Raw genomic sequence first — 55837 nt, 5'->3', positions numbered from 1 at the left:
AACTTCAGCAAGGCCAGCGCCGAGGCCGATCGCGCTTTCTCTGAAATGCAAAAGCTGATGAAATCCGGCGACCAGCTGGCCAATGGTGAACTCAAGCAGAGCCTGGAACGTGCCAACGCGGCCATGGCCTCGTTTGAAAACAGCATGGGCACGCTGGAGTCCATGGTCAAGGACAACCGCGGGGCCATCGACAGTGGTGCCCGTGGCGTGGCGCAGCTCGGCCCCACCATGACCGAACTGCGCAGCACGCTGAGTTCGGTGCAGGGCGTGGTGCGCCAGCTCGACAACGACCCGGCCGGCTACCTGCTGAACCGTGAACCGATGAAGGAATTCAAGCCATGATGCGACTCCCGTCCCTGCGTCCTGCCCGACTCGGCCTGCTGCTGGCAGCCGCGGCACTGGCGTCGGCCTGCTCCATCCTGCCCGAGAAGGAGCCGGTTGATACCTATGCGCTGCCCGGTACGCTGGCGCAGCGCGCTGCCGGCGTACAGTCGGCCGGCATCAGCCCTGCGCTGCGCGTGGTGCGTCCGGTCGCCAGCGGTGCCATTGCCGGCAAGCGCATCGTCGTCATGCCGCAGCCGGACCAGTTCAGCGTCTACCAGGGCGCGGTCTGGAGCGAGCCGGCCGCCCAGCTGGTGCGGGACCGCATCGTCGATGCCTTCCTCGCCGATGGCCGCCTGCCCGCCATCACCACCGATGAAGGCGTGATGGCACACGCCGACCTGTTGCTGGTGAGCCAGCTGCGCGATTTCCAGAGTGTCTACGAGCATGGCCAGCCGGTGGTCGTGGTGCGGCTTGACGCCCATCTGCTGCAGGCCAGCACCAACCGCATCATCGCCAGCCGCAGCTTTTCGCACCGGCGCTCGGGCATCGGCAAGGAGGTGCCGCAAGTGGTAGAGGCCTTTGGCGCCGCCTCGGACCGGGTCGCGCAGGACTTGGTAGACTGGACCGTGCAACATGCCGTATCCCGCTAAATCCTGATAGCTGCCATGACATTTTCCCGATTCCTGCTGGCCGGCAGCCTGGCCCTGGTCAGCCTGTCCGCTTCGGCGCAAGTCCTGAGCTTTGAAAAGCCTGAAGATGCGGTCGCCTACCGCCAGCATGCCTTTGGCCTGCTGGAAACCCACTTCAGCAACCTGACCGCGATGACGCTGAACCGCATCCCCTATGACCCGCTGCAGGCGCGTCTCGATGCCAACGCCATCCGCGTGCTGTCACGGCTGCCGTTCCAGGCCTTCCCGCCGGGCACGGCCCAGCCGCTGGCCAACACCCGCGCTACCGACAAGGTCTGGACCGCTGCGCCGCGCTACGCCGACAGCGCACGCAGCCTGCAGCAGGAATCCGACAAGATCCACAGCGCCGTCGTGCGTGGCGACATCGCGCAGCTGCGCAAGACGCTCAATGACGCTGGCGCGATCTGCCGCAAGTGCCATGACCAGTTCCGGGCGCGTTGATTCCGGTCGTTGGCCAGGACTCAGTCGCCGCGCTTGAGCAGCACCGCCGCAATCGCCAGCATCACGCAGCCGGCTGCCACGATATCCTGCCACTGCGGCCATTCGCCCACGATCATCGCCGCGCTCAGGATGCCGATCAGCGGAATCAGCATGATGCTCATGGCGCTGGTGGACGGCGGCAGGGCGCGCGCAAGGCCAAACCACAGGACCTGCGCCGCGCCATAGTTGATCAGTACGCCATAGGCCAGGCTGATCCAGACCGGCAGGCTGAAATCATACGATTGCGGTGCCTCGAACAGCCAGGCCAGGATCGCCATGCAGACTGTGCCAAAGCCGAGCAGCCAGACAATCAGTGCCTCGTTCGACAGCGTGGTCTGGGCGCGGCGCATCCAGATCGTGCCGAGCGCCCAGGCAAAGGCCGCACCCTGCATCCACAGGATGCCGGCCGGGCTGCCAGCCAGCCGTTCCAGTTCGTTCGACAGCAGCAGGCCAATGGCGAGCAGCACGGCGGCTACCGCCACGCCCAGCCGCAGCGTCAGCTTCTGCTGGTAGAATAGCACCCCGATCAGCACGGTCCAGACCGGCATGGTGAAGCCGAGAATCGCGGCACGACCGGACGGCAGCTGCTGCAGGCCGAAGATCGACAGGCCATGCCAGCCCAGCATATTGGGCAGGGCCAGCACGCCAATCGTGGTCCAGTCCTCCCGCTTCTGCGGCATCAGCCGCACGCCACGTGACTTGAAATAGAGGGCCAGGCAGAGCATGCCCAGGCCCATGGTGATGGTGCGGAAATGCAGCGGCTGCAGCTGTTGCAGCGACAGCTTCATCATCGGCCAGTTCACCCCCCACATCAGGGTAAGGACCACCAGCGCGATCAGCTGCTGGCGGCTCAGAACGGTTTTTTGCATGATGGGGGAATCAGACTGCCATCGGTGCCGTCAGCGGCGCATGGTGCTCGTAGCCTTCCAGCCAGAAGTCGGACGGCTCCACCAGCTCCAGCCACTCCGGCTGGTACTGGCCGGTCACGGCGTAGTCGGGAATGCGGTCTGACAGCACCAGCTTCGGCGCCGCGAACGGTTCGCGCTGCAGCTGCTGCTGCAGCATGTCGACGTGGTTCTCGTAGATATGCGCATCGCCGATGAAGTAGCTAAACCAGCGCGGCGTGTAGCCGGTCAGGCGACCCACCAGATGCAGCAGCGCCGCGCCTTCGGTCAGGTTGAACGGCGTGCCCAGGCCGACGTCATTGCTGCGGATATACAGGCACAGCGAGATTTCGCGTTTTTCCTGGTTCACCAGGAACTGGTACAGCAGGTGGCAGGGCGGCAGCGCCATTTCCTCCAGCTGTGCCCAGTTCCAGCCGTGGAACAGGATGCGGCGGCTGGTCGGGTCGTTCATGATCGTGTCCAGGCACTGGCGCAGCTGGTCGATCGCCTTGTATAGCAGTGCATGCGGGCGTTCCGATTCCAGCACCGTGCCCAGCTGGCGGTAGCCGCGTTGCTCGGCATCGGCAATCTGGGCGGCACTTTGCGGCAGCGCCAGATCCACCAGCTTGTAGGCCGGCCAGGCACGCCACTGTACGCCGTACACCGGGCCCAGGTCATCTTCCTGCAGGCGATACGGGTTGGCCAGCCAGGCGGCGTTCTCGTTGGCGTTCTGGTCCCAGACCTTGCAACCGAGCGCGCGGAACTCGGCCGCATCGCGGCTACCGCGCAGGAATCCCACCATTTCGCCAATCGCCGACTTGAAGGCCAGCTTCTTGGTCGTCACCGCCGGAAAGCCCTGTTGCAGGTCAAAACGCATCATCGCGCCTGGAATGCTGCGCGTGCGGATGCCGGTGCGGTTGTCCTGCCAGGAGCCATTGTCGAAAATGTCCCGGACCAGATTCAGATACTGTTGCATGGTGGAAAGTGCCGGTCAGCCGCAGCGCGGGACCGTGGAGTCTAGGTCATGGTGGAAGACGGCCATGATAGCAGCCGCGCCCTGCGGCAGCGCTTCAGATGGCAGAAGCCATACCGGCAGCAGGTGCCACTGTTCAGCCCAGCAGCCCCTGCAGTCCGCGCCAGCCCATCAGCAGTGCCAGCACCGACAGCACCAGCAGGCACAGCAGCCGGAAATGCCCGAAGGCCATGCGCTGGCGCAGTGCCAGTCCAGCCAGCAGGCCGATCACGGCGGCCAGATACAGCAGGCCGAGCATGTCCCAGCCCAGCGGCAGCTGCTGCAGCACCGGCCACAGCACCACCAGTTGCACCAGCTTGCTCAAGGCAAAGCACAGGTTGGCGGCCTGGGCAATCTCGTGCCGATCCCGGCTCTGTGCCAGCAGCACCATCATCAGGATCGAGGACATCGCGTTGGTGGCCCCGCCCACCACGCCGGCCAGCAGGCCGAGCAGCAGCGTCGCCGGCAGGCCTTGCGGTAAGGCTGGCATGTCGCGCCGCAAGGAGCTCAGCACATAGAAACCGGTCGCCAGCGCCAGTGCCAGTTGCAGCCAGGCCGCCGGCAGGATCAGCAGCAGGTAGACGCCGAGCAGGCTGCCGGCCACACTGGCCAGCGCCAGCGGCGCGTAACGGCGGATCACGGCTGGCAGGCTGTGCGGTGGCAGCAGGCTGCCCAGATTCAGCAGCAGCGTGGGCAGCAGCGTCAGCGCTACCGCCTGCGGCAGCGGCATCACCAGCGCCAGGGCGGCTGTCGTGATCAGAGGAAAACCGATGCCGACCATGCCATGCAGCACGGCGGCTAGGGCGAATATGCCCAGCAACAGGCTGGCCGACATCAGCGCAGCACGCGTCCGGGGTTCATGATGCCCTGCGGATCCAGCGCCTGCTTCACCGCCTGCATCAGCTGCAGCGCCACCGCTGATTTGTAATCGGGCAGGGTGTCACGCTTGAGCTGGCCAATGCCGTGCTCGGCGCTGATGCTGCCCTGGAAGCGCTGCACCGCATCAAACACCAGCGTGTTGATCGCCGGCTCCTGCTCGCGCAGGAACAGGGCGGGATCGACATCCACCGGCGCCTGCACGTTGTAGTGCAGATTGCCATCGCCGAGATGGCCAAAGTTGACGATGCGCACGCCCGGAATCGCGGCGGCGAGCGCGGCATCGGTTTGCGCCACGAAATCGGCAATCGCCGAGATTGGCAGTGAAATATCGTGCTTGATATTCAGGCCTTCTTCCGCCTGCGCCAGCGAGATGCTTTCGCGCATGTGCCAGAGGTTCTGCGCCTGCGTCAGGTTCTCTGCCACGATGGCGTCCGTGACGCAGCCCTGTTCCATGGCCGATTCCAGCAGTGATTCAAACAGCGTGCGCGCATGTTCCTCGCTCTCCTGGTCGGAGTTTTCCAGCAGCACGCAGTAGGGCGTGTCCTGGTACAGCGGTACGCGCAGCTGCGGAAAATGCCGGTCCACCAGCTCCAGCGCAAACTGCGCCATCATCTCGAAACCAGTCAGGCTGGCACCGAGTCGTGCGCGCGCCAGGTTCAGCAGCTCCACCGCGGCCTCTACCGAAGGCACGGCGGCCCAGGCGGTCAGCTGCGCCTTGGGCTGCGGGTAGAGCTTGAGCGTGGCTGCGGTGATCACACCCAGCGTGCCTTCGCTGCCGATGTACAGGTCGCGCAAGTCGTAGCCGGTATTGTCCTTGCGCAGGCCGGACAGCATGTCCAGCACTTCGCCCTGCGGCGTCACCACTTCCAGGCCCAGGCAGAGTTCACGTGTATTGCCGTAGCGCAGCACTTGCGTGCCGCCGGCATTGGTGCCGAGGTTGCCGCCAATCGTGCAGCTGCCTTCCGATCCCATGCTGAGTGGAAACAGCCAGCCGGCTTCGGCCGCGGCCTGTTGCAGCTTCTGCAGGATACAGCCAGCTTCCACCGTGATGGTCTGGTTCGCCACGTCGATCTGGCGCACGCGCTCCATGCGCTGCAGGCTCAGCACGATGTTGCGACCGTCCGCTTCAGGCGTCGCGCCGCCGACCAGGCTGGTATTGCCGCCTTGCGGCACGATGGCCACGCCGGCTGCGGCGCAAGCCCGCACCACGGCCGCCACTTCCGCCGCCGTACCCGGCCTGGCTACGCAGAGCGCCTGGCCGCGATAACGCTTGCGCCAGTCCTGCAGATGTGGCTGGGCATCGTCGCCGGTCAGCACATGGGAAGTGCCCAGTAGCGTCTGCAGCTGCTGGAGAAAATCGTCGTTATCGGGGGAGTAGGCGGGGCGGGATGCGGTCATGGCCGACATGATACCCCTGCGCCATGTCAGGCGCTGCCGCTCGGCTTGTCCGTGACCGGGGCGGCTTCGGCCTGCTGCACGGCTGCGGCGTTTTCCTTCAGCACGTTGGCAAAAAAGCTGCGCGCCGCGCGGAAGCGCAGCCGCACATGCAGGCTGCAGGAGACAAACAGCACCAGGCACAGCACGATTTCGGCGATGGCGTAATAGCGGATCGGTGGCGGATCACCCCAGGCGCGCACCACGCCTTCACAGAAATAGAGCCAGATCATCAGGCTGACCCAGCGGTAGGTGTACATGCGGTTGCGCAGCAGGCCGGCCAGCGGAATGCACAGCGGCAGCGCCTTCAGCGCCAGCCAGGAGCCTCCCGGACGCAGCGGTGCCAGCCACAGTTCCCAGGCCAGGCACAGCGCGATCAGCGCCATCAGGCTGCCCACGGCAACATAGCGCGTCCAGCGGATCGCGGGAGTAGGGGGGATGACCTGCAGGCCGTCGGAAGCGGTGGTATCGGGCGTCATGGATGGGGAAATCGGAGCGCGCAGGATCGCGCAATGCTGGCATCATAGCGCCATGCAGATCTTCCGCACGCTGAAACACTGGAAGGCCAGGTTCTCCCATCTGGTGCTGGACTTCCCCCTGCGCGATACCTTGCTCATGCTGTGGCAACGTTTTCGCGAGGACCATCTGGCGCTCACCGCCAGCAGCCTGACCCTGACCACGCTGATGGCCATGGTGCCGTTCTTCGTGCTGATACTGGCGATCTTCACCGCTTTCCCCATGTTTGGCCGGCTGCGCCAGGCGCTTGAAAGCTGGATGGTGGAGAGCCTGATCCCGCCCGCCATTGCGCAACCAGTGCTCGAAGGCCTGATGAACTTTGCCAGCCACGCCGGCAAGCTCGGTACCGTCAGCATGCTGCTGTTCGTACTGACCGTATTCAGCCTGATGTCCGGCATCAACCAGCACCTCAACGCGATCTGGCGCGTGCGCAAGCTGCGCCCGCTCGGGCAGCGCATCCTGATTTTCTGGGCCGCTGTCACCATCGGCCCGGTGCTGTTCGGCGGCAGCATCGTCACCACGTCCTACCTGCTCTCGCTGTCGCGCGGCTGGGTCACCGGCTTCCCGGTGGTCACGCCAGACGGCCTGCAGCTCTTGATTGACCTGATCGAATTCAGCCTGATGGCGCTGAGCTTTGCCGCGCTCTACCACTTTGTGCCCAACACCCAGGTGCGCTGGTCGCATGCCTTTGCCGGCGGCGTGTTTGCGGCCGCCGGCATCACCGCCGGCCAGCAGCTGATCGGCTGGTATCTGAAATCGGTGCCTTCCATCTCAGTCGTCTACGGCACGTTTGCCGCCGTGCCTATCCTGCTGATCTGGCTTTACCTGATCTGGATCGTGATCCTGCTTGGTGCCGTGATTGCCGCCTACCTGCCGAGCCTGCTCGATGGCCTGCGTCGCCACGGCAAGGGCATGGGCTGGCAGATGCAACTGGCGATCGAACTGCTGCGCCGGCTGCACCAGGCGCAGCAAACGCCGCGCCGTGGTGCCTGTCTGGAGGAGCTCGCGCGCGGCCTGCGCGTCGAAGCACCGCAGCTGGAATCGATCCTCGAAGAGATGGCGGCGCTCGACTGGGTGGCGCGGCTGGACGAAGGCGGGGCGCGCTGGGTGCTGATTGCGCCGATTGCGAGCACGCGCATGCAGCCGCTGATCGAGCGCTGGCTGCTGCCGCGCTCGCCGCAGCTCGATGCGCTGTGGCGCTACCCGCCCGAAGAGGTCACGCTGGCCGACGTGCTGCACCCACCACGGCTGATGCCGTGATCAATGCGATCAGGGGCGGGCTGGCCTGATCGGCTGCAGCTGCTCGTCCGCCATGCCCACCAGCAGCGCACGGCCATCGTTACGCAGGCGGAATTCGCCGTAGCGCGCAGTTTCCCAGGCCTTGGCTTCGCCTTCGCGGAAATACCAGGCATCGGTCACCAGCAGTGGCTGGCCATGCTGCTCGCGCAAGCGCATGCGGCGCTCATTGGCTTTCAGCGGTGGCCGGCTGTCATCGCGCTCCAGTCGTACGATGGTGGCTACGCCGCGCCCGTCCAGCTGGAACACGGCATGGCGTGCCGGGGGCTGGGCCGCGGAGGGCGTCCACACTTCGCCTTCAGATGGGGATTCTGGCTCGGCTTGTGTGGGGGTTTCGGCTGCGCTGGCGGCCGCAGCGGCAGCGTCTTCGGCAGCGCGATCCGGCGCGGGTACCGGCAAGGCCGTGTCGCCCAGCGGCGAAGCTGGATCAAGCGCGAACGCCAGTGCCATGTAGTCGCCCTGTACCAGCGAGCGCGGATCGACCGGCGCCAGTCGCACCAGTATGCGTTCGCCATCGCGGATCAGGGCCTCGTTGTCCTGGATGCCAGGCAGCACCACGGCCGCCGTGGCCAGCGCCGTCAGCGGAATCAGGTGGCGCAGCTGCGGCAGCCGCAGGCGCGCCGGCGCATCGCCGTCATCTGTCGTGTTGCTTGGCACATGTTTCTGGCGCTGCTGCATCCAGATCGCCAATGCCGCCAGCAGCAGGCCGGTCAGCACCAGCAGGCCGGCCTTTTCCAGCAGGCTGTAGTGGATCTGGTAATAGAGGGCACCAATCACCCACAGCACGGTAGCGACCGCGGCACCAGCCAGCCGCCAGCGACCGGTGGCGCAACAGATCGCCAGATAGCACAGCGGCACGCCCAGCGAGGGCAGCAGCGCCGAAGCCGCCAGCAGCAGCACTGCCAGCGCCACGAGCGGTGGTTGGCGCAGTGCCGGCCAGGCACGCCACAGCGCTGCAGCGCCCAGCAGCGCAAACAGCACCGATACCAGCGGCAGCCACCAGCTCCAAAAACTCCAGGCGCCACTGCCTGCCATGCCGGCAGCCAGACCCGGGCCGCCGCCGATCAGCCCGGTCAGCAGAAAGGTGTTGCCGGCTTCCAGCATCTGCTGGCCCAGCACCACCAGCATCCAGCCGGCGAGCCAGTTTTCCAGTTTTTCGAATCGCTTCCAGGGCAGCGACAGGCCCTGGCGCTGCAGCCACCAGAGCAGCGCCGGAAACACCAGCGCCACCAGCGGATTCAGCCAGGCCAGCGCCCAGGCCGGCGCATCCTGGCCAACAAACAGAAAACTGTCGCTGCCGGTCAGCTGGATGATCAGCCAGGGCAGCACCACGCACAGTCCGGCGCCCATCAGCAGCACCAGCCAGCCTTGGCGCAAGGCCAGGGTGGTCAGCAGCATCAGCGCGGCCAGCATCGCCAGGCCGGTCGTGGTGATATCGCTATCGATGCGGGATTCGGAGGCAAAGGCGGCAAATATGCTGGCGGCAATCATGCCAGTCAGCAGCACGGCATAGCAGCACTGCTCCAGAAAGAGGCTGCGCGGACCCGAACGCAGGCCGAGCAGCGCCAGCACCACCATGGCCAGGCCCAGCAGCATGCCGATCCAGGGCGAGGGCTCCAGTGTCAGCAGCGCCCAGGCCAGCGGCAGCACCGCCAGCCACCCCCCCAGTGTCGACAGGACCACCAGTGCGGCCGGGCGCTGTTCGGCCGCATCGGCCTGGATCGCGGCCAGTGCCTGGGTCCGCGTCGGCCACCAGCCCTGATCGATGCCGTGTGTCAGCGCGCGATCCAGCCAGCCGGCATGCGGCCCGGCGCGCAGCGTTTCCAGCCAGCGCAGCAGGGCAATGGCTTCTTCTGCCGTATCGGCTGCCGACCCTTGTTGCCTGACATGCAAGCGCATCAGGCCTGCTACCGTCAGACCCAGCAGCAGCAGGGCGCTCAGCCCGATCAGCAGCATCACCCAGAAAGTATGCTGCTGCAGGAAACGGCCCTGCATCAGCGTCGATACGATTTGCGCCATGGCCAGCACCAGCAGGCCGAGCGCAATCGCACTCAGCGCCAGCAGGTCATGCCGTGCCGCCCGCAAATACCAGCTGCCGAGCAGCAGCAACACGATCACCGCAGGTGCCAGGTTTTGCAACGTGCGCAGCGGCAGGTCCATGGACGATACGCTCAGTGCCAGCGCCACTGACAGCAGGACCATCAACAACAGCGCCACACGGGCACTCAGGCGCGTGCTGCCGGTCCAGGCCTGCCAGGCTGGCTGAAGCGCCAGCCACAACAGTCCACCCAGACCCATGGCCAGTAGCTGCGTCAGCAGGATCGGGCGATCCTGCAGCCAGAATCCGCCCTGGATCTGGCCCTGCGCCCACAGCGTGATCGCCAAATGCGCCACCACCAGCCAGATCGTCCACGGCAAGGGATGGCGTAGGCCCAGGCACAGCGGTAGCGTCAGTGCTGCCCACAAGGCAAACAGCTGCCAGGTATCGGCACCGGTCTGGTAGGTCTGGCCAAAAAACGCCAGCAAGCCGCCGACGCTGGCCAGTGCCAGCACGCCCAAGGCGGTGGCCGGTAGCGCGCGCCGGCCGGACAGGGCCCAGCTCGCCAGCGTGGTCAGCAGCACCGCCAGGCCCAGCAGCCCGAAGTGCGTCTGACGGCTCCAATCGTCCCAGTTGGCGGCAATCGCCATCAGCAGGCCAAAGCCGGTCAGTGAGCCGGCCAGCAGGATCAGCATGCGCTGCAGCAGCGGCAGCGCTCCGGCCGGTGGCTGCTCCAGTCCGGCTGCCTGCTGCAAGGCCTGCTGCTGCGGCACACCCAGCGAAAAAGCCTGGGCCAGACGGGCCAGCGTGATACGGGGCAGCATCAGTCGGTCAACTCCTTGTGGTCAGCACAACTGCTCGCGCATCGCCCGCAGCACGCCATCCGGCGCTTCCGTCATCAGGCTGTGGCCGGCGGGCAGCGTCACCACGTGCGCTTGCGGTGCAGCATCGACCAGCGAGCGCGCGGCTTTTGGCGGCGTCATCTGGTCTGCGCTGCCCAGGATGAACAGCACCGGGCAAGTCACCTTCGCCATGTCTTCCGCGCCAGTCGCATAGCTGTCGCAGGCCTGGAAGCCCATCTGGAACACATTGTGTTCGCTATTGCTCGCCAGCACGCGGCGCATCAGCGCACGCGCACTGCCATAAGTCCACTGCCCGTTGTTCATGCCTTGGCCGGCGATCGGGCTGCACAGCGTCGAATGCGAAAACTGGTTCACCATGGCAATCGCTTTCTCCGGAGCCGATGCCGACATCTCCAGCAAGGCCGGCGCCACCCGCATGGGAAACGCCGTGCCTACCAGCACCAGCTGGCTGACGCGCTCCGGTGCCAGGCTCGCCGTATGCAGTGCAATCAGCGAGCCCCAGCTGTGGCCGGCCAGCACCGCCTGCTGCACGCCCAGCTGATCCAGCAAAGCCAGAATCGCCTGTGCCGCCTCGCCCACGCTGGCCGGCGGCTTGCCGGTGCTGCGGCCATGGCCTGGCAGGTCAATCGCCAGCACGTTATAGCCATGGTTGGCAAACCAGCGGCTTTGCAGCGACCACACGCTGTGGTCGTTCAGTACGCCGTGGATGAACACCAGCGTCGGCTTGGCCGCATCGAATGCCTTGCCACCGCTATAGGCATACAGGGCTTGTCCGTTGATTTCGTAGTTCATGCGCGTGCTCCTGCCTTTTCGGCCGCCTTCAGGGCGCGTTTCAGGTCATCGATCAGGTCATCGGCTTCTTCCAGACCGATCGACAGGCGGATCGTGCCCTGGCCAATACCGGCCTGTGCCAGCGCCGCATCGTCCATGCGGAAATGCGTGGTACTCGCCGGATGGATCACCAGGCTGCGGCAATCGCCCACGTTGGCCAGGTGGCTGAACAGCTTCAGGTTCTCGATAAACACGCGTCCCTGTGCACGATCCCCCTTGAGGTCGAAACTGAACACGCTGCCGGCACCACGCGCACCCAGGCGCAGCAGACGCCCGGCCGTCTCGTGGCTCGGATGGCTTTCCAGCAGCGGATGGCCGACGCGTTCCACCATCGGATGCTCGGCCAGGAAGCGCACCACTTTTTCGGTATTGCCGATATGGCGCTCCATGCGCAAGGACAGGGTCTCGATGCCCTGCAGGATCAGCCAGGCGCTGTGCGGGCTCAGGCAGGCGCCAAAGTCGCGCAGACCTTCGCGGCGCGCGCGCAGCAGGAAGGCGCCAACCGTGCTCTCTTCGGCAAACACCATGCCGTGGAAGCCGTCATACGGTTCGCTCAGCTCCGGAAACTTGCCCGATGCGGCCCAGTCAAAGCTGCTGCCATCCACCACTACGCCGCCAATCACGGTGCCATGGCCGCTCAGGAACTTGGTCGCCGAGTGGTAGACGATATCGGCGCCCAGCGCCAGCGGCTGCATCAGGTAGGGCGTGGTCAGGGTCGAGTCCACCACCAGCGGCACGCCGGCCGCATGGGCGATCTGGCTGACCGCAGGAATATCCAGCACATCCAGGCCCGGGTTGCCAACCGTCTCGCCAAACAGCATGCGCGTTTCCGGCCGGATCGCGGCGCGCCAGCCGTCCAGGTCACCCGGCTTCACGAACGTCGTCTCGATCCCGAAACGGCGCAAGGTGTAGTCCAGCAGGTTGTGGCTGCCGCCGTACAGCGCCGTACTCGCCACGATATGGCCACCGGCACCCATCAGCGTGCTCACGATCAGGTGCAGCGCCGCCTGGCCACTGGCCACGGCAATCGCGCCCACGCCGCCTTCCAGCGCCGCCACGCGCTGCTCCAGCACGGCATTGGTCGGGTTGCTGATGCGGCTGTAGACGTGGCCGGAACGCTCCATGTTGAACAGCGACGCCGCCTGGTCGCTGTCCTGGAACACGAAGGAGGTCGTCAGGTGAATCGGTACGGCACGTGCGCCGTTGGAAGGATCGGGGGCGGCGCCGGCATGTAGTGCCAGCGTATCGAATCCGGGATCGGAATATCCGGGCATGGTGTCTCCTGCTAATCAAGTCTTGTAGAGTGTATCGCCTACCTTCCCGGGTCTTCGGGTACATCCGGGTAAGCGGATGGCCAAAACCGCTGCAAGCTGGGCTATATTGTGACGACCTGTCAGAGGTATTCCAACGCAACCAGCAAGAGGCAAGCATGAAGGTCAGCGACATCCTCCGTGTCAAGGGCAACACCCTGTACACCATCCATCCCGACGATACCCTGCTCAAGGCCCTGGCCACCGTGGTCGAGAAGGACATTGGCTCCCTCGCCGTCATGGAGCACGGAGACCTGGTCGGCATGCTGACCTTCCGCGAAATCAATATCCAGCTGCATGCCAATGGCGGCAATCTGGGCACCACGCTGGTGCGCAAGGCCATGGATGATCACCCGATCACCTGCACGCTCAACACCGACCTCGACGAAGTCCGCCGCATCATGCTCGATCACCATGCGCGGTACATCCCGGTCATGGACGGCCGCACCATGCACGGCGTCATCAGCTTCTATGACGTCGCCAAGACCGTGGTCGAAAGCCAGAACTTCGAAAACAAGATGCTCAAGGCCTACATCCGCGACTGGCCCGAGAAGGATCCCGAAGACATCGGGGCCGAATAGCCGGCCTGATGCCCTTGCGCACCCGTCTGGTTCGTATCGATCGCACAGTGCGCCTGCCGATCTGGCTGGCGGCGCTGCTGATCGCCGGCTGCGCCACGCCTGACGCGTCCGCACCCGGCACCAGCGTGGCGGCACGGCAGTCGCCGGAAGCGGCCAGTGGCTACACCAGCAAGCCCGGCTGGTCCACCAGCCGCTTTGCCGTAGCCGCAGCCAATCCAATCGCCACCCGGGCCGGCTACGACATCCTGCAAGCCGGTGGCAGCGCACTCGATGCCGCCATTGCCGTCCAGCTGGTGCTCGGCCTGGTCGAGCCGCAATCCAGCGGCATCGGCGGTGGGGCCTTCCTTCTCTATGACAACGGCCAGCAGCTGCAGGCCTGGGATGGCCGCGAAACCGCTCCCGCTGCTGCCACAGACTCCCTGTTCCTCAAGGCCGACGGCCAGCCCATGGCCTTCCATGAGGCGGTCGTCGGTGGCCGCTCGGTCGGTGTCCCTGGCCTGTTGCCCATGCTCGAGCAGGCCCATCGCCAGCACGGTGTCCTGCCCTGGTCGCGCCTGTTCGATCCGGCCATACGCCTCGCCGAGCTGGGCTTCGCCATTTCTCCGCGCCTGCACACCCTGTTGTCCAGTGAGCGCTACCTGGCAAGCAACGATGCCGTGGCAGCACGCTATTTCTACGATGCCGGTGGCCAGCCGCTGCCAGTCGGCCACCTGCTGCGCAATCCGGAATACGCCGCCGTGTTGCGGGCCCTAGCCAGCCAGGGCGCCAGCGCGCTGCAGCAAGGCCCCTGGGCCCGTGCCGTGGTCGACAAGGTGCAACAGCATCCCGGCAACCCCGGCCAGCTCAGCCTGCAGGATCTGGCACAGTACCAGCCATTGCAGCGCGATCCGCTCTGTTTCAACTACCAGGCGCAGCAGCATGGCTACGTCATCTGCGGCATGCCACCACCCAGCTCCGGTACCCTGGCCATCGGCCAGATCCTCGGTATCCTTGATCACACGCGCGCCGCGCAACTGCCACTGCAGCAAGGCGTGCCCTCAGCGTCCTGGCTGCATCTCTATACAGAAGCCTCCAGGCTTGCTTTTGCCGATCGTGCCCAGTATGTGGCGGATCCGGACTTTGTGTCCGCGCCCGGCAACAGCTGGCTCAGCATGTTCGATCCCGCCTACCTGCGCCAGCGTGCCAGCCTGATCGCGCCAGAAGGTGCCTCGATGCAGGCGGCGCAACCCGGTCGGCCCGGCAGCATCCGTCTGGCGCATGCCAATATGCCGCCCCAATTGGAATACGGCACCAGCCACATCAGCATCATCGATGCCCAGGGCAGGGCGCTGTCCATGACCAGCAGCATCGAGGATCAGTTCGGCTCCCGTCTCATGGTCAATCGCGGCCAGGGGCTGGCAGGTGGCTTCCTGCTCAACAACCAGCTCACTGATTTCAGTTTTACCCCGGTAGATGCACAAGGCCGTGCCGTAGCCAACCGGGTACAACCGGGCAAACGTCCGCGCTCCAGCATGGCGCCCATCCTGATCTATCGCCAGCAGGCCGACGGCAGCCGTGGCCCCTTGCTGATGACTGCTGGCAGCCCGGGAGGCTCTCTCATCATCCATTACGTCAGCAAGATTCTCTATGGCACCCTGCACTGGGGGCTGGATACCCAGCAGGCGATTGCCTTGCCCAATTTTGGCTCCACCAATGGTCCCACGCTGCTGGAGCAGGGTCGTTTCCCGGCGGCAACTGTCAATGCCCTGCGTACACACGGTGCGGAGATACGTGAAATGCCCATGACCAGCGGCCTGCAGGCCATCATGCGCACGCCGGGTGGCTACTTCGGCGGTGCCGACCCGCGACGCGAAGGCATCGTCATGGGCGAATAAGGCCTGATAGCCTGCATGTGAACTGAGTCAGGCCTCTTGTCTCCCAGAGGTCGCAACCCGGCAAGGAGGAGGCTAGGCGCACTTTTTTCATTTTTTTTGCGGCCGACTGGTGAAAACCCTGAAAAGCTGTTATAGTTCACGTCTTCGCCGCACAGGCGGTCTGGTTGAGGGGCTGAGGCGCTGATCCAGGCGGGGGTTGAAAAAGAATTTGCAAAATTCCTTGACAGCTTCAAAAATCGTGTTATAGTAGAGGGCTTCGCTGATCGCGGTGGAGTTTGGAGGTTGAAAGACTTCCCTGATCATTAAGAATTTACAGCCGATAAGCGTGGGTGTTTGCGGTGGCTGCCTTTAGGGGTGGCACTCGTTGCGAACTGGAATTTTATAAAAAGTCCGGTCGCAAGACTGGCAAACACTCATGAAGATAGAAGTGAAGTTCACTTCAATTCTTTTAATGAGTAATTCAAGATCGAACTGAAGAGTTTGATCCTGGCTCAGATTGAACGCTGGCGGCATGCTTTACACATGCAAGTCGAACGGTAACAGGGGCTTCGGCCCGCTGACGAGTGGCGAACGGGTGAGTAATGTATCGGAACGTGCCCAGTAGTGGGGGATAACTACTCGAAAGAGTGGCTAATACCGCATGAGAACTGAGGTTGAAAGCGGGGGACCTTCGGGCCTCGCGCTACTGGAGCGGCTGATATCAGATTAGGTAGTTGGTGGGGTAAGAGCCTACCAAGCCTGCGATCTGTAGCTGGTCTGAGAGGACGACCAGCCACACTGGGACTGAGACACGGCCCAGACTCCTACGGGAGGCAGCAGTGGGGAATTTTGGACAATGGGCGCAAGCCTGATCCAGCAATGCCGCGTGCAGGACGAAGGCCTTCGGGTTGTAAACTGCTTTTGTACAGAACGAAAAGGCTTCTTCTAATACAGGAGGCCCATGACGGTACTGTAAGAATAAGCACCGGCTAACTACGTGCCAGCAGCCGCGGTAATACGTAGGGTGCAAGCGTTAATCGGAATTACTGGGCGTAAAGCGTGCGCAGGCGGTTTTGTAAGACAGAGGTGAAATCCCCGGGCTCAACCTGGGAACTGCCTTTGTGACTGCAAGGCTGGAGTGCGGCAGAGGGGGATGGAATTCCGCGTGTAGCAGTGAAATGCGTAGATATGCGGAGGAACACCGATGGCGAAGGCAATCCCCTGGGCCTGCACTGACGCTCATGCACGAAAGCGTGGGGAGCAAACAGGATTAGATACCCTGGTAGTCCACGCCCTAAACGATGTCAACTGGTTGTTGGGAATTTGCTTTCTCAGTAACGAAGCTAACGCGTGAAGTTGACCGCCTGGGGAGTACGGCCGCAAGGTTGAAACTCAAAGGAATTGACGGGGACCCGCACAAGCGGTGGATGATGTGGTTTAATTCGATGCAACGCGAAAAACCTTACCCACCTTTGACATGGCAGGAAGTTTCCAGAGATGGATTCGTGCCCGAAAGGGAACCTGCACACAGGTGCTGCATGGCTGTCGTCAGCTCGTGTCGTGAGATGTTGGGTTAAGTCCCGCAACGAGCGCAACCCTTGCCATTAGTTGCTACGAAAGGGCACTCTAATGGGACTGCCGGTGACAAACCGGAGGAAGGTGGGGATGACGTCAAGTCCTCATGGCCCTTATAGGTGGGGCTACACACGTCATACAATGGCCGGTACAAAGGGTAGCCAACCCGCGAGGGGGAGCCAATCCCGTAAAGCCGGTCGTAGTCCGGATCGCAGTCTGCAACTCGACTGCGTGAAGTCGGAATCGCTAGTAATCGTGGATCAGAATGTCACGGTGAATACGTTCCCGGGTCTTGTACACACCGCCCGTCACACCATGGGAGCGGGTTCTGCCAGAAGTGGTTAGCCTAACCGTAAGGAGGGCGATCACCACGGCAGGGTTCGCGACTGGGGTGAAGTCGTAACAAGGTAGCCGTATCGGAAGGTGCGGCTGGATCACCTCCTTTCTGGAATACGCGACGAGAGTCGTGAACGCCCACACTTATCGGTTGTTGGAGATGGGACCGTCTACGGAAGGTAAGCGCTTTCTGGGTCTGTAGCTCAGTTGGTTAGAGCACCGTCTTGATAAGGCGGGGGTCGTTGGTTCGAATCCAACCAGACCCACCATATCCGATACAGTGGCCGTGAGAAGGTTACGTGGGGGATTAGCTCAGCTGGGAGAGCACCTGCTTTGCAAGCAGGGGGTCGTCGGTTCGATCCCGTCATCCTCCACCATCTCTTGGTGGTCAACGAAGTCAACACCAAAGCGTCCTGGCGACAGGGTGCTTTGTTGTTGATACCCTTTGTGGGTATTAACTAGGCTGTTCATTAACAATTCATAGAGTCGAAATCAGCGTTGTCAGGGGAAATGCACGCAAGTGCAACCGTGCCCTTGATGACGAAATTTTGATTGCGTCAAAACGAATATGAACTTTGTTCAATTCGAGTAATGACGAATCGTTCTCAAGATAGAGATATCTGAAGAATCATTCACATTACGGCATAACGCGTCAGGTGCAAGACCTGACAAACAGTCCTTGATGGCTTTGTGTTTCTTCGGAGACGTCAAAGTTATAGGGTCAAGTGACTAAGAGCATGTGGTGGATGCCTTGGCGATGATAGGCGAAGAAAGACGTGATAGCCTGCGATAAGCCTGGGGGAGCTGGCAAATGAGCTTTGATCCCGGGATTTCTGAATGGGGAAACCCACCCGCAAGGGTATCCGTATCTGAATACATAGGGTACGGAGGCGAACCGAGTGAACTGAAACATCTAAGTAGCTCGAGGAAAAGACATCAACCGAGATTGCGAAAGTAGTGGCGAGCGAAATCGCAGGAGCCTGGCAAAGATAGCATGGTTGTTAGCAGAACGATCTGGAAAGGTCGGCCATAGCAGGTGATAGCCCTGTATGCGAAAACTTCCATGTGGTACTAAGTTGCGAACAAGTAGGGCGGGACACGTGAAATCCTGTCTGAATATGGGGGGACCATCCTCCAAGGCTAAATACTCATCATCGACCGATAGTGAACCAGTACCGTGAGGGAAAGGCGAAAAGAACCCCGGGAGGGGAGTGAAATAGATCCTGAAACCGCATGCTTACAAAAAGTAGGAGCCCTTAGGGGTGACTGCGTACCTTTTGTATAATGGGTCAGCGACTTGCATTCAGTGGCGAGGTTAACCGGATAGGGGAGCCGAAGAGAAATCGAGTCCGAATAGGGCGAACAGTCGCTGGGTGCAGACCCGAAACCAAGTGATCTATCCATGGCCAGGATGAAGGTGCCGTAACAGGTACTGGAGGTCCGAACCGACTAATGTTGCAAAATTAGCGGATGAGCTGTGGATAGGGGTGAAAGGCTAAACAAACTTGGAGATAGCTGGTTCTCTCCGAAAACTATTTAGGTAGTGCCTCAAGTATTACCTGCGGGGGTAGAGCACTGTTTTGGCTAGGGGGTCATGGCGACTTACCAAACCAAGGCAAACTCCGAATACCGCAGAGTACAGCTTGGGAGACAGAGCACCGGGTGCTAACGTCCGGACTCAAGAGGGAAACAACCCAGACCGCCAGCTAAGGTCCCTAAAATTGGCTAAGTGGGAAACGAAGTGGGAAGGCTAAGACAGTCAGGATGTTGGCTTAGAAGCAGCCATCATTTAAAGAAAGCGTAATAGCTCACTGATCGAGTCGTCCTGCGCGGAAGATGTAACGGGGCTCAAGCCAGTTACCGAAGCTGCGGATGCACAGTTTACTGTGCGTGGTAGGAGAGCGTTCTGTAAGCCTGTGAAGGTGCGTTGAGAAGCGTGCTGGAGGTATCAGAAGTGCGAATGCTGACATGAGTAGCGTTAAAGCGGGTGAAAAGCCCGCTCGCCGTAAGCGCAAGGTTTCCTACGCAACGTTCATCGGCGTAGGGTGAGTCGGCCCCTAAGGCGAGGCAGAGATGCGTAGCTGATGGGAAACAGGTCAATATTCCTGTACCGATTGCAAGTGCGATGTGGGGACGAATCTTAATAGGTGATCCGGGTGTTGGAAGTCCCGGTTTAGACAGAAGTAGGCGAGCAGTAGGCAAATCCGCTGCTCATATACCGAGGCTGTCGATCGAGCGAACAAGTTCGCGAAGTCACTGAACGGGGTTCCAGGAAAAGCCACTAAGCTTCAGCTTGCAACGACCGTACCGCAAACCGACACTGGTGCGCGAGATGAGTATTCTAAGGCGCTTGAGAGAACTCTGGAGAAGGAACTCGGCAAATTGACACCGTAACTTCGGGAGAAGGTGTGCCCAAGTAGTGTGATGAGAACATCTGAGCATGAACGGGTTGCAAAAAATTGGTGGCTGCGACTGTTTATTAAAAACACAGCACTCTGCAAACACGAAAGTGGACGTATAGGGTGTGACGCCTGCCCGGTGCTGGAAGATTAATTGATGGGGTGCAAGCTCTTGATCGAAGTCCCAGTAAACGGCGGCCGTAACTATAACGGTCCTAAGGTAGCGAAATTCCTTGTCGGGTAAGTTCCGACCTGCACGAATGGCGTAACGATGGCCACACTGTCTCCTCCAGAGACTCAGCGAAGTTGAAATGTTTGTGATGATGCAATCTCCCCGCGGAAAGACGGAAAGACCCCATGAACCTTTACTGTAGCTTTGTATTGGACTTTGAACGGATCTGTGTAGGATAGGTGGGAGGCTTTGAAGGCAGGATGCTAGTTCTGCTGGAGCCGACGTTGAAATACCACCCTGGTGCGTTTGAGGTTCTAACCTAGGTCCCTGAATCGGGACTGGGGACAGTGCATGGTAGGCAGTTTGACTGGGGCGGTCTCCTCCCAAAGTGTAACGGAGGAGTTCGAAGGTACGCTAGTTACGGTCGGACATCGTGACGATAGTGCAATGGCATAAGCGTGCTTAACTGCGAGACTGACAAGTCGAGCAGATGCGAAAGCAGGACATAGTGATCCGGTGGTTCTGTATGGAAGGGCCATCGCTCAACGGATAAAAGGTACTCTGGGGATAACAGGCTGATACCGCCCAAGAGTTCATATCGACGGCGGTGTTTGGCACCTCGATGTCGGCTCATCTCATCCTGGGGCTGTAGTCGGTCCCAAGGGTATGGCTGTTCGCCATTTAAAGAGGTACGTGAGCTGGGTTTAAAACGTCGTGAGACAGTTTGGTCCCTATCTTCCGTGGGCGCTGCAGATTTGAGGAAGCCTGCTCCTAGTACGAGAGGACCGGAGTGGACACACCTCTGGTGTACCTGTTGTCACGCCAGTGGCATCGCAGGGTAGCTAAGTGTGGAAGAGATAACCGCTGAAAGCATCTAAGCGGGAAACTCGTTTCAAGATGAGATCTGCCGGGGGCTTGACCCCCCTGAAGAGTCGTTCTAGACCAGGACGTTGATAGGCTGGATGTGGAAGTGCAGCAATGCATTAAGCTGACCAGTACTAATTGCTCGTGCGGCTTGACCCTATAACTTTGGCAAGAAGCCAAGGATGTTATGCCAGGCGCAATCAAGATAAAGAAGCTGATGAAGACTCTATGAATTCGCCGTGTTGCGCAAGCAGCTCGGCAACCCGTTAAAGCCTGATGACCATAGCGAGTTGGAACCACTCCTTCCCATCCCGAACAGGACAGTGAAACGACTCCGCGCCGATGATAGTGCGGATTCCCGTGTGAAAGTAGGTCATCGTCAGGCTACTTACAAGCCGAAGAAAGCGCTCCCTCTCTGGGAGCGCTTTTTTTTTGGTCTAGACACTGCTGCGCTCAGACCGCCGGCATCAGGCCCTCCTCGGCCATCGACAGCGAGCGGCCCTGCGTGACGATCACGTGGTCCAGTACACGGATGTCCAGCAGTCCGAGCGCCTGCATCAACTGGCGCGTGAGCTGCACGTCGGCCGCAGACGGCTGGGTGTGCCCACTGGGGTGGTTGTGGCTGAGCACCACGCTGGCTGCATGGTGGTGCAAGGCCCGCAGCGCCACCTCGCGCGGGTAGACGCTTGTCTGGTTCAGCGTCCCCCGAAACAGGATCTCGTACTCGATCAGCTGGTGCTGGCTGTCCAGAAACAACACGCCAAAGCATTCGTGTGCCTTGTGCGCTATCTGCAGCTGCAGGTACTCGCGCACCAGTGTCGGGTGGTTCAGCGCCTGGCGGCTGCGCAACTGTTCTCCCATGCCTCGACGGGCTAGCTCCATCACTGCCAGCAGTTGTGCGCGCTTGGCTGGGCCACCCAGTCCCTTGATGGTCGACAGCTGCTCTGACGGTGCATGCAGCAATCCTGACAGGCCGCCGCAACGATCCAGCAGCAGCTGCGACATGGACAGGACATTGCAACCCGAAATGCCTGTGCGCAGAAGCAGGGACAGGAGCTCTGCATCGGACAGGGCCTGTGCTCCCTGATTCAGGAGTTTTTCACGAGGACGCGCTTCTGTTGGGATGTGCTGCATGTCTGTAAGATAAAGGAACTAATTTATTCTCCTTGGCATTGTAGTCCTGAAAGTGCTGCTGCCTGCCCTTGTCAGCCGCAGGATTTACAATAGGTGCTATCGAAAAACCGGATGACCCATGACTGAAGCCACCTCTGGCAGCACGCCTGTTGTGCAGCCGCATTCCTTTCTGACGCTCCACTACCGCTTGTCGGGTCCGCAAGGCGTCATCATCAACACGTTTGATGGCAAGCCTGCCACCTTGTCGATTGGCTCTGGCGAGTTGTCGGAGGCGGTGGAGACCTATCTGCTGGGCCTTCCGGAAGGTGCGCATGAAACTTTTCAGATCCCCGCCGGAATCGCTTTTGGCGAGCGTAATCCACAGATGCTGCAATGGCTGAAGCGCAGCGTGCTGACGGAGATGGGGGATCCGCAAGAAGAATACGCTGTAGGCGAAGTGGTGCAGTTTCCCACTCCGGATGCGCAGGGCGTATTTGCCGGCACCGTGGCCGAACTGGGCGACGAGGCCATCCTGTTTGATTTCAACCATCCGCTGGCAGGGCAGCCGGTGGTGTTTGAAGTCCAGATCATAGGAATCATCTGACCATGCAGAATCCGGTGACTGCCCCCCATGCGGGCATCGTGCTGGCTGAGCCGCGCGGCTTTTGTGCGGGTGTCGATCGCGCGATCGATATCGTTGAACGTGCCTTGCTGAAATTTGGCAGGCCGATCTATGTACGCCACGAAATCGTGCACAACACCTACGTGGTGAACGATCTCAAGGAGCGTGGCGCGATTTTCATCGAGGACCTGGATGAGGTGCCAGCAGGTGCCACGCTGGTGTTCAGTGCCCATGGCGTGAGCAAGGCGGTGCAGCAGGAGGCGCAGCGTCGCGGCTTCCAGGTTTTTGACGCCACTTGTCCGCTGGTGACCAAGGTGCACGTCGAAGTGGCCAAGCTGGCGCGCGAAGGCTATGAGTTCATCATGATTGGCCACAAGGGCCATCCCGAGGTGGAGGGCACCATGGGGCAGCTGGATGCCGGTATTCACCTGGTCGAGGATGTCGACGATGTTGCCAGGGTACAGCCGAGCCAGACCGAAAAGCTGGCTGTGGTGACGCAGACGACCTTGAGCGTGGATGACGCGGCCATGATCACGGCGGCGGTGAAGCAGCGTTTTCCGAAGATTCGTGAACCCAAGCAACAGGATATCTGCTACGCCACACAGAACCGTCAGGATGCCGTGAAGCTGCTCAGCAGCCAGGCCGATATCGTGATCGTGGTGGGCAGCCCGACCAGCAGCAACAGCAACCGCCTGGCGGAGCTGGCACGCCGCCTGGGAGTGCCAGGCTATATGGTGGACAGCGCCGACGACCTGCGCGCAGAATGGTTTGAGGGCAAGCAGACGGTGGGCCTGACAGCGGGCGCATCTGCACCGGAAGTGCTGGTGCAGCAGGTGGTGCAGCAGATCCGCGCTTATGGTGCCACCTCCGTGCGCAGCATGGATGGCGTCGTGGAAAATCTGAAGTTTCCCTTGCCCAAGGGCCTGAAACTGCCCGCCGAAGGCTGATCAACCTTCGTCATTCAATACAACCGACAGCCTTGGGCTGTCAACTGAGGACATCACAAGCCATGCTAGATATCAACCTGCTGCGCAAGGAACTGGACAGAGTCGTGACACGCCTGCAAGCGCGCAAGAATCCACAACCTTTTCTGAACGTGGAGACGTTTCGTGCGCTGGAAGCTGAGCGCAAGACGATCCAGACCCGTACCGAGGAGCTGCAGTCGCAGCGCAACAGCCTGAGCAAGCAGATTGGCCAGCTCAAGGGCCAGGGCGATCATGCCGGCGCTGAAGCCGTGATGACGCAAGTGGGCCAGATCAAGCAGGAGCTGGAGCAGAGTGCCGCGCGCCTGGACCAGATCCAGACCGAGCTGGCTGACATGCTGCCGGGGATTCCCAACCTGCCGCATGAGAGCGTGCCGGTGGGTGCCAGTGAAGAGGACAACGTCGAGTTGCGCCGCTGGGGCACGATCCCGCAATTTGATTTCGAGGCCAAGGACCATGTCGATATCGGCGCTGGCCTGGGTCTGGACTTTGAAACCGGGGCCAAGCTGTCGGGTTCGCGCTTTGCCTTCATGCGCGGGCCGGTGGCACGCCTGCATCGTGCGCTGGCGCAGTTCATGCTCGATACGCAGACCGGCGAGCATGGCTACACCGAGTGCTACACGCCCTATATCGTCAACGCCGACAGCCTGCGCGGTACCGGTCAGCTGCCCAAGTTCGAGGCTGACCTGTTCGCAGCGCGCAAGGGCGGTCAGGAAACCGAGGAAGAGCCGGATACCACACCGCTGTACCTGATCCCGACCAGCGAAGTGCCGCTGACCAACCTGGTGCGCGACACCATCGTGGCCGAATCGGAGCTGCCGATCAAGCTGACCGCGCAGACGCCGTGCTTCCGCTCCGAAGCTGGCAGCCACGGTCGCGATGTACGTGGCCTGATCCGTCAGCACCAGTTCGAGAAGGTCGAGATGGTGCAGGTCGTGCATCCTGAGAAGAGCTACGAGGCACTCGAGGAAATGACTGGCCATGCCGAAGCGATCCTGCAGAAGCTGGGCTTGCCGTATCGCGTGATCGTGCTGTGTACCGGTGACATGGGCTTTGGCGCCACGCGTACGCATGACCTGGAAGTCTGGGTGCCGGCGCAGAATACCTACCGCGAGATTTCTTCGGTCAGCAACTGCGAGTCCTTCCAGGCGCGCCGCATGCAGGCCCGTTTCAAGAACGCACAGGGCAAGAACGAACTGGTGCATACGCTCAACGGTTCCGGCCTGGCGGTGGGGCGCTGCCTGGTGGCAGTGCTGGAAAACTTCCAGCAGGCTGATGGCAGCGTGGTGGTGCCGGAGGTGCTACGTCCTTACATGGGCGGTGTCGAGGTGCTGCGCCCGCAGGTCTGAAGAGGCTGCAGAAATTGCAGCGCCATCTTCCAGAAAGATGGGATCAGATGTAAAATGATTAGCTTGACCTGAGCAGCGTGCTGCATCGTCACGGAGAGGTGGCAGAGTGGTCGAATGCACCGGATTCGAAATCCGGCATACAGGTTCTCCTGTATCGAGGGTTCGAATCCCTCTCTCTCCGCCAAATCCATAGGTTAGCGTTTCTTCCTGACAGAAGACGCTAGCCTATTTTTTTGACAGTTACGAAACAGGTTTCCGTAAGCTGTGTGGCGGCTGATACACGTCCAGTGCGTCAATCATGTGGCTGTGTCATGACAATGCAGCCAAAGACAGCTAGACTTTTGAAAATTTTTCAGCTGTGCCAACAGACTTTCACCCCATTGACCCACGAGGGCTCCATGCATTTTTCTTCTTCCCTGACTTCTGTTGCCACGCTGTTCCGCCAGCATGCCGCCAAACCCGGCCTGATGGCGCTTGCCTTGCTGGGAGCTTCTGCCGCTGGTGCCAGCGGTCTTCTGTTGCCCGATGAGGCCTTGCGTGAAGACTTGCAATGGCTGAGCAACCGTCAGGTGATCCAGGTCAACCTGTCGACCTGGCCCTTGTCGCAGGAAGAAATCACCCGTGTGCTGGCAGCAGCGAAGCCGCAATCGCAGCTGGACAGGGATACCATGGCCCGCGTGCAAAAGCAGGTGCAGGAGCTGAAGTCTGCCGTGCGCGCCGAGGCCGCCACTAGTACCGACTATCCCCGCATGCCGCAGGGCTTTGGCCAGACCGAGACGGATCAGCATCGCCTGAGCCTGATTGGCCAGTACAACCAGCATCCGGATCTGGATGTGCGCCTGCAACTGAACGGTGTGGATGGCGATGGTGCCGGTCGCAGCAGCAAGGCCACGGCGGCAGGTTCGTACGCGGCGGGCAAGTTGGGCAACCAGTGGATTGCCTTTGGCCAGATTCCGCAATGGTGGGGCCCTGGCCATGAGGGCAGCCTGATTCGCGGTACCAGTGCTCGTCCGGTCACCGGCTTCCTCATGCAGCGTGCCGAGCAGACGCCGTTTGAGACGCCCTGGTTGTCCTGGGCAGGTCCGTGGCAGTACCAGATTACTGCTGGCCAGCTGGCCCAGTACGGTGCCGTGCCGGACGCCAAGCTGCTGGGCATGCGCCTGTCTGTAGCGCCGACCGAATATCTGGAGCTGGGCGCTTCACGCGCCATCCAGTGGGGCGGTCAAGGCCGTCCGCAAAGCATGAAGTCACTGGGCAAGGCCTTGCTGGGCAAGGGCGACAATGAGGAAAGTTCGGACAAGAGCAATGAGCCTGGCAACCAGCTGGCGGGTTTTGATGCGCGCCTGAAGCTGCAGCCGCTGATTGGCGAGCCGATCAGCATCTATGGCCAGATCGTCGGCGAGGATGAGGCCGGTTATTTGCCCTCCAAGAATACCTATCTGCTGGGTATCGATGGCAGCTATGCTTGGGGCCAGAACAATGTGAACTGGTATGTGGAAGGTGCGGACACGACGACCGAGCTCGACCGTGACACCAACATTACCTACCGCCACCACCTCTACAAGGATGGCTTCTACCAGCAGGGCTACCCGCTGGCCTATTCCTACGGCGGTGATGCGCAGACGATTACCAGCAAGCTGACGGTGTCGACACCGGATCGTCAGCGTTATAGCGGCAAGCTGATTTATGCCAAGGTCAACCCGCATAGCCAGGCGATCAACCAGGCGTATCCCAACAAGGACACGCTGCGCGGCTTTGAGGCAGGCTGGGGCAAGACGTTCAACAATGGCCTGCAACTGCAAGCAACCGCCTGGGTGCTGGACAGCGAGCGTGACAATACCGATGTGGGTGCCGGCCTGAAAGTGGCCATGCCACTGCGTTAAGCAGAGTTGAGCTCGTTATATCGATGGAGTGACATATATTTGTCATATTTCTTTTGCAATCCTCTGTCACCATAGCGATCTGATACTGCCGCTTGCTGACGGCATCGCATAGAAGAAAGGACACACGATGAGCGCCAAGGACCAGTTGCCCAAGGGTCTGGGAGATCTGTACTACCGTATGAGCCAGGAGGCCATGGACAGCTACGACGAGTTTCTCGAGCTGGAAATGGAGGACATGGACACGCTGGACGGAGACCTGCTGCCCGACCAGGACACGCTGGATCGCAAGCTGTATTTCCGCGAGCTGCTGCGCCTGCAGGCCGAGCTGGTGAAGTTGCAGGACTGGGTACAGGCGACCAAGGAAAAGGTCGTGATCGTGTTTGAAGGCCGTGACTCGGCAGGCAAGGGTGGCGTGATCAAGCGCATTACGCAACGCCTGAACCCGCGTGTGGTGCGCGTGGCGGCACTGCCGGCACCGAACGACCGCGAGCGTACCCAGTGGTATTTCCAGCGCTATGTGTCGCATCTGCCGGCCGGTGGCGAGATTGTGCTGTTTGACCGCAGCTGGTATAACCGCGCCGGCGTCGAGCATGTGATGGGCTTCTGTACCGATGAGGAGTACGAGGAGTTCTTCCGTAGCGTGCCGGAGTTCGAGCGCATGCTGGTGCGTTCCGGCATCCGCCTGCTGAAGTACTGGTTCTCTATCACCGATGAGGAGCAGCACGCCCGCTTCATGAGCCGTATCCACGATCCGCTGAAGCAATGGAAGCTGAGCCCGATGGACCTGCAGAGTCGGGTGCGCTGGGAGCGCTACACCCAGGCCAAGGAAGTGATGCTGGAGCGCACGCATATTCCCGAGGCGCCGTGGTGGGTGGTGCAGGCGGTGGACAAGAAGAAGGCACGCCTGAACTGTATCAGTCACATCCTGGACAGCATGCCGTACCAGGAAATCGAGCGCGAGGAAGTGGTGCTGCCGGAGCGTACGCGCCACCCGGATTATGTGCGTCATCCGATTCCGGATTCGATGTACGTGCCTGAGCGTTATTGAGTTGCCCTTTGGCTGTTGGAGACAACGGCCGGCGCCAGAAGCCCTGTCCGCCCGCGTGCCGACAGGGCTTTTTGCGTTGCGGATCGTCCGGAAAAATCAGGACAGGGTTTTTCTGGTACCCGTACGGCTGTGACTGTCACATTTCAGCTATATGATGCCATGAGCCATTCTTGGCTTTCCGGGCCTGCTGCCTCTGGCAAGAGGCCTTTGGCAGCTGTACGCCGGGTCCGGATGAATCCAAATAACATGCTAGGAGATCAACATGTCGCGTGAAGTCGTAGTTGTCAGCGCTGTCCGTACTGCCATTGGTGGTTACGGCGGCAGCCTGAAGGATGTTCCCACCACCGAACTGGCCGCCCTCGTGGTGCGCGAGTCGCTGGCGCGTGGCAACGTGGAAGGCAAGGATGTGGGTCATGTGGTGTTCGGCCACGTGGTGAACACCGAGCCCAAGGACATGTACCTGTCCCGCGTGGCAACCGTCAACGGTGGCTGCCCGATCGAAACCCCGGCCTTCAACGTCAACCGCCTGTGCGGTTCCGGCCTGCAGGCGATCGTGTCTGCCAGCCAGTCCATCCTGCTGGGTGACTGCGATGTGGCCATTGGCGCGGGTGCCGAAAACATGAGCCGCGCTCCGTACGCTGCCCTGGCTACCCGCTGGGGTGCCCGCATGGGTGACACCAAGATGGTCGACATGATGGTCGGTGCCCTGAACGATCCGTTCCAGAGCATCCACATGGGTGTGACGGCCGAGAACGTGGCCAAGGAGTTCAACATCACGCGTGAAGACCAGGACGCACTGGCGCTGGAAAGCCACCACCGTGCCGAGAAGGCCTGGGCCGAAGGCCGCTTCAAGGACCAGATCGTGCCGGTTACGATCAAGGGCCGCAAGGGCGACGTGGTGTTCGAGAAGGACGAGCACTTCCGCACCGGCGCCACGATCGAGGACTTCCAGAAGATGAAGCCGGTGTTCGTGAAGGAGAACGGCACCGTGACCGCTGCTAACGCTTCCGGCATCAACGACGCGGCTGCTGCCGTGGTGCTGATGGACAGCGAAGCCGCCAAGGCCCGTGGCGCCAAGCCGCTGGCCCGTCTGGTCGGTTACGCCCACGCCGGCGTGGAGCCGCGCATCATGGGTATCGGCCCGGTGCCGGCATCCAACCTGGTGCTGAAGAAGCTGGGTCTGACCATCAACGACATGGACGTGATCGAGGCGAACGAGGCATTTGCGGCCCAGGCTTGCGCAGTGACGCGCGGCCTGAACGCTGATCCGGCCAAGGTTAACCCGAACGGTTCCGGCATTTCCCTGGGGCACCCGATCGGTGCGACCGGTGCCGTGATCACGGTGAAGGCGATTCACGAACTGCACCGCACGGGCGGCCGCTACGCGCTGGTCACCATGTGTATCGGTGGCGGTCAGGGTATTGCTGCCGTGTTCGAGCGCATGTAATTTCACATTCGCCTGAATAGCAAGAGCCGCTGTACGCAAGTGCAGCGGCTCTTGTCATTGGGGCGGTCAATCAGTCGAACGAGGCGACCTGTTCGGCGTAGTCGTGCAGCGCCATCAGGATGGCTTCGCCACGTGCGTCCAGGTCCTGCTCCTGCAGCTGATCCAGTTCGGCCAGCAGCTGGTCGATGGAGCGGGCCCCATCCTGGCCGTCGAGCAGGCGGGCGGCACAGTGTTCCTGCCATTGCGCCTGTTCTTCCGGCGTCAGACTGTCCGGATAGTTGCGCGCGCGGTAGCGAAACAGCAGTTCGGCCAGCCGCTCGTCCTGGAAGCGGCTGCGGTCCTGCGCCAGCTGGGTCGGAGGCAGGATGCGTAGCTGTTCGAGCTTGCGGCGGTCGCCATCGCCGAGAAAACCGCCGTACAGGTCGGCATCGACATCGACTGATTCGTTGCTGGTCGGCCGTTGCAGCACCTGTTCCCAGATTGCGCTCATGTCGGGCAGGTCACGCGCGATGACGGCGTGTTGCAGGCTGCGCTCCTTGTCGATCTGCCACTGGGCGGCGCGCTCGTCGGACAGCGCGCCCCAGCTGCGTACCACCATGGGCGAGCGGTTCAGCTGGATGCTGCTGATCGGCAGGCGCTGCACGCCTTCGGGAAGGGCATCGCGACGGCTGAATAGGCGCAGCCGGATGGTGTCAGCGTCCAGCGCGGCCAGTTCGGACGGATCGTGGCGCAGGTCCCAGGCCAGGATCTCGTTGCGGTTGGTCGGGTGGTTGCACAGCGGCCACATCAGTGCGGTGCAGCCGTATTCGGTCGGGATCATGCCGCTGACGTGCAGGAACGGGCGTGCCTGTTGCTGCGTGGCGGGGAAGCCGAGTTCTTCGGCAACGGCGTGCTTGCTGCGCAGGCGCAGGGCGAAATCGAACAGCTTGGGCTGGCGCTCGCGCAGCAGCCTGGCCAGCGCGATGGTGGCACGTACGTCGGACAGGGCATCGTGCGCGGCGGTGTGCTCCAGGCCGTTGGCAGCGGTCAGGTTTTCCAGGCGAAAGCTGGGCTTGCCATCCACTTCCGGCCACTGGATGCCTTGCGGGCGCAGTGCCCAGGTCATGCGCACCACATCGAGCAGGTCCCAGCGGCTGCAGCCGTTCTGCCATTCGCGGCCATAGGGATCGATCAGGTTGCGCCAGAACAGGAAGCGGGTGAATTCGTCGTCAAAACGGATCGTGTTGTAGCCGACGCCGATGGTGCCAGGCTGGGACAGCTCGGCATGGATGCGCTGCGCGAACTGCACTTCGGGCAGGCCCTGCTCCAGGCATTGCTGCGGCGTGATGCCGGTGATCAGGCAGGAGGCCGGGTCGGGCAGGTAGTCAGGCGCCGGCTGGCACAGGATGTTGATCGGCTCGCCAATCGGATTCAGCTCGGCGTCGGTGCGGATAGCGGCGAACTGGGCCGGGCGGTCCTTGCGTGCATCGATGCCGAAGGTTTCGTAGTCATGCCAGAGAAAGGTGATGGGCGTCATGGCAGTGCATTACTCCTGCAGAAAGGCATCGATCAGGGGGGCCAGCGCAGCCGGCTGGTCGTGGTGCAGCATGTGGCCGGCGTCCTGCACGACAGCGTGGCGTACATCGGGAATCTCCTGCATGCGCTGCTGGTAGTCGGCAAACGTGTAGCGATCGCCCCAGAAGGAGGCCAGGCTGTCGTCGCTGGCGGTGATGCACAGGGTCGGGGCCGTGATGCGGCGCAGCACGGCGGCGGCTTCATCGGCATGGTAGAGCTGCGAGCCCGGTGCCTTGTGCGCGGGATGGGCGCGGATATGCCAGCGACCGTCATCGGCCTGCTGTGCCCAGTGCGAGGCCAGCCAGAGCGCCTTGTCATCGGGCAGGCGCGGGTTGTTCTTTTGCAGGCGGCGCGCCACGCTGGCCAGATCCGGATAGCTGCGCAGCTGCAGCTCGCCCTGGCGCAGCTTGCGCACATGATCCATCCAGTCAATCAGGCGCTGTGGCGCCTGCTCTGGCTGCGTGGCGGGCAGGCCGAAGCCTTCCAGGTTCACCAGCTTGCGGATGCGCTGCGGGCGCAGGCCGGCGTATTGCAGCGCGATATTGGCGCCCATGCTGTGGCCGATCAGGTCTACTGGCTGCTCAGGTGATAGCTGCTCCAGCAGGTAGTCCAGGTCCAGCAGGTAATCCGCAAAGACGAAATGGTCGGTACCCGGTGGCACTGGCGTGCCGCCAAAGCCGCGCCAGTCGGCGGCAGCAGCAGCGTAGCTGGCAGGCAAGGCATCGACCAGGAACTGGTAGGAGGCGGCCACATCCATCCAGCCGTGCAGCAGTACCAGCAAGGGGCGGTCAGCGGCAGGCTGGCCCCAGTGCAGCAGGTGGTAATCCAGATCGCGGACGCGCTGGCTGCTGGGCAGGGACGGGCGCAGAGGGGTATAGGCAGAGGTAGTCACGGGCTAGATGGTAGCGCAGTGTGGTGGCCGGAAATGCAGAAAGCCACCCGAAGGTGGCTTTCAGACTGAGGTCATGCCCGGTGAGCCGGGCAGGGCGATCAGCGGGCGGCTTCAGCCACGTAGATTTCCACGCGGCGGTTCTGGGCGCGGCCGTCAACCGTAGCGTTGCTGGCCACCGGCTGGGTAGAACCAGCGCCGGAGGTCATGATGCGGTTGGACGCCACGCCACGGCTGACCAGGTAGTTCTTGGCAGCGTTGGCGCGGTTCAGCGACAGCGGGTTGTTGATGGCGTCAGAGCCGGTGCTGTCGGTGTGGCCAACGATGCTCACGGTGGTCACCGGGTTCTGGTTCAGCGTGGTGGCCAGGGTGTTCAGCACCGGGTACATATTGGCGTTCAGGGTGGCAGAGCTGGTCGCGAAGCCAGCGTCAGCCGGCACGTTGATCTTCAGACGGTTGTCTGCGGTCTGGGTGACCTGAACCGGAGTGCCGGCAGTGGCAGCCTGCATCTGCTGCTTCTGCTTTTCCATGTGGTTGGACCACAGGTAGGTACCGGTACCGCCCACGGCTGCACCAATCAGTGCGCCCTTCAGGGTATCGGTGCCGTCCTGGTGGTGACCGATGGCAGCGCCAGCCAGAGCGCCCACGGCAGTACCGATGGCGGTATTGCGCTGGGTGTTGGTCATGGTGCTGGTGCCGTCAGCGGCACAGCCAGCCAGCAGGCCAGCAGCGGTAGCGGCAACGGTCAGGGAAGCAAGCGTCTTCTTCATGTTCAAATCTCCTTGATAAGAATTGCCATGGCTTGGCAACGACTCGATTCTAGGCAGCTGTTACAGGTCCAGATGTAGGAAAGCACCGATGCTCACCGTAATTGTTTGTATCTTGTGCGCATTACTTGGCACTTTGCCGGACTTCCTGCGGCAGCGCTTTTTGCCGACTGTCGTCAGCCAGACGTCAAGCAGCTTGCCTCTGGTCCCCTAGAATCTGTTACAAACAGCCTTGTCCGTGACTCCGTCCAAAACCTGTATTGATGGCCAAGAAATCCCACGTCAGTGAAACCCCCGCCACGCAGCTCCTGCGTCGCCATGGCATCGCCTTTGAAGAGCACATGTATGACTGGGTGCCGCATGGCGGTGCGCGCCACAGTGCCGAGGTGCTGCAGGCCGATCCGATCAGTGTCGTCAAGACGCTGATCATGCAGGATCAGGACAAGCATCCGCTGGTGATCCTGATGCATGGCAATCGCAGCGTTTCTACCAAGCAGCTGGCGCGCCAGATCGGTGCCAAGCAGGTGGAGCCGTGCGCGGTGGAGGTCGCGCAGCGGCATACCGGCTATCTGGTGGGCGGCACCTCGCCGTTTGGCACGCGACGCAGCATGCCGGTGTATATCGAGCGCAGCATCCTGGAGCTGCCGCGCATCCTGATCAACGGTGGCCGGCGTGGCTATCTGCTTGGCATCGACCCGCAGGTGTGCGTGGATCTGCTGCAGGCCACGCCAGTCGACTGTGCTTTGGCAGAATAGAGCCCTGCATCCACCTACAAGGAAGACCCATGAATCTTGCAAGCGTGCTGGCGATTGTGCTGGCCTACCTGATCGGTTCCCTGAGCTTTGCCGTACTCGTCAGCAAGGCGATGGGGCTGAATGATCCGCGCAGTTATGGCAGCGGCAACCCTGGCGCCACCAACGTGCTGCGCAGCGGCAACCGCAAGGCGGCGGCGCTGACGCTGCTGCTCGACGGCTTCAAGGGCTGGCTGCCGGTGTTCATCGTGAGCCGTTTCGGTGCGCAATGGGGCCTGGACGGCACCGACGTGGCACTGGTCGGCCTGGCGGCCTTCCTCGGCCATCTCTACCCGATCTTCTTCCGTTTCAAGGGCGGCAAGGGCGTGGCGACCGCCGCCGGCGTGATGCTGGCCTTTGAGCCGATGCTGGGGCTGGGCCTGCTGGCGATCTGGATCCTGGTGGCGCTGGTGTTCCGCTATTCTTCTCTGGCGGCACTGGTGGCGGCACTGGCCTCGCCGATGCTCTACATGGCCGGTACCAATGGCTGGTGGACGGTGCAGGGTCCGATCCTGCTGGCGATCATCGCCATGAGCCTGCTGCTGATCTGGCGCCATCGCAGCAATATCAGCAATCTGTTTGCCGGCAAGGAAGGCAAGCTGGGCAGCAAGAAGAAGTAATCGCTGTCACGACAAAAAAGCCCCGTGACGCTGCCAAGGCGTCACGGGGCTTTTTGTATGGAAGAGAGCGGAATCAGTCGCGGAAGTTGTCGAAGGACAGCGGCACGTCGGTGATGTCCTTGCGGATCAGCGCCATGGCGGCCTGCAGGTCATCGCGCTTGGCGCCGGTAACGCGTACGCTGTCGCCCTGGATCGAGGCCTGCAGCTTGAGCTTGCTTTCCTTGACCAGCTTCTGGATCTTCTTGGCCAGTTCGGTTTCGATGCCGTTACGCACCTTGACCACCTGCTTGACCTTGTCGCCGCCGATTTTCTCGACCTTGCCCATGTCCAGGAAACGGACATCGACGTTGCGCTTGGTCATCTTGTTGCGCAGGATGTCTTCGACCTGCTGCAGCTGGAACTCGGCATCGCCGAGCAGGGTGATTTCCTTGTCCTTGATCTCGATGCCGGCAGAGGTGCCCTTGAAATCGAAACGGGTGCCGATTTCCTTGGAGGTGTTCTCCACGGCGTTTTTCACTTCTACCAGATTGGGTTCGCAAACGGTGTCAAAAGAGGGCATGTGCAGTCTTTCCGAGGGATGATGATGCGACAATTATCCCCCATGACCATTCTCCGTATCGAACACAACGTTTCCCTTGATCCCTACAACACCCTGGGCATTGCCGCGCGTGCGCACAGCCTCTTGCGCGTGCGCCAGCCGTCCGACCTGCAGGCGCTGGCCGAACAGCCGCGCCAGCTGGAGCGTGGTCATCTGGTGCTGGGTGGCGGCAGCAACATGGTCATCACCGGCGACCTGCTGGCGCTGGTGATCAAGCTGGAGATCCAGGGACGCACGCTGGTGGAAGAAACCGATCGCCACTGGATCGTGCAGGCCGGCGCCGGCGAGGTCTGGCATGACTTTGTCGCCTGGACGCTGCAGCAGGGCTATCCGGGCCTGGAAAACCTGGCGCTGATTCCCGGCACCGTGGGCGCAGCGCCGGTGCAGAACATCGGCGCCTACGGCATCGAGCTGCAAGACCGATTCCACAGCCTGGATGCGATCGAGCTGGCCACCGGTCGCCAGTTCACGCTGGATGCCGCCCAGTGCCGTTTCGCCTACCGCGATTCCGTCTTCAAGCAGAAAGGCGAGGGCGGCCTGGCGGGCAAGGCGGTGATCACGCAGGTGCGCTTTGCCTTGCCCAAGCAGTGGCGCCCGGAAATCGGCTATCTGGACATCGAGCGCAAGATGGCCGAGTGGAGCATTACCGCACCGACGGCGCAGCAGGTGTTTGACATGGTGGTGGCGATCCGCCGCGCCAAGCTGCCGGATCCGGCCGAGGTGGGCAACGTCGGCAGCTTTTTCAAGAATCCGGTGGTGTCGCGCGAGCAGTGCGACGACATCATCGGTCGTGACCCGCATATCGTGCACTACCCGATGCCGGATGGCACGGTCAAGCTGGCTGCCGGCTGGCTGATCGATGCCTGCGGCTGGCGCGGCAAGAGCATGGGCAATGCCGGCGTCTACCCGAAGCAGGCGCTGGTGCTGATCAACCGTTTCCACGAAACTGGCATCCGCGCCACCGGCGGCGAGGTGATGACGCTGGCACAGGCGATCCAGACCAGCGTCTACGAGCGCTTTGGTATCCGGCTGGAACCGGAACCGGTGGTGGTCTGATACGGCTTGCCTGAGCAGCCGATGCGGACAAGAGGCGGATGTGATGGTCGGTCATCCTGACTTTCGGCATGCGCCATGCGATTCCCCCGTTTTCCTTTCCTGTCCCTGGCCGCAGCCTGCCTGCTGACCCTGGCCGCTTGCGACAAGCCGGCAGCCCAGAGCTCCGCCAGCCTGCTGCCGGCGGCTTCGGCCCAGACCCCGGCCTCAAGCGCCACGACCAGCCAGCAAATCGGCCACATGCGCCTGATCGATCCGCTGGATCGCGAAGACTACTACTGCCTGGACATCATGGGCTCGGGCGACTACGTGCGTTTTGACCTGCCGATGACGGCGCACAACTGCAAGCCCGGTCTCTATGCCGATGAGGCAGTGCGGCTGCAGGACGATGGCCGGCTGTATTTTCCGCAGTACCAGGTTTGCGCTACCGTGGCCGGCCTCAACGGCCGTGCCCTGGCTGGTGCAGCCGTGCTCGCGCGTCCCTGTGGCGAGTGTAGCCCGTTCATGGAGGCCGATGCGCTGCAGCGCTTTGTGCAGCATGCCGATGGCCGTATCGAGCTGCAGGGTTCCGGCCTGTGCCTGACGGCCGGCAAGGATTCGGACAGCACGTTCGAGCCCACGCACCGCTGGCGCAGCCTGTTTGTCGAGCACTGCAGCCAGACCGAGCCGCGCCTGTCGCAATGGGAGTTTGTGGTGCCGGTCACGCGTTGACGCAGCCAGCAGGCAGAAAGCGTGATTTGCAACGCATTCCCGGATTCTTCCGTCCTGATGCGACGTTGTCCTGACGCTCGTCGTATCATGGAATCTTTCTGTCTTTTGCAAGGAACCCGCCATGAGCAACTCCATCGTCAATGACCTGCTGCAACAACTGCAAGGCGACCGCCTGGGCCAGATCGCCGGCCAGCTGGGTGCCAGCCCGTCCCAGACCAGCGATGCCATTTCGGCAGCGATTCCGATGATCGTGGGTGCCCTGGGCCAGAATGCCCAGACGCAGCAGGGTGCTGACAGCCTGTTCAATGCGCTGCAGCGCGACCACATGGGCAGTGCGTCTGCCGGCGGTCTGGATCTGGGTGGCCTGCTCGGTTCCATGCTCGGCGGTGGCCAGCCGGCCGGTCGCCAGCTGGATGGCGGCGGCATCCTGGGCCATATCTTTGGTGGCGCCCAGCCGCGCGCCGAAGCTGGCCTGGGCCAGGTCAGCGGCATGAGCTCCGGCCAGTCCGGCCAGCTGCTCAAGATCCTGGCGCCTATCGTGATGTCCTTCCTGGCCAGCCGCGTGATGGCCGGCGGCATGAACTCCGGCAGCCTGGGTGGCATGCTGGGTCAGGAACGTGCCCAGGTGCAGCAGCAGGGTGGCCTGGGTGGCGGCCTGCTGAACGCAGTGCTGGATCAGGACGGTGATGGCCAGGTCGGTATCGGTGACCTGCTGAAGATTGGCAGCGCGTTCCTGAAGCGCTGATGATCCGCTGTCGGCAGCCATGACGCTGCCGGCATCGCCCATGAAAAACGCCTGGCAGCGCAAACTGCCAGGCGTTTTGTCTTGTACTGGAGAGCGATCAGCCCTTCTTGCCTTCCAGCTTCAGCATCGCGGCGCCTTCGCCCAGTTGCAGCAGGCCGCTGTTGGCATAGATGCCCAGCTTGCCGCGCGTGTCGACGATATCCAGGTTGCGCATGGTCAGCTGGCCGATGCGGTCGGCCGGGCTGAACGGCGCGTTCTCGACCTTCTCCATGCTCAGGCGTTCGGGCGCGTAAGTCAGGTTGGGCGATTCGGTGTTCAGGATCGAGTAGTCGTTGCCGCGGCGCAGTTCCAGCGTCACCTCGCCGGTAATGGCGCGCGCCACCCAGCGCTGGGCAGTTTCGCGCAGCATCAGGGTCTGCGGGTCGAACCAGCGGCCCTGGTACAGCAGGCGGCCCAGCTTCAGGCCGTTGATACGGTACTGCTCGATGGTGTCCTCGTTGTGGATGCCGGTCACCAGGCGCTCGTAGGCGATGTGCAGCAGCGCCATGCCGGGAGCCTCGTAGATGCCGCGGCTCTTGGCTTCGATGATGCGGTTCTCGATCTGGTCGCTCATGCCCAGGCCGTGGCGACCGCCGATGCGGTTGGCTTCCAGGAACAACTCGACCGGATCGTGGATCTCGCGGCCGTTCAGCGCCACCGGCACGCCTTCCTCGAAGCGCACGCGCACTTCTTCGGCCTGTACCTCGACTTCCGGCTTCCAGAAGGCGACACCCATGATCGGGCTGACGATGCGCACGCCACTGTTCAGCTCTTCCAGGTCCTTGGCTTCGTGCGTGGCACCCAGCATGTTGCTGTCGGTGGAGTAGGCTTTCTCTACGCTCATCTTGTAGTCGAAGCCGTTCTTGATCAGGAACTCGCTCATCTCCTTGCGGCCGCCGAGTTCGTCGATGAAGTTCTGGTCCAGCCAGGGCTTGTAGATCTTCAGAGCCGGGTTGGTCAGCAGGCCGTAGCGGTAGAAGCGCTCGATGTCATTGCCCTTGTATGTCGAGCCGTCACCCCAGATGTTGACGTCGTCTTCCTTCATCGCGGCAACCAGCATGGTGCCAGTCACGGCGCGGCCCAGCGGCGTGGTGTTGTAGTAGTAGATGCCACCGGTGCTGACGTGGAAGGCGCCGCACTGGATCGCGGCGATGCCTTCGTGGGCCAGCTGCGTGCGGCAGTCAATCAGGCGCGCCTTCTCGGCACCGTACTCGGAGGCCTTGCGCGGGATGGCTTCGTAGTCATCTTCATCGGGCTGGCCGAGGTTGGCGGTGTAGGCGTAGGGAACCGCACCCTTCTGGCGCATCCACAGCAGGGCGGCGCTGGTGTCCAGGCCACCGGAGAAGGCGATGCCGACCTTCTGGCCGACGGGAATGTTTTGCAGGATCGTATTGGACATGGTGTGTCTGGAAAATCGGAAAGGGGATCAGCCGTAGTGGCAGATGTAGTGGAAGGCCTCTTCCACGCGGATGTCGAAGGAGCTGTCGCCCGGAATGCTGAACGATTCGCCGGCGCTGCAGCGCTGCCAGCTGTCGCTGCCGGCCAGCTTGTACTCGCAGTCACCGTGCACGCATTCCATGATTTCCGGGGCGGCGGTGCCAAAGGTCAGCGTGGCCGGCAGGACCACGCCGGCCGACTTGCGCGTGCCGTCGGCCAGGGTAAAGCTGTGCGAAACGCACTTGCCGTCAAAGTACACATTGGCCTTGGCGTCCAGGGCCACATTGTTCAGGATGGTAGTCATGGGGGAATCGATCAGACATGAGACATGGCACCTGATGGCGCCAAAGCCTGAATGTTACCGCTTTTGTACAGGTGGCGGCTAGAGCAGCGGGGAAAGCAGACGGGCGAAGGCGGTCAGCATGCGTTCGTGCCACTGCGAACGCTGGTCCATGATCTCCTGCGTGACATAGCGCGCACGGGTGCGGTCATCGGCAAAATCTTCTGCCAGGATGGCGTTCATCTCCTCGCCATACAGCACCACGCCATTCTCGAAGTTGAGCAGGAAACTGCGGTTGTCAAAGTTGGCGGTGCCGATCATGCTGTATTCGTCGTCCACGACCAGCGTCTTGGCGTGCAGCATGCCCTTGCTCTGGTATTCGAAGATCTTCACGCCGACAGTGCGCAGTGCGCCGAAGTACGAGCGTGCCGCCCAGGTGACCAGAAAGGAATCGCTGCGCATCGGCACCATGATCTGCACATCGACACCGCGCAGCGCGGCATTGATCAGGGCATAGAAGGCCGGTTCGGTCGGCACGAAGTAGGGTGTGGTCAGCAGGATGCGCACCTTGGCCATGTTGATGGCGTGCAGCATGCTGCGGTGGATCGCCTCGCGCCCGCTGTCCGGGCCGGAGGCCAGCACCTGCACCGCATGCTCGCCGGGCTCCTGCGGCGGGAACACATTGACCTCGAACTGGTGTCGGCCGCTGGCATAGACCCAGTCCTGCATGAAGGTGTACTGCAGCCAGCGCACCGCAGCGCCTTCCAGGCGCAAGTGCGTGTCGCGATAGGCGCTGTCGGGATTCTGCTTCTCGCAGCCGTCATCGGTGACGTTGATGCCGCCGGTAAAACCGATATGGCCGTCGACGACCAGGATCTTGCGGTGCGTACGCAGGTTGACAAAGGGCAGCATGCGATGCAGCCGCGCCGGGTGGAAGACCGCCAGCTCGCCGCCGGCGTCGCGGAAGGCCTGCAGCAGGGCGCGGCCACGCCGGCCCAGCAGGCGTGCGGAACCGAGGCCATCTACCAGCAAGCGCACACGCACGCCTTCGCGCGCCTTGGTCGTGAGGGCGTCCAGCAGTGCGCTGCCGGTGGCGTCGGGATCGAAAATATAGTATTCGAGATGGATGTGCAGCCTGGCCTCGGCCACAGCCTGCAGGATGGCGCTGAAGGTGGCGTCGCCATTGCGCAGGCGCTCGGTGCGCGAACAGCTCGATACCGGAATGCCGCAGGCGGCCTCGATCAGGCGCTGGTGCTGGCGCTCGGTGACGGACGGGCTGAATTCGCCCTCCAGCAGCTTGTCCATGTCGTTTTCGGAAGCCAGCAGGATGCGGCTGCGCGTCCGGCGCAGCGTCTGCCGGTTCACGCGCGTGGGACCGAACAGGTGATACACCAGGATGCCGACGGGCGGCACCAGCCCGAGAATCATGATCCAGGCCAGCGTCGCCACCGGGGCGCGCTGCTGCCAGATGATGCGCAAGGCCAGGTAGATACCGGTGACCAGCCAGAGCGATGCCAGCAGGCTTTTCCAGTGCAACAGCAGGTAGTCGATCATGGTCGGGCAGGGTGGCGGGCAAAGTCGCACTGATTCGCTGCGACTTGGTGGGGGTGAGGACTATTGGCTATCATAGCCGTCTTGTTCCGTTTCCCCTGTCGTCTTTCTGTCCCCATGAGCACCTCCAATTCTCCCATCACGATCTCCAGCCTTGACTACGAGCGTATTGAAACGCTTCTGGAGTCGGATGCCGCCCAGAATGTGCCTGGCATCGAGGCGCTGGAGTCGGAGCTGCTGCGTGCCAATGTGGTGGAGCCGAGCGAGGTGCCGCCGGGCCTGGTGACGATGAACACCACCGTCAAGTTCGAGGATCTGGGGACCGGTCAGCACCGCTCGCTGACGCTGGTCTATCCGCACAATGCGACCGCGCCTGACAGCATCTCGGTGCTGACGCCGGTTGGCAGCGCGCTGCTCGGCCTGAGCGTGGGTGAAACTATTGCCTGGCAGGTGCCGGGCGGCCGCAAGCTGGAACTGCGTATCCTGGAAGTGGTGTCGCAGCCGGAAGCACAGGGCGAATTCCACCGCTGATCCGCCCCTGAACGGATTCAGGCCGCCGGCCAGGCTTCGGGCGTGAAGCCGACCGTGATGCGACCGTTGCCCCAGTCGATCACCGGGCGCTTGATCACGCTGGACTGCTCCAGCATCAGCGCCTGGGCGCTGGCCGCATTCTGCACCGCTTCTTGCTGTGCCGGGCCCAGCTTGCGCCAGGTCGTGCCCTTGCGGTTGACCAGCGTTTCCCAGCCGACCGCATCGACCCAGCGCTGCAGCGCATCAGCCGGTACGCCCTGTTTCTTGAAGTCGTGGAAGGTGTAGGGCAGCCCCTGCTCGTCCAGCCAGACACGGCCTTTCTTGACCGAGGTGCAGTTGGGAATGCCGTACAGCATGATGGAAGTGGGTGTTTTGCTCGTCATGCCGTCCATTATGGTGCGCAGTCTGGGAAAATGGCGCCCATGCAAACCTATGACACCCTGGACCAGTGGCTGAGCCACTGCGAGAACCTGCATTCCACCACCATCGACCTGGGGCTGGAGCGCCTGCGCAGCGTGGCCGAACGTCTGCACGACGGCGCCGGCCTGCGCTTTGACTGCCCGGTGTTTACCGTGGCGGGCACCAACGGCAAGGGCTCGACCTGCGCCATGCTCGAATCCATGCTGCGCCATGGTGGCTACCGCACCGGCCTGTTCACCTCGCCGCACCTGGTGCATTTCACCGAGCGCTGCAAGATCGACAACCAGCAGCTGAACGAAGCTGCGCTGGTGCGCCACTTCGAGGCGGTGGAAAAAGCACGTGGCGATACTAGCCTGACGTATTTCGAATTCACCATGCTGGCGATCCTGGATGCGCTGGCGCAGGCCAAGCTGGACGTGGTGATCCTGGAAGTCGGCATGGGTGGCCGCCTGGACGCCGTCAACCTGGTCGATACCGATTGCGCCATCATCACCAGCATTGACGTCGATCACACCGAATTCCTCGGTGACAACCGCGAGGCCATCGGTTACGAGAAGGCCGGCATCATGCGCGCCGGCAAGCCGGCCATCGTCAGCGATCCGGTGCCGCCGCAAAGCATCATCGACCATGCCGCGGCGATTGGCGCCGATCTTTGGCTGGTGGGCCGCGATTTCACCACCGGTGGCGACCAGCAGCAGTGGAACTGGCAAGGCCGTGAGCGCCGTTACCGGGCGCTGGCCTATCCGGCGCTGCGCGGCGCCAACCAGATGCTGAACGCCGCCGGCGTGCTGGCAGCGCTGACGGCCCTGCGCGACCGCCTGCCGCTGCCGGCGCAGGCGATCCGTCTGGGCCTGGCGCAGGTGGAGTTGCCGGGCCGTTTCCAGATGGTGCCGGGTCAGCCGGCGCTGGTGCTGGACGTGGCGCACAACCCGCATGCCGTGGCGGCACTGGTGGCCAACCTGGATGCCATGCCGTATTACCCGGTCACGCACATGGTGTTTGGCGCCATGGCCGACAAGGACATCGGCGACATGCTGCAGCGCCTGCACCCGGTGGTAGATAAATGGTACTTTTGCGACCTGCCGACGCCGCGTGCCGCCAGCAACGCAGACCTGCTGCAGCAATGGCAGCAGTACTGTGCCGGCCAGCCGCGCATCGTGCCGTCCGAAGCCAGCCAGCACGCCTCGCCGCGTGCGGCACTGCAGGCAGCCATTGCAGCCGCGGACCCGGCTGATAGAATCGTGGTTTCAGGATCGTTCTTTACGGTAGGTGATGTGCTGAGCGAGCCGCTGCCCAAATTGTCTGCCCCGCACATGCCGGGTTCGCCGGACTCCGGGAATCCTCCGCCTGCCGCCTGATCCCTCACTACAGATTGATGCATGGCCTTCTTCAATTTCCGTCGCAACACCTCCACGCCCGATTCCGGCAAGCCTGAAGCCAGCCCTGACAAGGGGTGCGCTGGCAAGAACAGCGTGTCGCCTGCCACCGAGGAGCTGAGTCGCCGCGCGCGCCAGCGCCTGATTGGCGCGACCGTGCTGGTGGTGGCGGCCGTGATCGTCTTCCCGCTGGTCTTCAGCGCACCGCCGCGCAGCGTGCCGGCCGACATGGCGATCGATATTGCCGGTAGCAGCTCGGCCAGTGTTGCCGTCGAGAACAGCCTCTCGGCCGATGAAGAGGTGATCGTCGCCGAGCCTGCCGCCAGCGTGGCGCTGGCCCAGCTGGCTGCCAGCCAGACCCCTGATGAAGCCACCTTGCGCCTGGCCGAAGAAGAAGCGGCCCGCGCCCGTGCCGCTGACGAGGAAGCCGCACGCAAGCGCATCGAGCAGGAACGTGAAGCGCAGGCCCGGGCCGAGCGCGAACGCGCCGACAAGGCTGCACGCGACCAGGCTGCTGCAGAAAAAGCGGCGGCCGACAAGGCCGCGCGTGACAAGGCCGCTGCCGAGAAGGAAGCCGCAGAAAAAGCCGCTGCCGACAAGGCTGCACGCGAAAAGGCGGCCCGTGACAAGGCCGCAGCCGACAAGGCAGCCGCAGAAAAGGCCGCACGCGACAAGGCGGCTGCCGAAAAAGCAGCCCGTGACAAGGCTGCAGCAGAGAAAGCCGCAGCCGACAAGGCCGCGCGCGAGAAGGCTGCCGCAGACAAGGCGGCTGCCGAGAAAGCCGCTGCCGCCAACCGCCCGGGTGCCGATTTCCCGGCGACCGGACGCTTCGTGGTGCAGGTGGGTGCCTTTGTCGAGGATGGCAAGGTCGCCGCGGTGCGTCGCCAGCTGTCGGCTGCCGGCCTCAATAACTACACCCAGGTCGTCAAGATCAACGGCAAGGACGTTACCCGCGTGCGCATGGGACCGTTCAGCACGCGCAAGGAAATGGATCGCGTCGCCGACAAGGTGCGTTCGCTCGGCCTGCCGGTCTCGGTCTACAGCTACTGATGGCCGCTTTCCGGACGACCGTGTTGCATATCTGATCCGAAGGCGTGGGCATGGAGGCGATTTTTCAGCAGTGGAGCACACTGGACACTTTCTGTCTGGTAGTGTTGCTGCTGTCCATGCTGCTGGGCTGGTCGCGCGGCATGGTGCGCGAGCTCGGTTCGCTGCTGTCCTGGCTGGCCGCCTTCCTGATCGCGCGGTGGGCTGCGCCGCTGGTGATTCCGTACCTGCCGTCTTCCTGGCCCTGGATGGCTGATCCGCAATTCGCCCGCTGGACGGCGATGCTGCTGGTGTTCGTGCTGGCGATCCTGCTGATCGGCCTGTTCACCAGCGGTTCGCGCAACCTGCTGCGTGGCATTGGTCTGGGTGGCGTGGACCAGTTGCTGGGCGCCGGCTTTGGCGTGGCACGTGCGCTGGTGCTGCTGTGGGTCATGACAGCCGTGGTCTGGATGACCCCGATGCACCAGACGCACTGGTGGAAAAATTCTGTTTCGGCCGGCATGCTGACCGAAACCCTGCAATCGCTGGCTCCCTGGCTGCCGCCCTCCATGCGGCCCTGGTTGCCGGCAGGGCAGGGGCCTGGGCTATCCGCCCAGGTCCGGCCTGGACTTTCCCTCACCTTGAAAGGGTAGAAAACATGTGTGGAATCGTTGGAATGGTCAACCAGTCGGCGGTCAACCAGCTGATCTATGATGCCTTGCTGCTGTTGCAGCACCGCGGTCAGGATGCGGCTGGCATCGCCACGCAAATGGATCGCAAGTTCTTCATGTACAAGGCCAAGGGCATGGTGCGTGACGTGTTCCGCACCCGCAACATGCGTGCGCTGCCCGGCAACTGCGGTCTGGGTCATGTGCGCTACCCCACGGCGGGCAATGCCAACAGCGAGGAAGAGGCCCAGCCGTTCTACGTCAACGCGCCGTTCGGCATCGTGCTGGTGCACAACGGCAACCTGACCAATGCCCGTGCCCTGCGCGCTGAACTGTTCGAGACTGACCACCGCCATATCAACACCGAGAGCGATACCGAGGTGCTGCTCAACGTGCTGGCGCACGAGATGCAGCGTGCCGGCAACGACGACACGCTGACTGTGCCCGATATCTTCGAGGCGGTGCGCCAGGTGCACCGCCGTGTGCGCGGCTCCTACGCCGTGATCGCCATGATTGCCGGCGTCGGCATCTTGGCCTTCCGCGACCCGAATGGCATCCGCCCGCTGTGCATCAGCAAGCCGCAGGATGGCATGGCGGCGGTGGCCAGCGAATCAGTGGCGCTGGAAGGCGTTGGCCTGACGCTGGACCGCGACCTGCATCCGGGCGAAGCTGCCTTCATCGACCTGCAGGGCAATGTGCAGTTCCAGCAGTGTGCCGACAACCCGAAACTCAACCCCTGCCTGTTCGAGTACGTCTATCTGGCACGTCCCGATTCCGATCTCGACCATGTCTCGGTCTACCACGCGCGTCTGAAAATGGGCGAGGCACTGGCCAAGCGTGTGATCTCCATGGTGCCGCCGGACGAGATCGATGCCGTGATCCCGATTCCCGAATCCAGCCGTCCGAGCGCCATGCAGCTGGCCCATGTGCTGGGCCTGCCGTACCGCGAAGGCTTCGTCAAGAACCGCTATGTCGGCCGCACCTTCATCATGCCGGGGCAGGCCGTGCGCAAGAAATCGGTGCGCCAGAAGCTCAATGTGGTCAACAGCGAGTTCAAGGACCGCAACGTGCTGCTGGTGGACGATTCCATCGTGCGCGGTACCACCTCCAAGGAAATCATCCAGATGGCGCGCGATGCCGGTGCGCGCAAGGTCTACCTGGCCAGCGCCGCACCGCCGGTGCGCTACCCCAACGTCTACGGTATCGACATGCCGACGCAGCAGGAACTGGTCGCGCACAACCGCACGATCGAGGAAGTGCGTGAAATCATCGGCTGTGATGCCCTGATCTACCAGGACCTGGACCAGCTCAAGACCGCGATCTGCGAACTGAACCCGGCCATGAACGGCCTTGATGCCTCCTGCTTTGACGGTGTTTACGTCACCGGCGATATCTGTAGCGAAGATATCCAGCGCATGCAGGACGAGCGCCCCAAGCAGACCGAAGACAGCGATGACACCTCGCGCCTGACGCTGCCGAATGCCGAGCTGAACTGATCCTGCCTTTCCCGATTCCACAAGCACCATGACCGATTCCACACCGCATGCCGGCTGGCACCGCGAAACCTTGGCCGTACGCCAGGCGGTACCGCGCAGCCAGTACGGCGAACATTCCGAAGCGCTGTACCTGACCAGCAGCTTCGTCCAGCCCGATTCCGAAACCTCGGCGCACAACTTCGCCTGCCCGGAAGACGGCTATACCTATACTCGTACCGGCAACCCCACGGTCACCAGTTTCGAGCAGCGCCTGGCCGCGCTTGAAGGCGCCGAAGCCGCCATCGCCACGTCCAGCGGCATGTCGGCGATCCTGTTGATGGCGATGGGCCTGCTCAAGAGCGGCGACCATGTGATCTGCTCGCAGTCCATGTTCGGCTCCACCATCAGGCTGATGGGCAGCGACATGGCGCGCTTTGGCGTGGAAACCACCTTCGTGCCGCAGACCGATGCAGCTGCCTGGAAAGCCGCCATTCGTCCGAATACGCGCCTGCTGTTTGCCGAAACCCCGACCAACCCGCTGTGCGATCTGTGCGATATCGCTGCCCTGGCCGCAATGGCGCACGAAGCCGGCGCGTTGCTGGCGGTGGACAACTGCTTTGCCACGCCAGTGGTGCAGCGTCCGCTGGAGCTGGGTGCGGATCTGGTGATCCATTCCGGCACCAAGTTCCTCGATGGCCAGGGCCGTGTCATGGCCGGTGCCATCTGCGGCAGCAAGGAGTTGGTCAACAACACCTTTGCGCCGCTGGTGCGCGCGGCCGGCATGGTACTGTCGCCGTTCAACGCCTGGGTGGTGCTCAAGGGCATCGAGACGTTGCACCTGCGCGTACGCGCCCAGTGCGAGCAGGCATTGCAGCTGGCGCGCTGGCTGGAACAGCAGCCGCAGGTCGAGCATGTCTATTACCCCGGTCTGGCTTCGCACCCGCAGCATGCGCTGGCGATGCAACAGCAGAACGGTCTGGGCGGCAGCGTGCTGTCCTTTACCGTGCGTGCCAGCACGCCGGAACAGGGCCGCCAGCGCGCTTTCCATGTGATCGACAGCACGCGCCTGTGCAGCATCACCGCCAACCTTGGCGACGTGAAGACCACCATCACCCATCCGGCCAGCACTTCGCACGGTCGCCTGAGCGAGGAGCAGCGCCAGTCGGCCGGAGTGGTGCAAGGCCTGATCCGCATCGCCTGTGGCCTGGAACACCTGGAAGATCTCCAGGCCGATATCGCCCGCGGCCTCCACAGCCTGCCGCAGGATTGAACCCACAGGCCGGCAGTTGCCGGCCTTTTTGCAGATGACCATGACTACACCTGTACGTACCCGTTTCGCCCCGTCGCCCACCGGTTTCATCCACCTGGGCAATATCCGCTCTGCGCTCTATCCGTGGGCGTTTGCCCGCGCCCAGCAGGGCGACTTCATCCTGCGTATCGAGGATACCGACCTGGAGCGTTCCACCCAGGCCGCGGTTGACGTGATCCTGGAAGGCATGGAATGGCTGGGCCTGACGCCCGACGAAGGTCCGTTCTACCAGATGCAGCGCATCGATCGCTACAAGGAAGTGCTGGCGCAACTGGAGGCTTCCGGCCATGTCTATCCCTGCTACATGAGCATGGAAGAGCTGGATGCGCTGCGCGAGCGCCAGATGACGAACAAGGAAAAGCCGCGCTACGACGGCACCTGGCGTCCGGAACCGGGCAAGACCTTGCCGCCGGTACCCGAGGGTGTGCAGCCGGTGCTGCGCTTCCGCACGCCGAAAGAGGGCGTGGTCGGCTGGGACGACAAGTGCAAGGGCCGCATCGAATTCCAGAACGCCGAACTGGACGATCTGGTGATTGCGCGCCCGGACGGCACGCCGACCTACAACTTCTGTGTCTGCGTGGACGATATCGACATGCGCATCACGCACGTGATCCGTGGCGATGACCACGTGAACAACACGCCGCGCCAGATCCACATCTTCGAGGCCCTCGACGCCCAGGTGCCGGTATTTGCCCACCTGCCCACGGTGCTGAACGAGCAGGGCGAGAAGATGAGCAAGCGCAACGGCGCCAAGGCCGTGACGCAGTATCGCGACGAAGGCTATCTGCCCGATGCCATGGTGAACTACCTGGCGCGCCTGGGCTGGAGCCATGGCGATGACGAGATTTTCAGCCGCGAGCAATTCCTGGCGTGGTTCGACCTGGACCACCTGGGCCGCAGTGCCGGCCAGTTTGACGAGGCCAAGCTGCGCTGGGTCAATGCCCAGCACCTGAAGGCGATGGCCGACGAGGAGCTGGCCACGCGCGTGCGTCCGTTCCTGCTGCAGCGTGGCATCACCGCCGAGGCGATCGACGATGGCCGCCTGCCGGACATGTGCGGCCTGTTCAAGGACCGCTGCGATACGCTGGTGGTGCTGGCCGACTGGATTGCGCGCTTCCACCTGCCGGTGCAGATCAGCGAAGAGGATCGCGCCAAGTTCCTGACACCGGCCATTGCCCCGGCCATCCAGTCGCTGGCAGGCAAGCTGGCGGCGTGTGAATGGACGCAGCCGGCAATTTCTTCTGCCATCAAGGAAGTTTTGGCCGAAAATGGGCTTAAAATGCCGGGCTTGGCCATGCCGGTACGGGTTCTCGTACTGGGAACGCCACAGACGCCTTCGCTGGATGCTGTACTTTCATTACAACGCCGCGAAAAAATTTTGGAGAGCTTGCAAAAACTCTAAAAAATGGCGTATACTTCAAGTCTTCGCAGCAAACGAACTTCGTTGCAGCGAAGACAAGAAAATTTGGGGGTATAGCTCAGCTGGGAGAGCGCTTGCATGGCATGCAAGAGGTCATCGGTTCGATCCCGTTTACCTCCACCAAGTTTCTAGGTTTTGACCCTATCGTCTAGAGGCCTAGGACACTACCCTTTCACGGTAGGTACCGGGGTTCGAATCCCCGTAGGGTCGCCAAACATGTTGCTGGCAACAGCAGCACTGGCAAGCAGAGTGGCAACACTTTGCTGCTACCAGGAGTGGTAGTTCAGTTGGTTAGAATACCGGCCTGTCACGCCGGGGGTCGCGGGTTCGAGTCCCGTCCACTCCGCCAACACATGTACGCCGTACCGGTTTTCCGGTACGGCGTTTTTTTATGTGCAACCGGGATTGACTGCTTCGCACAGGCGCATGCGGCCGGTCTGGTCAAAGATCAGCCGCTGCAGCTGGCTGCCATGGCGCAGTTCCAGCTGGCCATTGGCCAGCGATCCGGATCGGGTTCTGGGAAAGCCGCGCGGGTTGAACAGCAGATAGCCGGCGGCCAGGGTGTTGGCATTGCCATTCGCATCGCCCGGGGCCTGTAGCTGCAGGCCCGCAGGCAAGGGCGGCTGCAGCTGCAGCAGGGTATCGCTACCGCTGTCAAAACGGCCATTGCCATCCAGATCCCGAAACAGTAGCCAGCCTTGCTGCCATGCCCTCGCATCCAGGGCTTCCAGTCCCACGCTGTCACCGCTTGCCATGGCGTGTGCGCGTGCCTGTCGCGCGGCGGCCAGCAGGCTGGAGCCTGCCACTTGCAGGTCGGCGCGCTGGCGCAGTTGCCGGTAGCCGCTGCTGCTGATCAGCAGCAGGCCTGCCAGCAGACCCAGCACCAGCAGCAGCTCGATCAACGTAAAGCCGCGTGGAGAAAGATGTTTTTTCATGGCCAGCAGCGCAGCTGTGGTTCCGCCTGGCAGCGACGTTGGCCCAGGCTGTCGAGTGACAGTTCGCGCCAGTGGGTGCTTGTATTGGGCTGGGCAAATACCTCGACACAATCGGGTGCTGCTGGCGTAGTGCTGATGCCCGTGGTGGCCTGGCAGCGGCGTGCGCCCAAGACGATGCCTGCCGGCGTCACCATGCCATCCAGCAGCACATGGGCGGTACCGGGCGCAAAGCGGGCGAAATCAGGCTGGCTGTTGCGCCAGTTGGTTTCGCGCAGCAACAGCTCGGCCAGGGTGAGTCGTACGCTGCCCAGCTGGCCTTGCAGCAGATAGCGCTGGTAGGCTGGATAAGCCCAGCTCGCCAGGGTGGCAATCAAGGCCAGCGCGATCAGCAGCTCCAGCAGGGTGAAGCCCGAAGCGTGGGCGCGTGCGGGATGAAATCGGGCAGTCATGAGTGCGTGGATGGGTAGGGCCGCTGGGTCAGCGCCAGGCCTGCGGCAAGGCGGTCCAGGGCAGGGATTGCAGCCGGAGTAGTCGGGTATCTGCGGTAGAAGTCGGGCTTGCCGGCAGGGCGATGCGGACTTCGCCTTGCAGCAGGACGCCACCCTGTGTGGGCAGATAGCTGGCGGCTAGCAGGCGGTAGCGTTGTTGTGTGGCGTCGGCCTGCAGCAGCTGCCACTGGTAGCGCGGTGGGCGCGGGCTGCCGGGAAAGTCCAGGCTGGATTCCTGCTGCGCCAAGGTGGCTGTCAGACTGGCTTGCGCCGCATCCATGGCGGCCAGCGCCGCCTGTTCGGCCTGCAATTGCGCCCGCTCGCGTTGCAATACCTGCTGCTCCAGCAGCAAGGGTGCCACGCCGGTGCTGGCCAGTGCGGACAGGGCCAGCAACAAGGCCAGCACCACGATCAGGGAAAAACCGTGCGCTGGCCGTGTCATGTGCCGAGCCGGAATTGCAGCTGCAGCAGCCGGCGCTGCCGATGGTCTGCCGGCAAGCTGAGGCTGGCGCCGTTGTCCGCAGGGTGTTGCGCAGCGTGTGCCTGGCCGAGCGGATAAAGCGTTTGCGGTAGGGAGGCTTGCGACGGCTGGCTGGCGCTGCGCAGCACCAGACCAAGGCGGATGGCACGGACCTGCAGCCACTGTGCTTCGGTCGCAGCGCGGTTGCCGGCTACATCCAGTTCGCTGGCAGTCCGCCATTGCGTGATCTGCGCTGGATGGGTGGCATCGGCCAGGCCATAGAGCAGCTGCAGGCTTTCCACGCCGGGAATCAGGCCGGTCGAGGTGAAGACGCCATTGGCCGAGAGATAGGCGCAGGACAGCTGCGGCTCGCCGGTGACGCTGTGCCGGTTCACATGCAGAAAGGCGTAGGCCGCGCCGCTGCTGGCCCCCAGCGGCTGACCGATGCAGTTCAGCACGCCGCCATCACTGCCAGGACCGGAGGGGCCATCAGCGCCGTGGTAGCGCAGCGCCAGGATATCGCTGCCATTGCGGCAGGCGCTGTCCGTGCTGCTGCCACAGGCGGCCGGACGATTGCCGTTGCGGATGCTGTTGATATCGCTGAAGCGCCGCACCGTGCCGGGGTTGCGGTAGACCGCGTCGTCCCAGCCGTAGACGATCGGCAGGCCGTCATCCAAGGGGGCACGGGCATTGAGCTGGCGAAACAGGCGCGGCAGCCAGTCGCGCGCCAGGCGCAGCTGGTCCTGCAGCTGCTGTTGCTGGTCCAGGCTGGCGAGTGCCTGTCGACCCAGACGCAGGCCTTGCCAGGCGGCGGCCGTGACCAGCAGGCCGAGCGTGAGCGCCAGTAGCAGCTCGATCAGGGTCATGCCGTGTGGTGGGTGCAGGCGTGTCATGGCGTGTTGCGTGGCAGCGCCACTGGCAGCATCAACTCGGGTGCCTGCATCGATCCCCTGGACGGTGTGTCTTGCCAGCCAAGCTGGATCAGCAGCACGCTGGCAGCGTTGCTGGCCGGGCAGGCCCAGTCTGTCGGCATGGGCGTAGCGGCCGTGATCGGACAGAGTTGCAGCCGTAGCTGCGGTAGCAGACTGGTCGCTTGTTGCTGCCAGACTGACAGCGCATGGCGCAGTTGCTGTTGGGGATCGGCGCAGGGGGCATCGCTGCAGCTGTCGGGAGCAAACGGATCTGCCGCCTGCCAGTGGAAGGGCGTGGCCGCCTGCGCCAGGGGCTGGCCCTGAGCACGCAACAGCACGGCCAGCTGCTCTGCCAGCGCCATCGCATCCTGTTGCTGGCGCAGGTGCAGGGCTGCCTGTTGCAGGCGCGCTTGCATCGCCAGGGTTCCCATCAGCGTGCCGGCAAGCAGCAGCATCCCGACCAGCACCTCGACCAGACCGATGCCACGGCTGGGAGGCCGGAGCAGGGTGGTGGTGCGGGGAGAGCGGGATATGTGCAGTGGCATGCTCCTATTTTAATATAAAAGTATTATTATTTTTCGAATTTCTTCGGGCTCAACCAGCCGGTCGAGAGCATGGTGCCGAGCAGGATCACGCTGCCATAGCCGAGCATGGTCCAGCTCAACGATTCGTCCATGAAGCCGACGCCATAGCCCAGCGCAAACACCGGGATCAGGTAGGTGATGGTGGAGGCATTGCCGGGACCGGCGCGGGCAATCAGGCGGTAGTAGAGCACATAGGCCAGGCCGGTACAGACCAGGCCGACGGCCAGCATGGCGAGCCAGGCGGTGTTGCCGGGCATGTGGTTGGGGGCAAACCAGACGGTCAGCGGCAGCAGCACCAGAAAGGCACCGAAGTTGCTGCCCGCTGCCACCGCCATCGCCGGCATCTGCGACAGGTAGCGAGTGCTGTAGCAGGCGGCAAAGCCGTAGCTGCAGGTGGCCAACAGGCAGGCTAGCGAAGCGAGCAAGGCACTGCCGTGGCTGACATCCTCCGACAGGCCCGCTGGCTTGCTGCTGGCCAGTAGCGCGACACCGACGAAACCGATCAGTAGGCCGAGCAGGCGCCAGCGATCGGGCCGATGGCCAAGCCAGAACCAGGCGATGCAGGCGGTGAACAGCGGCGTGGTGGCGTTGAGAATCGAGGCCCAGCCAGAAGGAATCGTCAGCAGCGCGTAGGCATAGCAGGCAAATGGCAGGCCGGAATTGAAGATGCCGACGAAAAGCGTGGGTTTCCAGCGCTGGCGTAGCGAAGACCACTGGCCGCGCCAGATCATCAGCGGCAGCAGCATGGCAGCGGCAATGCCGACACGGATGCCGGCCGTGGCCCAGGGGCCGAAATCGACCACCGCCAGCCGCATGAACATGAAGGACGCGCCCCAGATGGCGGCCAGCAGCAGGAATTCCTGCTGCCAGTGTGCGGAAGCGCTTGAGCCCGGACGAGACATGGATTAGAGCAGGTCGGCCTGGGATTGTTCCAGATGCAGCAGCGCGGTCTTGCGCTCCAGGCCGCCACCATAACCGGTGAGCTGGCCCTGGCTGCCGAGCACGCGGTGGCAGGGCACGAACAGGCTGACTGGATTGCGACCGACCGCCATGCCAACGGCACGGCTGGCATTTGGGCGACCAAGTGCCGCGGCAATCTGGCCGTAGCTGCGGGTCTGCCCGTGCGGGATGCCGCACAGCCAGTGCCAGACCTGTTGCTGGAACGGCGTGCCTTCGACATAGGCCAGTGGCAGTTCGGCCAGCGGCTGGCCCTGGAAATAGGCGTCGAGCGCGGCTGCGGCAGCCTGCAGCACCGGATGGTCCGGCTGTTCGGGTACACCGGCCAGCGAGGCCGGGTCAAAGTGCCGTTGCGGTTCGAACCAGGCGCCAGCCAGTGCATCGGCAGTGCAGGCCAGGTGCATCGGGCCGAGCGGGGTGGCGTGACAGCTGCGCGCAGTCAGCAGGCGGGGATAATCGGGCAGGGGCATGGTATGACAGCAGCATGAAGCCCGGGCAGGCGGGCGGGTCAGCGCGCCATGGGCGCAGCCAGTGTAGCGGGTCTTTTACAATGCAGCAATCAACAGCCAGACGGAGTTCCCATGCAAGTAGCGGCATCGATTTTCAAGGCCTATGACGTACGTGGTGTCGTGCCCGATACCATCACGCCCGAAGTGGCACGTGCGCTGGGTCGCGCCTTCGGGACGCGTGCGCGCCAGACCGGCAGTCCGGTGGTGGCGGTGGGCCGCGATGGCCGCCTGAGCGGGCCGGAACTGGCAGCCGCGCTGGTGCAGGGTCTGGTCGATGCCGGTATCGAGGTGATCGATATCGGTATGGTGACCACGCCTATCCTCTACTTTGCCGCGCACACGCTGTGCGACAGCGGCATCCAGGTCACCGGCAGCCATAACCCTAAGAACCACAACGGCTTCAAGATGGTGCTGGGCGGTCGCGCCATCCACGGCGAGGAGATCCAGCAGTTGCGCCAGATCATCGAGCAGGAAAGCTGGGAGCTGCCCGGCGGCGGCAGCGTGCGCCAGGCCGATGTGCTGCCGGCCTACCAGCAGAAAATCGTTGCCGATATCAAGCTGGCACGCCCGATGCGGGTGGTGGTGGACAGCGGCAATGGCGTCGCCGGCGCTACCGCACCGGACATTTTCCGAGGCCTGGGCTGCGAGGTGCGCGAACTCTATAGCGAGGTGGACGGCAATTTCCCGAACCACCATCCGGATCCGAGCAAGCTGGAAAACCTGGAAGACGTCAAGCGCGTGCTGCGCGAGACCGATGCCGAACTCGGCCTGGCTTTTGACGGCGATGGCGATCGCCTCGGCATCGTGACCAAGGATGGCCAGGTGATCTTCCCGGATCGGCAGATGATGCTGTTTGCGCAGGATGTGCTGCAGCGCGTGCCGGGAGGCACCATCGTGTTCGACGTGAAATGCTCGCAGCGCCTGGCCCCGGCGATTGCCGCGGCCGGCGGCCAGCCGCTGATGTACAAGACCGGCCATTCGCTGGTCAAGGCGCGCATGAAGGAAGTCGATTCCCCACTTGGCGGCGAGATGAGCGGCCATATCTTCTTCAAGGAGCGCTGGTACGGTTTCGATGACGGCACTTATGCCGGTGCGCGCCTGCTGGAAATCCTGAGCCGCCATGATGCCCCGTCTGCCGTGCTGAATGCGCTGCCGACCAGTTTCTCTACGCCCGAAATCAACGTCGCCTGCGAAGAGGGTGAGCCGCATCGTATCGCCGCAGCGCTGCTGCCACTGGCCCAGCAGCAGCTCGGTGCCGAGGCACAGGTGAACGGCATCGATGGTGTACGCATCGACTGGGAAGACGGCTTTGGTCTGATCCGCGCCTCCAACACCACGCCGGTGCTGGTGCTGCGCTTCGAAGGCCATAGCGAGGCGGCGCTGCAACGTATCGAGCAGACCATGCTCGGCCTGCTGCGCCAGCTCAAGCCCGATGCCGTGCTGGGTGCATCGGCACACTGAGCACAACTGATGCTGCGCTCGCTGTATCGCGCCGTGATGGCGCTGGGTCGCCCGCTGCTGCTGCGCAAGCTGCGCCGCCGTGGCGAGCAGGAGCCGCTCTATCTGCATGCGGTGCACCAGCGCTTTGCCGAATACACGGCACAGGAGCAGCAGCAGGCGGCTGCGCACGCCGGCGACTGGGTCTGGGTGCATGCGGTGTCACTGGGTGAAACGCGGGCCGCAGCGATCCTGCTGCAGGCCTTGCGCAGCGTACGGCCAGAGCTGAAGCTGCTGCTCACCAACGGCACCGCTACCGGCCACGCTGAAGGGTGCAAGCTGCTGCGTGAAGGTGACATGCAGGTCTGGCTGCCGCTGGACAGCCGCCGTGCGGCACGCCGTTTCTTGCAGCTGTTCCGTCCGCGCGTTGGCCTGTTGCTGGAAACCGAGATGTGGCCGGAGCTGCTGCAGCAGGCTGCCGAGTTGCAGATTCCGATGGTGCTGGCCAATGCGCGCATGAGCGAAAAGACGCTACAGCAGTCGCTGCGCCTGTCATCGCTGGCCTACCCGGGTTACCGCAGCCTGCGCACCGCCTATGTGCAGACGCCATCTGATGCTGATCGGCTGCGTGAATTGCAGGTGCAGGATATCCAGATCGTCGGCAACCTGAAGTTCGATGCCAGTCCGGATCCGGAACTGCTGGCGCGTGGCCGCCAATGGCGCCAGCAACTGCAAGGTGGCGTGGCGCGCCCGGTCGTCATGCTGGCCAGCAGCCGCGAGGGCGAGGAGCAGATGTGGTTGCAGGCCTGGAACGCGCTGCAACCGGCGCAGCGCGAGGCCGTGCAATGGCTGCTGGTGCCGCGTCATCCGCAGCGGTTTGACGAGGTGGCAGCCTTGCTGCAGCAGAACGGCCTGCAGGTATGGCGCCGTAGCGCCTGGGAGGAGCAGATTGCATCGCCTGCCAGTCCGGTGGTCTGGCTAGGTGATAGCCTGGGCGAAATGCCGATGTACTACGCCATGGCCGACCTGGCGTTGATGGGCGGCAGTTTTGAAAAGCTGGGCGGCCAGAACCTGATTGAGGCCTGTGCCTGCGGCTGCCCGGTACTGCTGGGCCCGCATACCTTCAACTTTGCTGAGGCCAGCGAGCAGGCGATTGCTGCGGGTGCCGCGCAACGCTGTACCGACATGTCACAGGCGATGCGCGAGGCAGATCGGCTGCTGTTGCTGGATACGGCCACGCATCAGGCGATGCAGCAGGCCTGCGAACGCTTTACCGGCAGCCACCGCGGTGCGGCCATGCGCATGGCGCAGGACCTGCTGGCGCGTGGTCTGATCTGAAAAAACCGGAAGCAGGAATTCAGTAGCGCGCGATGCTGTTGTCGACGCTGGCCCAGGCGTCGATGCCGCCACTGATGTCGTACAAGTCGGAGAAACCGCGCTGTGACAGGAAATAGGCCGCATGCCGGCTGCGCACGCCGTGGTGGCACAGGCAGGCTAGCGGCTGGTCTGGTGGTG

Annotated in this window: 51 protein-coding genes, 6 tRNA genes and 3 rRNA genes (2 of these 60 running past the window's edge); 35 read left to right on the top strand and 25 right to left on the bottom strand. The window is 62.8% G+C overall.

From position 1 onward, the window contains the following. The 3 genes in view from V1261_RS07545 to V1261_RS07535 are tightly spaced (at most 15 nt apart) and all read left to right on the top strand, a layout consistent with a single transcriptional unit that may run on beyond the window. A protein-coding gene (locus V1261_RS07545) for an MlaD family protein (protein ID WP_329771054.1) crosses the window boundary here: on the top strand, positions 1-342 show its 3' end. Its footprint begins 597 nt before the window's first position; 342 of the gene's 939 nt are visible here — the last part of the coding sequence; its start codon lies beyond the left edge, outside the window; the stop codon is at positions 340-342. Beyond that, a complete protein-coding gene (locus tag V1261_RS07540; protein ID WP_329771053.1) occupies positions 339-974 on the top strand; it encodes an ABC-type transport auxiliary lipoprotein family protein in 636 nt (211 codons plus the stop codon). The genes V1261_RS07545 and V1261_RS07540 overlap by 4 nt, the downstream gene beginning before the upstream one ends. A 15-nt stretch (positions 975-989) precedes the next feature. Further along, the gene (locus V1261_RS07535; RefSeq protein ID WP_329771052.1) at positions 990-1454 is read left to right on the top strand and encodes a c-type cytochrome; all 465 of its coding nucleotides are present in this window, start codon (positions 990-992) and stop codon (positions 1452-1454) included. A gap of 20 nt (positions 1455-1474) precedes the next feature. On the opposite strand, the gene V1261_RS07530 is transcribed toward V1261_RS07535, so the two are convergent. From V1261_RS07530 to V1261_RS07510, 5 genes are all read right to left on the bottom strand, one after another. After that, the gene (locus V1261_RS07530; protein ID WP_329771051.1) at positions 1475-2362 is read right to left on the bottom strand and encodes a DMT family transporter; all 888 of its coding nucleotides are present in this window, start codon (positions 2360-2362) and stop codon (positions 1475-1477) included. A gap of 10 nt (positions 2363-2372) precedes the next feature. Continuing rightward, entirely contained in the window at positions 2373-3353 is a 981-nt protein-coding gene (locus V1261_RS07525) for a thymidylate synthase (RefSeq protein WP_329771049.1), read from the bottom strand. A gap of 133 nt (positions 3354-3486) precedes the next feature. Continuing rightward, positions 3487-4224 carry a TSUP family transporter gene (locus V1261_RS07520; RefSeq protein WP_329771048.1) on the bottom strand — a complete coding sequence of 246 codons (738 nt, stop codon included), beginning with the start codon at positions 4222-4224 and terminating at the stop codon, positions 3487-3489. Continuing rightward, positions 4224-5675, bottom strand: coding sequence for an FAD-binding oxidoreductase (locus tag V1261_RS07515; RefSeq protein ID WP_436231807.1), 1452 nt, complete (start codon positions 5673-5675; stop codon positions 4224-4226). Before V1261_RS07515 ends, V1261_RS07520 begins: the two co-directional genes overlap by 1 nt. 17 nt (positions 5676-5692) lie before the next feature. Further along, the gene (locus V1261_RS07510) at positions 5693-6181 is read right to left on the bottom strand and encodes a DUF2069 domain-containing protein (RefSeq protein ID WP_329771045.1); all 489 of its coding nucleotides are present in this window, start codon (positions 6179-6181) and stop codon (positions 5693-5695) included. Positions 6182-6233: 52 nt separating this feature from the next. On the opposite strand from V1261_RS07510, the gene V1261_RS07505 reads away from it, so the two are divergent. After that, positions 6234-7478, top strand: coding sequence for a YihY family inner membrane protein (locus V1261_RS07505; RefSeq protein WP_329771044.1), 1245 nt, complete (start codon positions 6234-6236; stop codon positions 7476-7478). 9 nt (positions 7479-7487) lie between these two features. Here V1261_RS07505 and V1261_RS07500 read toward each other — a convergent pair whose 3' ends face one another. The 3 genes from V1261_RS07500 to V1261_RS07490 are packed head-to-tail and all read right to left on the bottom strand — an operon-like array spanning position 7488 to position 12520. Further along, positions 7488-10376, bottom strand: coding sequence for a GDYXXLXY domain-containing protein (locus tag V1261_RS07500; RefSeq protein ID WP_329771042.1), 2889 nt, complete (start codon positions 10374-10376; stop codon positions 7488-7490). A 21-nt stretch (positions 10377-10397) separates the two neighbouring features. After that, a complete protein-coding gene (locus V1261_RS07495; protein ID WP_329771041.1) occupies positions 10398-11207 on the bottom strand; it encodes an alpha/beta fold hydrolase in 810 nt (269 codons plus the stop codon). Further along, the gene (locus V1261_RS07490; RefSeq protein WP_329771040.1) at positions 11204-12520 is read right to left on the bottom strand and encodes an O-acetylhomoserine aminocarboxypropyltransferase; all 1317 of its coding nucleotides are present in this window, start codon (positions 12518-12520) and stop codon (positions 11204-11206) included. Before V1261_RS07490 ends, V1261_RS07495 begins: the two co-directional genes overlap by 4 nt. 155 nt (positions 12521-12675) lie before the next feature. Between V1261_RS07490 and V1261_RS07485 the strand changes: the two genes are divergently transcribed. From V1261_RS07485 to rrf, 7 genes are all read left to right on the top strand, one after another. Next, on the top strand, positions 12676-13137 hold the full coding sequence (locus tag V1261_RS07485) for a CBS domain-containing protein (RefSeq protein WP_329771038.1): 462 nt from the start codon (positions 12676-12678) through the stop codon (positions 13135-13137). Between the two features lie 8 nt (positions 13138-13145). Further along, positions 13146-15011: a gamma-glutamyltransferase family protein gene (locus tag V1261_RS07480; RefSeq protein ID WP_329771036.1), complete on the top strand. Its 1866-nt coding sequence runs from the start codon at positions 13146-13148 to the stop codon at positions 15009-15011. Between the two features lie 468 nt (positions 15012-15479). Beyond that, positions 15480-17010, top strand: a 16S ribosomal RNA gene (locus tag V1261_RS07475). Positions 17011-17093: 83 nt separating this feature from the next. Beyond that, positions 17094-17170 (top strand) — tRNA-Ile (locus V1261_RS07470). Between the two features lie 32 nt (positions 17171-17202). Beyond that, positions 17203-17278: transfer RNA gene (locus tag V1261_RS07465), tRNA-Ala, on the top strand. A 342-nt stretch (positions 17279-17620) separates the two neighbouring features. Further along, positions 17621-20495: ribosomal RNA gene (locus V1261_RS07460) — 23S ribosomal RNA — on the top strand. Between the two features lie 113 nt (positions 20496-20608). After that, positions 20609-20721, top strand: a 5S ribosomal RNA gene (rrf, locus tag V1261_RS07455). Together the 16S, 23S and 5S rRNA genes with 2 tRNA genes alongside form the textbook arrangement of a ribosomal RNA operon. Before the next feature lie 68 nt (positions 20722-20789). Here rrf and radC read toward each other — a convergent pair. Then, a complete protein-coding gene (radC, locus tag V1261_RS07450; protein ID WP_329771035.1) occupies positions 20790-21470 on the bottom strand; it encodes a RadC family protein in 681 nt (226 codons plus the stop codon). Between the two features lie 118 nt (positions 21471-21588). Between radC and V1261_RS07445 the strand changes: the two genes are divergently transcribed. The 7 genes from V1261_RS07445 to bktB all read left to right on the top strand — a co-directional run bounded on the left by V1261_RS07445 (position 21589) and on the right by bktB (position 28781). Further along, on the top strand, positions 21589-22053 hold the full coding sequence (locus tag V1261_RS07445) for an FKBP-type peptidyl-prolyl cis-trans isomerase (protein ID WP_329771033.1): 465 nt from the start codon (positions 21589-21591) through the stop codon (positions 22051-22053). A gap of 2 nt (positions 22054-22055) precedes the next feature. Beyond that, on the top strand, positions 22056-23018 hold the full coding sequence (gene ispH, locus V1261_RS07440; protein ID WP_329771032.1) for a 4-hydroxy-3-methylbut-2-enyl diphosphate reductase: 963 nt from the start codon (positions 22056-22058) through the stop codon (positions 23016-23018). A 62-nt stretch (positions 23019-23080) separates the two neighbouring features. After that, positions 23081-24403, top strand: coding sequence for a serine--tRNA ligase (gene serS / locus V1261_RS07435; RefSeq protein ID WP_329771030.1), 1323 nt, complete (start codon positions 23081-23083; stop codon positions 24401-24403). Between the two features lie 92 nt (positions 24404-24495). After that, positions 24496-24587 (top strand) — tRNA-Ser (locus V1261_RS07430). A gap of 214 nt (positions 24588-24801) precedes the next feature. Beyond that, positions 24802-26286 carry a capsule assembly Wzi family protein gene (locus V1261_RS07425; protein WP_329771029.1) on the top strand — a complete coding sequence of 495 codons (1485 nt, stop codon included), beginning with the start codon at positions 24802-24804 and terminating at the stop codon, positions 26284-26286. A gap of 178 nt (positions 26287-26464) precedes the next feature. After that, the gene (gene ppk2, locus V1261_RS07420; RefSeq protein WP_405198064.1) at positions 26465-27334 is read left to right on the top strand and encodes a polyphosphate kinase 2; all 870 of its coding nucleotides are present in this window, start codon (positions 26465-26467) and stop codon (positions 27332-27334) included. A gap of 262 nt (positions 27335-27596) precedes the next feature. Continuing rightward, positions 27597-28781: a beta-ketothiolase BktB gene (gene bktB / locus V1261_RS07415; protein WP_329771026.1), complete on the top strand. Its 1185-nt coding sequence runs from the start codon at positions 27597-27599 to the stop codon at positions 28779-28781. A 70-nt stretch (positions 28782-28851) separates the two neighbouring features. Here bktB and sbcB read toward each other — a convergent pair whose 3' ends face one another. From sbcB to V1261_RS07400, 3 genes are all read right to left on the bottom strand, one after another. Next, on the bottom strand, positions 28852-30297 hold the full coding sequence (sbcB, locus tag V1261_RS07410; RefSeq protein WP_329771025.1) for an exodeoxyribonuclease I: 1446 nt from the start codon (positions 30295-30297) through the stop codon (positions 28852-28854). A 9-nt stretch (positions 30298-30306) separates the two neighbouring features. Further along, a complete protein-coding gene (locus V1261_RS07405; RefSeq protein ID WP_329771024.1) occupies positions 30307-31227 on the bottom strand; it encodes an alpha/beta fold hydrolase in 921 nt (306 codons plus the stop codon). Positions 31228-31325: 98 nt separating this feature from the next. Continuing rightward, on the bottom strand, positions 31326-31994 hold the full coding sequence (locus V1261_RS07400) for a YiaD family glycine zipper/OmpA-like lipoprotein (protein ID WP_329771023.1): 669 nt from the start codon (positions 31992-31994) through the stop codon (positions 31326-31328). Positions 31995-32254: 260 nt separating this feature from the next. On the opposite strand from V1261_RS07400, the gene V1261_RS07395 reads away from it, so the two are divergent. After that, complete coding sequence (locus V1261_RS07395) at positions 32255-32746, top strand: aminoacyl-tRNA deacylase (RefSeq protein WP_329771022.1); 492 nt, start codon at positions 32255-32257, stop codon at positions 32744-32746. Positions 32747-32775: 29 nt separating this feature from the next. Beyond that, positions 32776-33402 (top strand): glycerol-3-phosphate 1-O-acyltransferase PlsY, encoded by a 627-nt coding sequence (plsY, locus tag V1261_RS07390; protein WP_329771020.1) that lies wholly within the window; start codon positions 32776-32778, stop codon positions 33400-33402. A 73-nt stretch (positions 33403-33475) separates the two neighbouring features. On the opposite strand, the gene V1261_RS07385 is transcribed toward plsY, so the two are convergent. Further along, entirely contained in the window at positions 33476-33961 is a 486-nt protein-coding gene (locus V1261_RS07385; RefSeq protein ID WP_329771019.1) for a YajQ family cyclic di-GMP-binding protein, read from the bottom strand. Between the two features lie 42 nt (positions 33962-34003). Between V1261_RS07385 and murB the strand changes: the two genes are divergently transcribed. The 3 genes from murB (at position 34004) to V1261_RS07370 (ending at position 36509) form a co-directional block, all read left to right on the top strand. Next, a complete protein-coding gene (gene murB / locus V1261_RS07380) occupies positions 34004-35056 on the top strand; it encodes a UDP-N-acetylmuramate dehydrogenase (protein WP_329771017.1) in 1053 nt (350 codons plus the stop codon). A gap of 75 nt (positions 35057-35131) precedes the next feature. Further along, complete coding sequence (locus tag V1261_RS07375; RefSeq protein WP_329771016.1) at positions 35132-35764, top strand: hypothetical protein; 633 nt, start codon at positions 35132-35134, stop codon at positions 35762-35764. A gap of 121 nt (positions 35765-35885) precedes the next feature. After that, positions 35886-36509, top strand: a complete 624-nt coding sequence (locus V1261_RS07370) for a DUF937 domain-containing protein (RefSeq protein ID WP_329771015.1) — start codon at positions 35886-35888, stop codon at positions 36507-36509. Positions 36510-36606: 97 nt separating this feature from the next. Here the strand turns inward: V1261_RS07370 and argG are convergent, their stop codons facing one another. The 3 genes from argG to cls form a co-directional block, all read right to left on the bottom strand. After that, positions 36607-37947 carry an argininosuccinate synthase gene (argG, locus tag V1261_RS07365; RefSeq protein WP_329771014.1) on the bottom strand — a complete coding sequence of 447 codons (1341 nt, stop codon included), beginning with the start codon at positions 37945-37947 and terminating at the stop codon, positions 36607-36609. Positions 37948-37974: 27 nt separating this feature from the next. Then, on the bottom strand, positions 37975-38289 hold the full coding sequence (ppnP, locus tag V1261_RS07360) for a pyrimidine/purine nucleoside phosphorylase (RefSeq protein ID WP_329771013.1): 315 nt from the start codon (positions 38287-38289) through the stop codon (positions 37975-37977). Between the two features lie 78 nt (positions 38290-38367). Further along, the gene (gene cls, locus V1261_RS07355; protein ID WP_329771012.1) at positions 38368-39819 is read right to left on the bottom strand and encodes a cardiolipin synthase; all 1452 of its coding nucleotides are present in this window, start codon (positions 39817-39819) and stop codon (positions 38368-38370) included. 114 nt (positions 39820-39933) lie between these two features. On the opposite strand from cls, the gene rnk reads away from it, so the two are divergent. Further along, on the top strand, positions 39934-40347 hold the full coding sequence (gene rnk, locus V1261_RS07350) for a nucleoside diphosphate kinase regulator (RefSeq protein WP_329771010.1): 414 nt from the start codon (positions 39934-39936) through the stop codon (positions 40345-40347). 17 nt (positions 40348-40364) lie between these two features. On the opposite strand, the gene V1261_RS07345 is transcribed toward rnk, so the two are convergent. Further along, a complete protein-coding gene (locus V1261_RS07345; RefSeq protein ID WP_329771009.1) occupies positions 40365-40739 on the bottom strand; it encodes an ArsC family reductase in 375 nt (124 codons plus the stop codon). 30 nt (positions 40740-40769) lie between these two features. Here V1261_RS07345 and folC point away from each other — a divergent pair, with 30 nt between their 5' ends. The 9 genes from folC to V1261_RS07300 all read left to right on the top strand — a co-directional run bounded on the left by folC (position 40770) and on the right by V1261_RS07300 (position 48390). Next, a complete protein-coding gene (gene folC / locus V1261_RS07340) occupies positions 40770-42125 on the top strand; it encodes a bifunctional tetrahydrofolate synthase/dihydrofolate synthase (protein WP_436231806.1) in 1356 nt (451 codons plus the stop codon). 21 nt (positions 42126-42146) lie between these two features. Beyond that, entirely contained in the window at positions 42147-43193 is a 1047-nt protein-coding gene (locus V1261_RS07335) for an SPOR domain-containing protein (protein ID WP_329771006.1), read from the top strand. 50 nt (positions 43194-43243) lie between these two features. Next, a complete protein-coding gene (locus V1261_RS07330; protein WP_329771004.1) occupies positions 43244-43822 on the top strand; it encodes a CvpA family protein in 579 nt (192 codons plus the stop codon). Positions 43823-43827: 5 nt separating this feature from the next. Then, a complete protein-coding gene (gene purF / locus V1261_RS07325) occupies positions 43828-45333 on the top strand; it encodes an amidophosphoribosyltransferase (RefSeq protein ID WP_329771002.1) in 1506 nt (501 codons plus the stop codon). A gap of 28 nt (positions 45334-45361) precedes the next feature. Next, on the top strand, positions 45362-46582 hold the full coding sequence (locus V1261_RS07320) for an O-succinylhomoserine sulfhydrylase (protein WP_329771001.1): 1221 nt from the start codon (positions 45362-45364) through the stop codon (positions 46580-46582). Between the two features lie 40 nt (positions 46583-46622). Then, positions 46623-48023, top strand: a complete 1401-nt coding sequence (gene gltX, locus V1261_RS07315; protein ID WP_329771000.1) for a glutamate--tRNA ligase — start codon at positions 46623-46625, stop codon at positions 48021-48023. Positions 48024-48088: 65 nt separating this feature from the next. Then, positions 48089-48164 (top strand) — tRNA-Ala (locus V1261_RS07310). Positions 48165-48178: 14 nt separating this feature from the next. Further along, a tRNA-Glu gene (locus V1261_RS07305) sits at positions 48179-48254 on the top strand. A gap of 59 nt (positions 48255-48313) precedes the next feature. Continuing rightward, positions 48314-48390 (top strand) — tRNA-Asp (locus tag V1261_RS07300). A 40-nt stretch (positions 48391-48430) separates the two neighbouring features. Here the strand turns inward: V1261_RS07300 and V1261_RS07295 are convergent. The 7 genes from V1261_RS07295 to V1261_RS07265 are packed head-to-tail and all read right to left on the bottom strand — an operon-like array spanning position 48431 to position 52846. After that, on the bottom strand, positions 48431-48976 hold the full coding sequence (locus V1261_RS07295; protein ID WP_329770999.1) for a GspH/FimT family protein: 546 nt from the start codon (positions 48974-48976) through the stop codon (positions 48431-48433). After that, entirely contained in the window at positions 48973-49425 is a 453-nt protein-coding gene (locus tag V1261_RS07290) for a prepilin-type N-terminal cleavage/methylation domain-containing protein (RefSeq protein WP_329770998.1), read from the bottom strand. The genes V1261_RS07295 and V1261_RS07290 overlap by 4 nt, the downstream gene beginning before the upstream one ends. Before the next feature lie 28 nt (positions 49426-49453). Further along, a complete protein-coding gene (locus tag V1261_RS07285; protein ID WP_329770997.1) occupies positions 49454-49906 on the bottom strand; it encodes a hypothetical protein in 453 nt (150 codons plus the stop codon). Further along, on the bottom strand, positions 49903-50817 hold the full coding sequence (locus V1261_RS07280; RefSeq protein ID WP_329770995.1) for a PilW family protein: 915 nt from the start codon (positions 50815-50817) through the stop codon (positions 49903-49905). Before V1261_RS07280 ends, V1261_RS07285 begins: the two co-directional genes overlap by 4 nt. Then, positions 50814-51380, bottom strand: coding sequence for a hypothetical protein (locus V1261_RS07275; protein WP_329770994.1), 567 nt, complete (start codon positions 51378-51380; stop codon positions 50814-50816). The genes V1261_RS07280 and V1261_RS07275 overlap by 4 nt, the downstream gene beginning before the upstream one ends. Positions 51381-51406: 26 nt before the next feature. After that, positions 51407-52321 carry a DMT family transporter gene (locus V1261_RS07270; protein ID WP_329770993.1) on the bottom strand — a complete coding sequence of 305 codons (915 nt, stop codon included), beginning with the start codon at positions 52319-52321 and terminating at the stop codon, positions 51407-51409. Positions 52322-52324: 3 nt separating this feature from the next. Then, positions 52325-52846, bottom strand: coding sequence for a methylated-DNA--[protein]-cysteine S-methyltransferase (locus tag V1261_RS07265; RefSeq protein ID WP_329770992.1), 522 nt, complete (start codon positions 52844-52846; stop codon positions 52325-52327). Between the two features lie 111 nt (positions 52847-52957). On the opposite strand from V1261_RS07265, the gene V1261_RS07260 reads away from it, so the two are divergent. Beyond that, the gene (locus V1261_RS07260; protein ID WP_329770991.1) at positions 52958-54346 is read left to right on the top strand and encodes a phosphomannomutase/phosphoglucomutase; all 1389 of its coding nucleotides are present in this window, start codon (positions 52958-52960) and stop codon (positions 54344-54346) included. Positions 54347-54355: 9 nt separating this feature from the next. Continuing rightward, complete coding sequence (locus V1261_RS07255; RefSeq protein WP_329770990.1) at positions 54356-55660, top strand: 3-deoxy-D-manno-octulosonic acid transferase; 1305 nt, start codon at positions 54356-54358, stop codon at positions 55658-55660. 19 nt (positions 55661-55679) lie between these two features. Here the strand turns inward: V1261_RS07255 and V1261_RS07250 are convergent, their stop codons facing one another. Then, positions 55680-55837, bottom strand: partial view of a rhodanese-like domain-containing protein gene (locus tag V1261_RS07250; protein ID WP_329770989.1) — the 3' portion only. The gene runs 202 nt beyond the window's last position; the window shows 158 of its 360 coding nt (coding positions 203-360); its start codon lies off the right edge, out of view; it ends in the stop codon at positions 55680-55682.

It is taken from the genome of Brachymonas sp. J145, from assembly GCF_036312245.1.
GTDB lineage: Bacteria > Pseudomonadota > Gammaproteobacteria > Burkholderiales > Burkholderiaceae_C > Brachymonas > Brachymonas wangyanguii.
The sequence above is the reverse complement of the archived record's forward strand: the minus strand, read 5'-3'. Positions and strand labels throughout refer to the sequence as shown.

Excerpts from the sequence above, each read along its gene's own strand:
- V1261_RS07540 (WP_329771053.1), top strand. The coding sequence starts at position 339 with ATGATGCGACTCCCGTCCCTGCGTCCTGCCCGACTCGGCCTGCTGCTG.
- V1261_RS07535 (WP_329771052.1), top strand. The coding sequence starts at position 990 with ATGACATTTTCCCGATTCCTGCTGGCCGGCAGCCTGGCCCTGGTCAGC.
- V1261_RS07530 (WP_329771051.1), bottom strand. The coding sequence starts at position 2,362 with ATGCAAAAAACCGTTCTGAGCCGCCAGCAGCTGATCGCGCTGGTGGTC.
- V1261_RS07525 (WP_329771049.1), bottom strand. The coding sequence starts at position 3,353 with ATGCAACAGTATCTGAATCTGGTCCGGGACATTTTCGACAATGGCTCC.
- V1261_RS07520 (WP_329771048.1), bottom strand. The coding sequence starts at position 4,224 with ATGTCGGCCAGCCTGTTGCTGGGCATATTCGCCCTAGCCGCCGTGCTG.
- V1261_RS07515 (WP_436231807.1), bottom strand. The coding sequence starts at position 5,675 with ATGTCGGCCATGACCGCATCCCGCCCCGCCTACTCCCCCGATAACGAC.
- V1261_RS07510 (WP_329771045.1), bottom strand. The coding sequence starts at position 6,181 with ATGACGCCCGATACCACCGCTTCCGACGGCCTGCAGGTCATCCCCCCT.
- V1261_RS07505 (WP_329771044.1), top strand. The coding sequence starts at position 6,234 with ATGCAGATCTTCCGCACGCTGAAACACTGGAAGGCCAGGTTCTCCCAT.
- V1261_RS07500 (WP_329771042.1), bottom strand. The coding sequence starts at position 10,376 with ATGCTGCCCCGTATCACGCTGGCCCGTCTGGCCCAGGCTTTTTCGCTG.
- V1261_RS07495 (WP_329771041.1), bottom strand. The coding sequence starts at position 11,207 with ATGAACTACGAAATCAACGGACAAGCCCTGTATGCCTATAGCGGTGGC.
- V1261_RS07490 (WP_329771040.1), bottom strand. The coding sequence starts at position 12,520 with ATGCCCGGATATTCCGATCCCGGATTCGATACGCTGGCACTACATGCC.
- V1261_RS07485 (WP_329771038.1), top strand. The coding sequence starts at position 12,676 with ATGAAGGTCAGCGACATCCTCCGTGTCAAGGGCAACACCCTGTACACC.
- V1261_RS07480 (WP_329771036.1), top strand. The coding sequence starts at position 13,146 with ATGCCCTTGCGCACCCGTCTGGTTCGTATCGATCGCACAGTGCGCCTG.
- radC (WP_329771035.1), bottom strand. The coding sequence starts at position 21,470 with ATGCAGCACATCCCAACAGAAGCGCGTCCTCGTGAAAAACTCCTGAAT.
- V1261_RS07445 (WP_329771033.1), top strand. The coding sequence starts at position 21,589 with ATGACTGAAGCCACCTCTGGCAGCACGCCTGTTGTGCAGCCGCATTCC.
- ispH (WP_329771032.1), top strand. The coding sequence starts at position 22,056 with ATGCAGAATCCGGTGACTGCCCCCCATGCGGGCATCGTGCTGGCTGAG.
- serS (WP_329771030.1), top strand. The coding sequence starts at position 23,081 with ATGCTAGATATCAACCTGCTGCGCAAGGAACTGGACAGAGTCGTGACA.
- V1261_RS07425 (WP_329771029.1), top strand. The coding sequence starts at position 24,802 with ATGCATTTTTCTTCTTCCCTGACTTCTGTTGCCACGCTGTTCCGCCAG.
- ppk2 (WP_405198064.1), top strand. The coding sequence starts at position 26,465 with ATGAGCCAGGAGGCCATGGACAGCTACGACGAGTTTCTCGAGCTGGAA.
- bktB (WP_329771026.1), top strand. The coding sequence starts at position 27,597 with ATGTCGCGTGAAGTCGTAGTTGTCAGCGCTGTCCGTACTGCCATTGGT.
- sbcB (WP_329771025.1), bottom strand. The coding sequence starts at position 30,297 with ATGACGCCCATCACCTTTCTCTGGCATGACTACGAAACCTTCGGCATC.
- V1261_RS07400 (WP_329771023.1), bottom strand. The coding sequence starts at position 31,994 with ATGAAGAAGACGCTTGCTTCCCTGACCGTTGCCGCTACCGCTGCTGGC.
- V1261_RS07395 (WP_329771022.1), top strand. The coding sequence starts at position 32,255 with ATGGCCAAGAAATCCCACGTCAGTGAAACCCCCGCCACGCAGCTCCTG.
- plsY (WP_329771020.1), top strand. The coding sequence starts at position 32,776 with ATGAATCTTGCAAGCGTGCTGGCGATTGTGCTGGCCTACCTGATCGGT.
- V1261_RS07385 (WP_329771019.1), bottom strand. The coding sequence starts at position 33,961 with ATGCCCTCTTTTGACACCGTTTGCGAACCCAATCTGGTAGAAGTGAAA.
- murB (WP_329771017.1), top strand. The coding sequence starts at position 34,004 with ATGACCATTCTCCGTATCGAACACAACGTTTCCCTTGATCCCTACAAC.
- V1261_RS07375 (WP_329771016.1), top strand. The coding sequence starts at position 35,132 with ATGCGATTCCCCCGTTTTCCTTTCCTGTCCCTGGCCGCAGCCTGCCTG.
- V1261_RS07370 (WP_329771015.1), top strand. The coding sequence starts at position 35,886 with ATGAGCAACTCCATCGTCAATGACCTGCTGCAACAACTGCAAGGCGAC.
- argG (WP_329771014.1), bottom strand. The coding sequence starts at position 37,947 with ATGTCCAATACGATCCTGCAAAACATTCCCGTCGGCCAGAAGGTCGGC.
- ppnP (WP_329771013.1), bottom strand. The coding sequence starts at position 38,289 with ATGACTACCATCCTGAACAATGTGGCCCTGGACGCCAAGGCCAATGTG.
- cls (WP_329771012.1), bottom strand. The coding sequence starts at position 39,819 with ATGATCGACTACCTGCTGTTGCACTGGAAAAGCCTGCTGGCATCGCTC.
- rnk (WP_329771010.1), top strand. The coding sequence starts at position 39,934 with ATGAGCACCTCCAATTCTCCCATCACGATCTCCAGCCTTGACTACGAG.
- V1261_RS07345 (WP_329771009.1), bottom strand. The coding sequence starts at position 40,739 with ATGGACGGCATGACGAGCAAAACACCCACTTCCATCATGCTGTACGGC.
- folC (WP_436231806.1), top strand. The coding sequence starts at position 40,770 with ATGCAAACCTATGACACCCTGGACCAGTGGCTGAGCCACTGCGAGAAC.
- V1261_RS07335 (WP_329771006.1), top strand. The coding sequence starts at position 42,147 with ATGGCCTTCTTCAATTTCCGTCGCAACACCTCCACGCCCGATTCCGGC.
- V1261_RS07330 (WP_329771004.1), top strand. The coding sequence starts at position 43,244 with ATGGAGGCGATTTTTCAGCAGTGGAGCACACTGGACACTTTCTGTCTG.
- purF (WP_329771002.1), top strand. The coding sequence starts at position 43,828 with ATGTGTGGAATCGTTGGAATGGTCAACCAGTCGGCGGTCAACCAGCTG.
- V1261_RS07320 (WP_329771001.1), top strand. The coding sequence starts at position 45,362 with ATGACCGATTCCACACCGCATGCCGGCTGGCACCGCGAAACCTTGGCC.
- gltX (WP_329771000.1), top strand. The coding sequence starts at position 46,623 with ATGACTACACCTGTACGTACCCGTTTCGCCCCGTCGCCCACCGGTTTC.
- V1261_RS07295 (WP_329770999.1), bottom strand. The coding sequence starts at position 48,976 with ATGAAAAAACATCTTTCTCCACGCGGCTTTACGTTGATCGAGCTGCTG.
- V1261_RS07290 (WP_329770998.1), bottom strand. The coding sequence starts at position 49,425 with ATGACTGCCCGATTTCATCCCGCACGCGCCCACGCTTCGGGCTTCACC.
- V1261_RS07285 (WP_329770997.1), bottom strand. The coding sequence starts at position 49,906 with ATGACACGGCCAGCGCACGGTTTTTCCCTGATCGTGGTGCTGGCCTTG.
- V1261_RS07280 (WP_329770995.1), bottom strand. The coding sequence starts at position 50,817 with ATGACACGCCTGCACCCACCACACGGCATGACCCTGATCGAGCTGCTA.
- V1261_RS07275 (WP_329770994.1), bottom strand. The coding sequence starts at position 51,380 with ATGCCACTGCACATATCCCGCTCTCCCCGCACCACCACCCTGCTCCGG.
- V1261_RS07270 (WP_329770993.1), bottom strand. The coding sequence starts at position 52,321 with ATGTCTCGTCCGGGCTCAAGCGCTTCCGCACACTGGCAGCAGGAATTC.
- V1261_RS07265 (WP_329770992.1), bottom strand. The coding sequence starts at position 52,846 with ATGCCCCTGCCCGATTATCCCCGCCTGCTGACTGCGCGCAGCTGTCAC.
- V1261_RS07260 (WP_329770991.1), top strand. The coding sequence starts at position 52,958 with ATGCAAGTAGCGGCATCGATTTTCAAGGCCTATGACGTACGTGGTGTC.
- V1261_RS07255 (WP_329770990.1), top strand. The coding sequence starts at position 54,356 with ATGCTGCGCTCGCTGTATCGCGCCGTGATGGCGCTGGGTCGCCCGCTG.